The 57,671-nt window shown below is 70.3% G+C and carries 43 protein-coding genes and 2 pseudogenes (1 of these 45 cut by a window edge); 21 read left to right on the plus strand and 24 right to left on the minus strand.

The features are described from left to right. Window positions 1-1,949, minus strand: the start of a protein-coding gene (locus OV427_RS04275; protein WP_267854829.1) for an ATP-binding protein. The gene continues 4,108 nt to the left of window position 1, outside the view; the window shows 1,949 of its 6,057 coding nt (coding positions 1-1,949); it begins with the start codon at window positions 1,947-1,949; its stop codon lies off the left edge, out of view. 233 nt (window positions 1,950-2,182) lie between these two features. Between OV427_RS04275 and OV427_RS04280 the strand changes: the two genes are divergently transcribed. Beyond that, window positions 2,183-3,625, plus strand: coding sequence for an amidase (locus OV427_RS04280; protein ID WP_267854830.1), 1,443 nt, complete (start codon window positions 2,183-2,185; stop codon window positions 3,623-3,625). A gap of 55 nt (window positions 3,626-3,680) precedes the next feature. Here OV427_RS04280 and OV427_RS04285 read toward each other — a convergent pair whose 3' ends face one another. Next, window positions 3,681-4,628: a serine hydrolase gene (locus OV427_RS04285; protein ID WP_267854831.1), complete on the minus strand. Its 948-nt coding sequence runs from the start codon at window positions 4,626-4,628 to the stop codon at window positions 3,681-3,683. 86 nt (window positions 4,629-4,714) lie between these two features. Between OV427_RS04285 and OV427_RS04290 the strand changes: the two genes are divergently transcribed. Continuing rightward, window positions 4,715-5,221 (plus strand): hypothetical protein, encoded by a 507-nt coding sequence (locus OV427_RS04290; RefSeq protein WP_267854832.1) that lies wholly within the window; start codon window positions 4,715-4,717, stop codon window positions 5,219-5,221. Next, on the plus strand, window positions 5,218-5,589 hold the full coding sequence (locus tag OV427_RS04295; RefSeq protein ID WP_267854833.1) for a DUSAM domain-containing protein: 372 nt from the start codon (window positions 5,218-5,220) through the stop codon (window positions 5,587-5,589). Before OV427_RS04290 ends, OV427_RS04295 begins: the two co-directional genes overlap by 4 nt. 43 nt (window positions 5,590-5,632) lie before the next feature. On the opposite strand, the gene OV427_RS04300 is transcribed toward OV427_RS04295, so the two are convergent. The 5 genes from OV427_RS04300 to OV427_RS04320 form a co-directional block, all read right to left on the minus strand. After that, on the minus strand, window positions 5,633-6,064 hold the full coding sequence (locus OV427_RS04300; RefSeq protein WP_267854834.1) for an acyl-CoA thioesterase: 432 nt from the start codon (window positions 6,062-6,064) through the stop codon (window positions 5,633-5,635). A gap of 23 nt (window positions 6,065-6,087) precedes the next feature. Then, window positions 6,088-7,395 carry a hydroxyacid-oxoacid transhydrogenase gene (locus OV427_RS04305; protein WP_267854835.1) on the minus strand — a complete coding sequence of 436 codons (1,308 nt, stop codon included), beginning with the start codon at window positions 7,393-7,395 and terminating at the stop codon, window positions 6,088-6,090. Between the two features lie 274 nt (window positions 7,396-7,669). After that, window positions 7,670-8,890: a proprotein convertase P-domain-containing protein gene (locus OV427_RS04310; RefSeq protein ID WP_267854836.1), complete on the minus strand. Its 1,221-nt coding sequence runs from the start codon at window positions 8,888-8,890 to the stop codon at window positions 7,670-7,672. Between the two features lie 49 nt (window positions 8,891-8,939). Continuing rightward, window positions 8,940-9,410: an SRPBCC family protein gene (locus OV427_RS04315; protein ID WP_267854837.1), complete on the minus strand. Its 471-nt coding sequence runs from the start codon at window positions 9,408-9,410 to the stop codon at window positions 8,940-8,942. After that, window positions 9,403-9,732: an ArsR/SmtB family transcription factor gene (locus OV427_RS04320; RefSeq protein WP_267854838.1), complete on the minus strand. Its 330-nt coding sequence runs from the start codon at window positions 9,730-9,732 to the stop codon at window positions 9,403-9,405. The genes OV427_RS04315 and OV427_RS04320 overlap by 8 nt, the downstream gene beginning before the upstream one ends. A gap of 155 nt (window positions 9,733-9,887) precedes the next feature. Here OV427_RS04320 and OV427_RS04325 point away from each other — a divergent pair, with 155 nt between their 5' ends. The 5 genes from OV427_RS04325 to OV427_RS04345 all read left to right on the plus strand — a co-directional run bounded on the left by OV427_RS04325 (window position 9,888) and on the right by OV427_RS04345 (window position 21,220). Next, window positions 9,888-12,320, plus strand: a complete 2,433-nt coding sequence (locus OV427_RS04325) for a PAS domain S-box protein (protein ID WP_267854839.1) — start codon at window positions 9,888-9,890, stop codon at window positions 12,318-12,320. 41 nt (window positions 12,321-12,361) lie between these two features. After that, window positions 12,362-13,186, plus strand: coding sequence for a ceramidase (locus tag OV427_RS04330; protein WP_267854840.1), 825 nt, complete (start codon window positions 12,362-12,364; stop codon window positions 13,184-13,186). 71 nt (window positions 13,187-13,257) lie between these two features. After that, window positions 13,258-16,314: a WD40/YVTN/BNR-like repeat-containing protein gene (locus OV427_RS04335; protein ID WP_267854841.1), complete on the plus strand. Its 3,057-nt coding sequence runs from the start codon at window positions 13,258-13,260 to the stop codon at window positions 16,312-16,314. Between the two features lie 38 nt (window positions 16,315-16,352). Next, window positions 16,353-20,096, plus strand: coding sequence for a beta strand repeat-containing protein (locus tag OV427_RS04340; RefSeq protein WP_267854842.1), 3,744 nt, complete (start codon window positions 16,353-16,355; stop codon window positions 20,094-20,096). Window positions 20,097-20,332: 236 nt separating this feature from the next. Further along, complete coding sequence (locus OV427_RS04345) at window positions 20,333-21,220, plus strand: ATP-grasp domain-containing protein (RefSeq protein WP_267854843.1); 888 nt, start codon at window positions 20,333-20,335, stop codon at window positions 21,218-21,220. 72 nt (window positions 21,221-21,292) lie between these two features. Here OV427_RS04345 and OV427_RS04350 read toward each other — a convergent pair whose 3' ends face one another. Continuing rightward, entirely contained in the window at window positions 21,293-22,060 is a 768-nt protein-coding gene (locus OV427_RS04350; protein WP_267854844.1) for a hypothetical protein, read from the minus strand. Between the two features lie 217 nt (window positions 22,061-22,277). On the opposite strand from OV427_RS04350, the gene OV427_RS04355 reads away from it, so the two are divergent. After that, complete coding sequence (locus tag OV427_RS04355) at window positions 22,278-22,568, plus strand: hypothetical protein (protein WP_267854845.1); 291 nt, start codon at window positions 22,278-22,280, stop codon at window positions 22,566-22,568. A gap of 76 nt (window positions 22,569-22,644) precedes the next feature. On the opposite strand, the gene OV427_RS04360 is transcribed toward OV427_RS04355, so the two are convergent. Next, on the minus strand, window positions 22,645-23,181 hold the full coding sequence (locus OV427_RS04360; protein ID WP_267854846.1) for a carboxymuconolactone decarboxylase family protein: 537 nt from the start codon (window positions 23,179-23,181) through the stop codon (window positions 22,645-22,647). 115 nt (window positions 23,182-23,296) lie between these two features. On the opposite strand from OV427_RS04360, the gene OV427_RS04365 reads away from it, so the two are divergent. Further along, entirely contained in the window at window positions 23,297-23,869 is a 573-nt protein-coding gene (locus OV427_RS04365) for a MarR family winged helix-turn-helix transcriptional regulator (protein WP_267854847.1), read from the plus strand. Between the two features lie 29 nt (window positions 23,870-23,898). Here OV427_RS04365 and OV427_RS04370 read toward each other — a convergent pair whose 3' ends face one another. The 5 genes from OV427_RS04370 to OV427_RS04390 all read right to left on the minus strand — a co-directional run bounded on the left by OV427_RS04370 (window position 23,899) and on the right by OV427_RS04390 (window position 35,472). Beyond that, window positions 23,899-26,502 carry a DEAD/DEAH box helicase gene (locus OV427_RS04370; RefSeq protein WP_267854848.1) on the minus strand — a complete coding sequence of 868 codons (2,604 nt, stop codon included), beginning with the start codon at window positions 26,500-26,502 and terminating at the stop codon, window positions 23,899-23,901. 25 nt (window positions 26,503-26,527) lie between these two features. Next, entirely contained in the window at window positions 26,528-27,382 is an 855-nt protein-coding gene (locus OV427_RS04375; RefSeq protein ID WP_267854849.1) for a spermidine synthase, read from the minus strand. A gap of 147 nt (window positions 27,383-27,529) precedes the next feature. Beyond that, window positions 27,530-32,269, minus strand: coding sequence for a HEAT repeat domain-containing protein (locus OV427_RS04380; RefSeq protein ID WP_267854850.1), 4,740 nt, complete (start codon window positions 32,267-32,269; stop codon window positions 27,530-27,532). A gap of 105 nt (window positions 32,270-32,374) precedes the next feature. Next, complete coding sequence (locus OV427_RS04385) at window positions 32,375-33,808, minus strand: aldehyde dehydrogenase family protein (RefSeq protein ID WP_267854851.1); 1,434 nt, start codon at window positions 33,806-33,808, stop codon at window positions 32,375-32,377. Window positions 33,809-33,834: 26 nt separating this feature from the next. After that, entirely contained in the window at window positions 33,835-35,472 is a 1,638-nt protein-coding gene (locus OV427_RS04390; RefSeq protein ID WP_267854852.1) for an acetolactate synthase large subunit, read from the minus strand. A gap of 101 nt (window positions 35,473-35,573) precedes the next feature. Here OV427_RS04390 and OV427_RS04395 point away from each other — a divergent pair, with 101 nt between their 5' ends. The 3 genes and pseudogenes from OV427_RS04395 to OV427_RS04400 all read left to right on the plus strand — a co-directional run. Continuing rightward, window positions 35,574-36,458, plus strand: coding sequence for a LysR substrate-binding domain-containing protein (locus OV427_RS04395; RefSeq protein WP_267854853.1), 885 nt, complete (start codon window positions 35,574-35,576; stop codon window positions 36,456-36,458). Window positions 36,459-36,616: 158 nt separating this feature from the next. Then, window positions 36,617-36,757 (plus strand): annotated as a pseudogene (locus tag OV427_RS50705) (hypothetical protein); the annotation flags it as partial. A gap of 126 nt (window positions 36,758-36,883) precedes the next feature. Next, window positions 36,884-37,135, plus strand: a pseudogene (locus tag OV427_RS04400) (TIGR04013 family B12-binding domain/radical SAM domain-containing protein); the annotation flags it as partial. Between the two features lie 142 nt (window positions 37,136-37,277). Here OV427_RS04400 and OV427_RS04405 read toward each other — a convergent pair. After that, window positions 37,278-38,333 (minus strand): hypothetical protein, encoded by a 1,056-nt coding sequence (locus OV427_RS04405; RefSeq protein ID WP_267854854.1) that lies wholly within the window; start codon window positions 38,331-38,333, stop codon window positions 37,278-37,280. A gap of 700 nt (window positions 38,334-39,033) precedes the next feature. Beyond that, window positions 39,034-39,786: a ZIP family metal transporter gene (locus OV427_RS04410; RefSeq protein WP_267854855.1), complete on the minus strand. Its 753-nt coding sequence runs from the start codon at window positions 39,784-39,786 to the stop codon at window positions 39,034-39,036. A gap of 240 nt (window positions 39,787-40,026) precedes the next feature. Here OV427_RS04410 and OV427_RS04415 point away from each other — a divergent pair, with 240 nt between their 5' ends. Beyond that, a complete protein-coding gene (locus OV427_RS04415) occupies window positions 40,027-41,457 on the plus strand; it encodes a serine/threonine-protein kinase (RefSeq protein ID WP_324289927.1) in 1,431 nt (476 codons plus the stop codon). Between the two features lie 376 nt (window positions 41,458-41,833). On the opposite strand, the gene OV427_RS04420 is transcribed toward OV427_RS04415, so the two are convergent. The 3 genes from OV427_RS04420 to OV427_RS04430 form a co-directional block, all read right to left on the minus strand. Then, window positions 41,834-42,925 carry a peptidylprolyl isomerase gene (locus OV427_RS04420; protein WP_267854856.1) on the minus strand — a complete coding sequence of 364 codons (1,092 nt, stop codon included), beginning with the start codon at window positions 42,923-42,925 and terminating at the stop codon, window positions 41,834-41,836. 6 nt (window positions 42,926-42,931) lie between these two features. Continuing rightward, a complete protein-coding gene (locus OV427_RS04425) occupies window positions 42,932-43,999 on the minus strand; it encodes a hypothetical protein (RefSeq protein WP_267854857.1) in 1,068 nt (355 codons plus the stop codon). Between the two features lie 283 nt (window positions 44,000-44,282). Then, window positions 44,283-44,984 carry a sigma-70 family RNA polymerase sigma factor gene (locus OV427_RS04430; protein WP_267854858.1) on the minus strand — a complete coding sequence of 234 codons (702 nt, stop codon included), beginning with the start codon at window positions 44,982-44,984 and terminating at the stop codon, window positions 44,283-44,285. Between OV427_RS04430 and OV427_RS04435 the strand changes: the two genes are divergently transcribed. After that, on the plus strand, window positions 44,968-47,901 hold the full coding sequence (locus OV427_RS04435) for a serine/threonine-protein kinase (protein ID WP_267854859.1): 2,934 nt from the start codon (window positions 44,968-44,970) through the stop codon (window positions 47,899-47,901). The genes OV427_RS04430 and OV427_RS04435 overlap by 17 nt on opposite strands. A gap of 13 nt (window positions 47,902-47,914) precedes the next feature. Here the strand turns inward: OV427_RS04435 and OV427_RS04440 are convergent, their stop codons facing one another. Then, the gene (locus OV427_RS04440; protein WP_267854860.1) at window positions 47,915-48,553 is read right to left on the minus strand and encodes a glutathione binding-like protein; all 639 of its coding nucleotides are present in this window, start codon (window positions 48,551-48,553) and stop codon (window positions 47,915-47,917) included. 106 nt (window positions 48,554-48,659) lie between these two features. On the opposite strand from OV427_RS04440, the gene OV427_RS04445 reads away from it, so the two are divergent. The 6 genes from OV427_RS04445 to OV427_RS04470 all read left to right on the plus strand — a co-directional run bounded on the left by OV427_RS04445 (window position 48,660) and on the right by OV427_RS04470 (window position 52,720). Further along, on the plus strand, window positions 48,660-49,589 hold the full coding sequence (locus OV427_RS04445) for a LysR family transcriptional regulator (RefSeq protein WP_267854861.1): 930 nt from the start codon (window positions 48,660-48,662) through the stop codon (window positions 49,587-49,589). Between the two features lie 56 nt (window positions 49,590-49,645). Beyond that, on the plus strand, window positions 49,646-49,972 hold the full coding sequence (locus tag OV427_RS04450) for a metalloregulator ArsR/SmtB family transcription factor (RefSeq protein ID WP_267854862.1): 327 nt from the start codon (window positions 49,646-49,648) through the stop codon (window positions 49,970-49,972). Continuing rightward, entirely contained in the window at window positions 49,969-50,508 is a 540-nt protein-coding gene (locus OV427_RS04455; RefSeq protein ID WP_267854863.1) for an SRPBCC domain-containing protein, read from the plus strand. Before OV427_RS04450 ends, OV427_RS04455 begins: the two co-directional genes overlap by 4 nt. Further along, window positions 50,505-51,110, plus strand: coding sequence for an ATP-dependent Clp endopeptidase proteolytic subunit ClpP (gene clpP, locus OV427_RS04460; protein WP_267854864.1), 606 nt, complete (start codon window positions 50,505-50,507; stop codon window positions 51,108-51,110). The genes OV427_RS04455 and clpP overlap by 4 nt, the downstream gene beginning before the upstream one ends. A 276-nt stretch (window positions 51,111-51,386) precedes the next feature. After that, the gene (locus OV427_RS04465) at window positions 51,387-52,367 is read left to right on the plus strand and encodes a M4 family metallopeptidase (RefSeq protein WP_267854865.1); all 981 of its coding nucleotides are present in this window, start codon (window positions 51,387-51,389) and stop codon (window positions 52,365-52,367) included. A 17-nt stretch (window positions 52,368-52,384) separates the two neighbouring features. After that, complete coding sequence (locus OV427_RS04470) at window positions 52,385-52,720, plus strand: protealysin inhibitor emfourin (protein WP_267854866.1); 336 nt, start codon at window positions 52,385-52,387, stop codon at window positions 52,718-52,720. A gap of 13 nt (window positions 52,721-52,733) precedes the next feature. On the opposite strand, the gene OV427_RS04475 is transcribed toward OV427_RS04470, so the two are convergent. The 4 genes from OV427_RS04475 to OV427_RS04490 form a co-directional block, all read right to left on the minus strand. Beyond that, a complete protein-coding gene (locus tag OV427_RS04475; RefSeq protein WP_267854867.1) occupies window positions 52,734-53,342 on the minus strand; it encodes an outer membrane beta-barrel protein in 609 nt (202 codons plus the stop codon). 1,347 nt (window positions 53,343-54,689) lie between these two features. Continuing rightward, window positions 54,690-54,983, minus strand: coding sequence for a hypothetical protein (locus OV427_RS04480; RefSeq protein WP_267854868.1), 294 nt, complete (start codon window positions 54,981-54,983; stop codon window positions 54,690-54,692). Window positions 54,984-55,472: 489 nt separating this feature from the next. Next, window positions 55,473-57,170, minus strand: coding sequence for a hypothetical protein (locus OV427_RS04485; protein ID WP_267854869.1), 1,698 nt, complete (start codon window positions 57,168-57,170; stop codon window positions 55,473-55,475). Window positions 57,171-57,458: 288 nt separating this feature from the next. Next, entirely contained in the window at window positions 57,459-57,623 is a 165-nt protein-coding gene (locus OV427_RS04490; protein WP_267854870.1) for a hypothetical protein, read from the minus strand. Window positions 57,624-57,671: the final 48 nt, after the last annotated feature.

Here is a 57,671-nt window from a genome sequence, read left to right on the forward strand (position 1 = left end):
CAGTGCGCGGAGAGCAGCCGCACGAGGTAGCCGCGCATGTCCGCGTTGTCATCCGCCACCAGGATGCGCGCGCCCGCCTGGAGCGCGGACGGCACCCCGTCCCCGGGAGCACCGTCCAGCGCGGCGGCGGGCGCGGGGATGCTGCTCCACTGGGTGGCCTCCACGAGGAAGGCCGCTGCGCCGGTGGAGACGAAGGGGCGGGCCCCTTCCGCCTGCTCTCCCGTGGGCAGGTGCGCGGTGCCCGCGGGCAGCGTCACCGTGAAGGTGGTGCCCTGACCCAGGGTGCTGCGCACGCCCACGGCGCCGCCATGCAGCTTCACCAACTCCTGCACCAGCGCCAGGCCAATGCCGGAGCCCTCGTGGCTGCGCCCCAGCGCGCCCTGCACGCGATGGAAGCGCTCGAAGACGCGCGGCAGCTCGTCGGAGGGGATGCCCGTGCCGGTGTCCTGCACGGCCAGCTCCACCCGGTCGCCCAGCCACCGCAGGCACACGCGAACCATGCCCTCGAAGGTGTGCTTGAAGGCGTTGGAGAGGAGGTTGAGGACCACCTTCTCCCATGCGGACGGGTCGACGTGGACGGGCTCCGGCAGCGGCGGGCAGTCCACGACGAACTCCAGCCCGGCCACCTCCATGGCCGAGCGGAACGAGCTGGCCAGGTCCGCGGTGAGCACGGAGAGGTCCGTCGGGACGAAGGTGGCCTGGGCCCGTCCCGCCTCGATTCGCGCGAAGTCGAGCAGGCTGTTGACCAGCTTCTGCAGGCGCAGGCCGTTGCGGCGGACCAACTCCATGCGCTCGCGCTGCGGCGCGGGCAGCGGGTTGCGCGTGTCCGCCAGGCTGTCGTCCAGCGGCCCCAGCATCAGCGTCAGCGGTGTGCGGAACTCGTGGGAGACGTTGCTGAAGAAGAGCGTCTTCGCGCGGTCCGCCTCGGCGAGGGCCTCGGCGCGCTGGCGCTCCTCCTGCCACGCACGCGCGTTGGCAATGGCCGTCACCACCTGGTCCGCCGCGAGCCGGAAGAAGCCCAGGTAGCGCTCGTCGAGCCCACGCCTCGGGTTGGCGCCACACACGAGGAAGCCGTCCACGTGGGGCTGCCCCGGACGCGACAGCGGGAGACACACGGCCGAGTGCGGGGCGGCGCCACCTTCCAGCTCCGGAGGCGGCGCGAGCCCCCGGACGACGAGGGGCTGCCCGGTGCGAGCCACCTCGGCGAGCGGCCAGGGCCCGTTGCCCGGCCCGTCTTCCACCAGGGAGACACGCTCGGGCGCGCCCGGGTCGTCACTCCCGGAGACGCCCGAGGCGGCCACCTGCCGGGCCTCCGTGCCGCCCTGCTCCGCGAGCAGCAGCCGGCAGAAGGGCACGTCCGCGGCGTTGCCAGCCAGGATGCGCGCGGCCACCGCGCAGGCCTCCTCCGCGGACCGCGTCTCCGCGAGCGCGGTCCCCAGGTCCCGCAGGACGCGCAGCTGACGCTCGTCCTGGACCTGGGCCGTCGTCTCCTGGCACGTCACGAGGACGCCGCCCACCTGGCCGGTCTCGTCCGGCACGGGGCTGTAGGAGAAGGTGAAGTACGTCTCCTCCAGGTAGCCCTTGCGCTGCATGGGCAGCAGCAGGTGCTCGTTCCAGGTGGCCGGGCCCCCCGCGCGGATGTCCTCCGCCTGGGGCCCGATGATGTGCCAGATCTCCGCCCACACCCGCGCGCCCGGCGCCCCCAGCGAGTGCGGGTGTTTGTCCCCCAGGATGGGACGATAGGCGTCGTTGTAGAGCTGGATGAGCTCGTCGCCCCACCAGAGGAGCATGGGGAAGCGACCGCCGAGCACCAGTCCCAGCGCGGTGCGCAGACTGGAGGGCCACGTCTCCACGGCGCCCAGCGCGGTGCGGGACCAGTCGACGGAGCGCATCAGCGCCCCCATCTCGCCACCCACCGCGAAGATGTCCTGGACCGGGTCGTTCTTCATGGGCCCCGACGTGCTCCTGGTAGGCGCTGGGATGAGGGCGGGGAATCTCGTGTAACAACGCCGGGGGAGCGGCTGGTCGGCATTCGCCATGCCCGGCGCGAATCGGTGCACTGGCTGACGGCTCGGTCCCCGGGAGGCCAGCCGGAGGCCCTGACGCACGCCCGGTGAAACCGGGGGTATCCTCGCGTTCGCGCCCCGGAACGCCTCCTTTCCCGGCGCGCCCGCGAGGACGCATGCACCTGGACGACTACAGCCGCTTTGACGCAGTGGGCCTGTCGGAGCTGGTTCGCCGCAAGGAAGTGACTCCCGAAGAATTGTTGCAGGCAGCGCTGGCGGCCATCGCGCGGGTCAACCCGCGCCTCAACGCCGTCATCGACGTGCGCGAGGCCGAGGCACGAAACCTCCTGAAGCAGGGCCTGCCCGAGGGGCCCTTTCGCGGGGTGCCCTTCCTCATCAAGGACCTGGTCCTCCATGCCGCGGGCGTGCCCACGGACCTGGGCAGCCGGCTGGGCAAGGGCGTGGTCTTCCCCCACGACAGCGCGCTGGCGGCGCGCATCCAGCGTGCGGGACTGGTGACGGTGGGCCGCACCAACACGCCGGAGTTCGGCAACAACGCCACCACCGAGCCCGTGCTCCACGGGCCCACGCGCAACCCGTGGAACCTGGAGCGCAGCCCGGGGGGCTCCAGCGGCGGCTCCGCGGCGGCGGTGGCGGCGGGCATCGTCCCGGTGGCGCACGGCAACGACGGCGGCGGCTCGCTGCGCATCCCCGCGTCCCTGTGCGGCCTCTTCGGCCTGAAGCCCACACGTGGCCGCATCTCCATCGGCCCGGACGTGGCCGAGGCGCTCAACGGAATGGGCGTGGAGCACGTGGTGTCGCGCACCGTGCGCGACAGCGCGGCGATGATGGACGCCACCTGCGCGCCGGAGCCAGGCGACCCCTACTACGCGCCCCCGCCGGAGCGGCCGTTCCTGGACGAGGTGAAGCACAAGCCGCGCCGGCTGCGCATCGCACTGTCCCGGACGGCCGTCTCGGGCGTGCCGGTGAGTCCGGACTGCGTCGCCGCCGTCGAGGACGCGGCGCGGCTGTGCATGGACCTGGGACACGAAGTCGTGGAGGCAGGCCCCACGTATGACGCGCGGCTGCTGAACTCCGCGATGACGACGGTGTGGGCGGCGGCGCTGGCCAACTGGGTGTATGGGCTCGGGGCGATGATGGGGCGCACGCCGGGGCCGGAGAACCTGGAGACCACCACGTGGGAGGTGGCACGATACGGCGCGGCCCTCAAGGTAGCGGACCTCCAGATGGCGCTCGCCACGTTCAATGCGGTGTCCCGCTCGGTGGGCGCGTTCTTCGTGGAGCACGACCTGCTGCTGACGCCCACGGTGGCGGTGCCGCCGTTCAAGCTCGGAGTGATGAACGCGATGGAGCCGCGGGCGCCCGAGGACTGGTACGCGCACGTCTTCAGCCTGTGTCCCTTCTCGGCGCTGTTCAACGTCACCGGCCAGCCGGCCATGTCGGTGCCGCTGTATTGGAACGCGGAGGGACTGCCCATCGGCGTGCAGTTCGCCGGCCGCTTCGCGGACGAGGCCACGCTGTTCCGCCTCGCCGGCCAACTGGAGGAGGCCCGCCCGTGGGCGGCCCGCCGTCCTCCAGTGCACGTCACGGCGGCCTGAGCTCCGGGGCCCGTGGGTGCTCTCGTCTTCGGAGAGCACCTGCGCGCCGGGCCACTCAGTCGCAGTCGTAGTTGGGAGGCGTGCCCCCATCCGGCACGGGGACGGGCGCCGGCCCGCCCTGCTTCGCGAGCGCCTCGCCGCAGTCCAGTGACGCCTCTCCGGAGAGGGCGCGGTAGAGGACGCACGAGGCGCGCTCGATGAAGAACGCCTGCTTCGGCCAGTCCGGGCCGTGCGCCGCGAGCAGGGCCACGGCGTAGCGGCCCCCGTCCGGCAGCCGCACGATGCCGACCTCGTTGAGGACGTTGTAGCGCGCGTCGTCCGAGCAGCACCCCGGAGGCAGCCAGCCCGCCTTGTGCCGCAGCGTCGCCTTCACCGGGGCCGGCAGCCGTGTGCCGAGCCACCCGCCGCAGCCTTCGCGCCGGGGCAATTCCATCCACCCGAGGAGGCGCGAGGTGGGGCCCGGCTTCAGCAATTCGCCACCGTCGAGGCGCTGGAGGAAGGACACGGCGTCGGCCGCGCAGAAGTAGTTGTCATTGTCGAGCGCCCGGGGCGAGTTGGTGGCGCGGCGGGGGCGTCCGTAGTTCCACTTCGTGAGCGCGGAGTTCAGCAGGCCCAGCGAGCGCAGGTAGTCATTGACGGCGTCCGGCCCGCCCACCGCGTCGATGACGAGCCCCGTGGCCTCGTTGTCGGAGGTGCGGAAGACCTTCTCCGCCAGCGGGGCGACCTTCGCCGTGTCCACCTTCTTCAGCGCGGCGGCCACCCAGAACACCTTGGCCGAGCTGGCGGAGACGTGCGGCACCGTGTCGTGAGCACCCGCGTACTCCCCGGTGCGCAGGTCCTTCACGGCGATGGCCACATCGGTGCCGGGGGACAGGCGCGCGGCCTCCTGGACCAGCGAGTCCACCACGGACTGGAGCGGCACACGCGTGCCCGCATCGGGAGCGCCTTGCGCGGCGGCGGTTGCGGCGATGAGCCACGAGACACACAGGACGGTTCGCATCATCCACCGGGTTGTAGTGCGGGACGCGCAGGACGTCGATTGCCTGAGATGCCGAACAGACGGGATGTGCCCCTGGCCGCAAAAGTCCGATGCTCGTCGGCGTGGCGATGCAATATCTCCAGTACGTGGAGCGCGAAGGCGAAAGAGGCGGAAGCGAGGGCTCGCACCATCTTGCAGCTCGGTTTTCCATGATCATTTACGCCAAGCACATTCTGACCAGACTCGACTTCTGTGCCTGCGTCACGATGCTTATCGGACTCACCTCGGGCTGCAGCGCTGGCCGGCCCAGCCTGGTGGCGAACTGCGGCCCCACCGACAACACTGTGAGCTGCTGCGTGAAGAAGCACGTCGGCAACCCTCAGGCATGCGGGCTCAATTCAACAGACGCAACTCTGATTCTTGGCATGCTCAAGGCCACGGAAGCTGCCGAGGAGAAAGAAGAGGATGACCCGAATGAAGGATGGCGGGACCAATGCATCAACCTCTACGTCGCGTGCAAGCAACGTGCATGGGTGGGCAACTGCCATGACTGCCTGCGCTGGTGCCAGGGGCAGAAGCAGTGGCCCTTCCACCTTTGCAGAGGTGAGGAACGATGACTGAACAGCCCCACGATTGGGACCGGGTGCTCGAATTGTACGCGCAACTCAAGCGCGGGGAGCCCCTGTCCATGAGCAGCGACCTGGGTGACCTGCTGCGACGAGTCGCTCCCACGCTGGCGTTCAGTAGCGAAGATGCAGAGGCGGCGATGCTGTCACTCGCTGGGACAACCGACCTGGTCCGAGAGATGCGGCGCCGCATCTTCGTAGGCTCGCGACGACTGGGCGATGCGCTCCTTGCAGCGTATGAGCATGAGGCGAAGGGGGATTTGGCAAGTGCCCGCAGGGCGCTCGAGGAGGTGCTCGCCGTGGAAGTGGTTCCCCTCTACCGGCGCACCGCGCAGAGCGAACTGGCCAGACTTCCGTGACATGAAGCAGGCCGGTGCGCGGGGAAGTCACAACGTGCAATCTCTAGCAGATGGTGATGCGTGCGAGCGCTTCGCGCAAACGCTCCGGCATGGCCACCGCCTTGCGCGTCTGGCGGTCCACGAAGACGTGCACGAAGTACCCGTGGGCCGCAGCCTGCGCCTCGCCCTCCTTGAAGATGCCGATGCCATAGGTGACGGAGCGATTGCCGAGCTTGTCCACGCGAAGCCCCGCGCGGAGCCGGTCCGGGTACGCGAGTGGCGCGCGGTACGAGCACTTCGACTCCACCACCAGGCCGATGATGGACGCGGTGTGGATGTCCAGGCCGCCCTCGTGGATGAGGTAGTGGTTCGCGACCGTGTCGAAGTAGCTGTAGTAGGTGACGTTGTTGATGTGGCCGTAGACGTCGTTGTCCATCCACCGCGTGGTGATGGGCAGGAAGTAACGGTAGCGCTCGTCGGACTCGACCTCGGACACGGTGGTGGCCTCCTCCCGGTGGGTTACCAGTAGCGCAGCGCCTGTCGGAACAGGTCCGTGAGCACCGGCCGGCTCATCTCGCGAGGCGCGTTCTGCAACAGGCGCTGCTGGGGGAAGGCGCCCTCCGTGAGGGCCGCGACGTCCGCCTCGGTGTAGCCGACCCCGCCCAGCCCGTTCGGCATGCCCACCGCGCGCATGATGCGGATGACTTCCCGGGCGAGCACCTCGCCCGCGTCCTCCGGCCGGGCACCCCGCGTGTCCGCGCCCAGGCCCTGCGCGGCCTCCAGGTGTCGCTCGGGGCTGACCTCCGCCGTGAAGCGGAACACGGAGGGCGCATTCACGATGACGGCCATGCCATGCGGAACCAGGGGCTCCTCCTCGGGATAACCCGAGGGCCGGAAGTCGCGCACCAGCCCGGCCACCGCGTACGCCATGCCATGCGGCGCATGGACGCCCGCATTGCCGAAGGCGATACCCGCGAGCGTGGCGGCCCACATCGTCTGCTCGCGGGCCTCGGTGTCCGTGGCGTCCTTCACCGCGCGCTCCAGGTACAGCCCCATCAGGCGCAGGGCTTCGCGGCAGCCCAGGTCGCTCCATGGGTTGGCACCCTGGCTCATGGGCCGGAGGCTCGGCCGCGCGGGGGCGGGCCGGCGCACATAGGGCCTCGCGGTATAGGACTCCAGCGCGTGGGAGAGCACGTCCAGCCCGCTGGCGGCCACGACTTCACCGGGCAGGCTCGCGGTGCAGTCCGGGTCGATGAGCGCCTCCGTGGGCCGCAGCGCGGGCGACGCGATGCCCGTCTTCGCGGACAGGGAGAGCAGGTCGAAGATGGTGATGCCCGTCACTTCGCTGCCCGTGCCCGACGTGGTGGGGCACGCGATGTGCGGCTTGAGCGGACCGGGCACCGGCTTGCCCGCACCCACGGGCGCGTTGACGTACGTGAGGAGGTCCGCGGGGTGCGTGGCATAGAGGTTGGCGGCCTTGCACGTGTCGATGACCGAGCCGCCTCCCAGCGACACGTAGCCGTCCGGCTTCACCTCCGCCGCGAAGCGCGCCGCGTCCAGGAAGGACTTGTCCGTGGGCTCGACGTGCACGTCGGTGAAGACGACCACGTCCAGCCCGGCGCTGAGCAGCGACTGGCGGGCCTTCTCGAAGAAGGGCAGCCGCGCCACGCGCGCGTCGGAGAACAGCGCCACGCGCTTCATCCCCAGCGCCCGGGCCCGGTCCCCCAACTCCGCGAGACAGCCGCGCCCGAAGGTGACCCGGGACGTGTCCACGGTGAAGGCGCCGTCGCAGCCCTCGCCAACGGGGTGGTAGTGGCAGCAGCCCATCACGTCCTCCTGAACCGGTTGCGAGCGCAATCTACAGCGCGCCACCCGGCCAGGGCTGTCCAGATGCGGGGAACGACACCCGGTCGACCCGCTCGTTCCGCCTGGCGGAATGACGGTGGGTTTCCGGCCACGACGCTCGCCGTGGACTGCATCCCGGCTCACGTCCTGCTCGTCGGAATTCCCCTCCTCTTCTGGCTCGGCCGCCGACTGTTCGCGGAGCGAGCACGCGCCGAGCGGTCCGGCCCATGTGCCTGGGCCGGACCGAGACGTCACATCAGTCCCAGCGGCTGTTGAGCTTCAGCTTCCACGAGCGCAGCGTGCCGCTGCCGACGCCCGAGGGGTTGGTGACGCGCAGCAGCCAGCGCCCGTTGATGGAGGCGTCGCGAGAGATTCCCCGCGTCACGGAGATGAGCGACGGAGGCGTGCCCTCGTTCGGCCCGTCCCACAGCAGCGCGGAGTCACCGCCCGGATCCACCAGCGTCAGCACCAGCCGGTGGGGCGCGGTGTGCACCAGGTCCAGCTCCACGAGGATGTCCTCGGGCACCGTGGCCAGTCCCACCACGGCGACGGTGGACTCCACCGGCGCGGTGGTGGACGGCAGCGACACGTCCGCGTAGCGGGTGAACTCCCCCGTCATCCACGCGGGCCGGCACCAGCCCTCGGGATAGCCGGACGGGACGGCATGGCAGGCGAGCTTTGCCTGGCACGGCACGAAGACGGAGCAGGTGTCACCGTCCCCGGGGATGGGGGCGGTGTTGATGCAGCGGCCGAAGTTGCTGGAGCCATCATTCGGCCGGCCCTCGCAGACGAGCCCTGCCTGGCAGGTGCCCGCGCCGGTGCACGGGTCGCCCTCGGGGGCCAGCGCCGTCATCGCCTTGAGGCCCTGGAGCGCGGTGAAGTCCACGTGGGTCAGCCGGGACAGCTTCACCAGGTTGAAGAGCGGGCGCGCGGCCAGGATGTCCTGCACCGCGAGCGCCGGAATGCCGGAGGCGGTCAGCGTGGGGCCGCTCTCGGTGTTGGCGGCCTTCAGCGCGCGGCGGGCCTCGGCCACGGTGAAGTCGAGCCCGTCGAAGTTGCCCACCAGCGCATCCAGCGGCAGTCCCGTCACGCGGCCGGTGCCCTTGGCGTACCACTCCAGGTCCGCGAGCGCGGCCGGGCCCACGTACGGCACCGCGTCCACCTGGGCGATGGAGACGAAGCGGCGGTCATCCGCGGTGTGCTCGATGCCGTCGGGGCCCTTTCGCCAGGCAATCAGATTCTGCGCGGCGAGCGCGTTCAGCGGCACGTCGTTGTCCAGCACGCTGAGCGTGGTGGAATTGTCATTGAGGAACGCCAGCACGCCCGTCGCGGCGGGCGTGCTGTCGGCGAGCGCCTGCGCCTGGGACGACACCAGGGCGGAGGCGGTGGGCTCGCCACCGGAAGGAGGGGCCCCACAGCTGAGCAGGGCGGGAAGCCCCACGGACACGGCGAAGAAGCGGGAGAGTCTGGAGGTCATGGCCTCCGTGTACATCATGAGTCCGACGGACCCAATCATGGCCTTCGCGTCAGTGCCCTTCCGCCGCGAAGCGCTTGGAGATGTCGAGCGCCTCGCCCGTCTCCAGGTACGTCTTGAGACTTGAGAGGATGGCGGACCACCCCTGGCGCGCGTCCTCCCCGACGACGCTCCCCGGCTCGTACTCGTCGTGGATGACGGTGAGCTTCACGTTCTTCGGCCCCGCGGGCTGGATGCTGAAGGTGACACGGGTGGCTGGCGGCACGGGCGCGCCCGCCTCCGGCTGCGTCGTCCAGTCCAGCACCAACGTCTGGGGCGGCGTGGCCTCCACCACCCGGGCCCGCCCCACGTCGTGCTGGCCATTCAGCTTGCGCCAGAGCACCGGAGAGCCTGGCTTCCAGTCGGACTCCACCTGACGGCCCCCCCAGTACTCGCGGGTGAGCGTTCCGTCGGTGAGGGCGCTCCAGAGCTTCTCCGGCGTCGTGGCGATGTACAGCACATAGACAAAGCTGGGCCTACGCATCGTTGTCCTCCTCCAGAGCCTTCTTGAGGTCACCGAGCGCGGTGAGACGCTGGCGCTCGAACTTGCCAATCCACCGCTCGGCGATGGCGTGGATGGGCACCGGATTCAGGTAGTGCAGCTTCTCGCGCCCCCGCCACACGACTGCGACGAGCTGCGCCTCTTCCAGCACCACGAGGTGCTTGGTCACCGCCTGCCGCGTCATGTCCAACTGCCCGCACAACTCCCCCAGCGTCTGCCCGTTGCGCTCGAACAGCGCATCCAGCAACAGCCGCCGGCTCGGGTCCGCGAGCGCCTTGAACACCCCGTCCAGGTCATTGCTCATCCACACCCCTTCAATACGCAACCCGTAGGTTGCATGTCAAGCCACCCGCGCACCAGCCAGTCGAGCCCCGCGCGGCGCGCACGTCCCGGGTTGGCGGAGGGCCCGGCCGTCCGCACCGTAGACGCTGGGAGGCGACCTCCCTGTCCAACCGCTCCATGGCCCGCCTGCGTGACAGTCCCGAGGATCCGGCCTGCATCGACGCAGACTTCCGGAAGCAGTCCCGGGTCCTCGAGTCCGTCTTCGCCAGCATCAGCGAAGGGGTGGTGGTGGCGGACGAGCACGGCTACTTCCAGCTCTTCAATCCGATGGCGGAGAGCATCCTCGGTACCGGGATGACGGACGCCCCCCTTCCCCAGTGGCCGGACATCTACGGCTTCTACCTGCCCGACACGCAGACGCCCTACCCCGCCGAGCAACTGCCCATGGCCCGCGCCATCCGGGGTGAGGACGTCAACCAGGCGGAAATCTACATGCGCAGCCCGGCCAGGCCCGCGGGAGCCTGGCTGCTCGTCAGCGCCCGGCCCGTCCGGGACGGGGCCGGCATGCTCCGGGGCGGCGTCTCCGTCTTCAACGACGTCACCCGCTTCAAGCGGGCCCTGGACCGGCTGCGAAAGGGCGAGGAGCAATACCGCTCTCTCTACAGCAGCACGCCGGTGATGATGCACTCCATCGACCGCGAGGGCCGGCTCATCAGCGTGAGCGACTACTGGCTGTCCACGATGGGCTACAAGCGGGAGGAGGTCATCGGCCGCTCCTCGGTGGAGTTCATGACGCCCGAGTCCCGCCGGTACGCGCGTGACGTCGTCCTGCCCGAGTACTTCAGGACGGGCGCGTGCAAGGACGTCCCGTACCGGATGGTGAAGAAGGGCGGTGAGCTCATCGACGTCCTCCTGTCCGCCATCGCGGAGCGCGACACCGGGGGGAATGTCACCCGCTCCCTCGCCGTGCTCATCGACGTGACGGAGCGGAAGCGGGTGGAGGAGGCCCTGCTGGAAAGCGAGAAGCGGCTGCGGGCCATCCTCGACAACGCGCCCACCGTCTTCTTCCTCCTCGACCCCCGCGAGCGCTACATCTTCGTGAACCGCCAGTGGGAGCGCCTCTTCCACCGCACGCGGCAGGAGGTCGCCGGGAAGAGCGCGTACGACGTCTTCGGGAAGGCGCTCGCCGAACCGCTGCACCAGACGAACCAGGAAGTCATCCAGACCGGCGAGTCGCTGGTCCGCGAGGAGCGCATCCCCCAGGACGATGGGCTCCACACCTTCCTCACGCAGAAGTTCCCCCTCATCGACTCCTCGGGCCACCTGTACGCGCTGTGCGGCATCTCCACCGACATCACCGAGCGCAAGCAGGCGGAGGTGGCGCAGCGCTTCCTCGCCGAGGCCAGCCGCGAGCTGGTGACGTCGCTCGACGTGGCCGCCACGCTCCAGCGCGTCACCGAACTGGCGGTGCCCACGCTCGCGGACCTCTGTGTCGTCTTCATGCCGGGCGAGGACGCGTCGCTGCGGCCCGTGGCCATCGCCGACAGCTCGCCCGAGCTGGCCCTCCAGGTGCGTGAGTTCCTCCAACTCCACCCTCCGGCCCCGGACGCCGCCCGGGGCCCCTCGTGGGTGATGTCCACCGGCCGCTCGGAGGCGTCGCGCGAGTCGCGGGGCATGCTGTCGCCGGAGGCGCTGGAGGCGCCCCGCTGGCTGGCGCTGCGTCCGCTCCAGGACCGGCCGTCCCTCAGCGTGCCGCTCCGGGCGCGAGGCCGCATCCTGGGCGTGCTGTCGCTGGTCTCCGCGCAGTCGGACCTCGCGGATGCGCTGCCGGAGCTGTCGCTGGTGGAGGAGCTGGGACGCCGGGCGGCCTTCGCCATCGACAATGCCCAGCTCTACACCAAGGCCCAGGAGTCCATCCGCACGCGTGACGAGTTCCTCTCCATCGCCTCGCACGAGCTGAAGACGCCGCTGACCTCCATGAAGCTGCGCGCCCAGCAGATGGAGCGGACGCTCTCGCGCCCCCATGACGGCCCCCAGCTCGCGCTCAAGGTCTCCGGCATGCTGGAGGTCTTCGACGAGCAACTGAAGCGGCTGACGCACCTGGTGGAGCACCTGCTCGACGTGTCCCGCATCGACGACAGCCGGATTGCCCTGCGTCTGGAGGAGCTGGACTTGTCCGAGCTGGCACGCGGCGTGGTGGCGCACGTGCGCGAGCAATTGAAGCGGACGGACTGCGCGCTCACGCTGGTGGCCGGCGAGCCGGTGGTGGGGTGGTGGGACCGGCTCCGGCTGGAGCAGGTGCTGCTGAACCTCCTGACGAACGCGATGAGGTACGGCGCGGGCCGGCCCATCCGAGTGGAGGTGACGCGCGACGCGGAGCGGGCACGGCTGCTCGTCGCGGACCAGGGCGTGGGAATCCCCCGCGAGTCCCAGGCGCGCATCTTCGAGCGCTTCGAGCGCGCCGCCTCCCGCAACTTCGGCGGGCTCGGGCTGGGGCTCTTCATCACCCGGCAGCTCGTGGAGGCCCACGGCGGGACGATTCGCGTGGAGAGCGAGCCGGACGCGGGCGCGACGTTCATCGTCGAGCTGCCCCGGCGGCAGCCCGAGTAGCCTGGACGCCCCACCCGCCCCCAGGTACCGTCCCGCGCCCTATGTCGTCATCCACGGTGGGCTTCTGGGGCCCGAGCACCTCGACGGTGGACTGGTGCGAGACGAACTACCAGCACCTCTTCCACGTCGGTGAGCTGTTCAACTCCGCCTCCAGCCTGGTGCTGGTGCTCGTGGGCCTGCTCGGCATCGTCCTCCACCGCCACGTGCTGGAGCGCCGCTTCCTCCTCGCCTTCGGGCTGCTCTCCGTCGTCGGCGTGGGCAGCACCGCCTTCCACGCGACGCTGCTGCGCGAGTTCCAGATGCTCGACGAATTGCCGATGCTCTACCTGGCCATCGTCATCGTCTACATCCTGCTGGAGGACCGGCCCCAGCGGCGCTTCGGGAACTGGCTCCCGCTGCTGCTCGTGGGACATGCCGTGCTGGTGACGTACCTGACGGCCTTCACGCGCGGCACGGCGCAGTTCTTCCTCTTCCAGGTGAGCTTCGCGTCGCTCGAGTTCTACGCGCTCGGCCGCACGTACTTCCTCCAGCGCCGCAGCCCGGACGCGAAGGTGAAGCGACTGTTCCGGCTCGGCATCGCCGCCTATGCGCTCGCGATTGTCCTCTGGCTGAGCGACATCCAGTTCTGCCCCACCCTCAACGGGACGCTCCCCGCCCACGGCTTCCCCAACCCGCAGTTCCACGCGTGGTGGCACGTGCTCGTCTCGTGCGGCTTCTACGCGCTGCTGCTCGTCATCGCCCATGACCGGCTGGCGACGCTCGGCCGGCAGCCGCGACTGGCCTCCGCCGCCGGGGGGATTCCCCGCGTCCAGGGCCTGTCCCACATACCTGGAGTCAAGGAAACCCGTACAGCCACGGCACACTAATGCCGCCCAGTTGACGCTTCGGCCGCCCAGGCCGGAGAGTACGGCTTCGTTCTCCCTACACGAGGCCTTCATTGCTCAAGCGTTATCGGTGGCTCATCGCGACCTCCACGGTCGCGGTGGTCGCGGTCGTGGCCGTGCCCTCCGGCGCCAGCGCGTACAAGCGCTGGAAGAATCGGAACGCGCGCACGACGTTCGCCCACTTCCTCCATGACCCGAGCGCGGGCGAGGCCACCCCGGAAGTGCTGCGCGAGCTGGCGGCCTCGCGCGGCGAGACGGAGACCGAGGAGCACGAGGCCGACGGCGACGACCCGATGCGCCGCCAGATTGCAGCGCGGATGATGTGGGGCGTACCCACCGCGGAGGTGATGGAGCACCGCGCGCGCGTGGCCCATGCGGAGGCGAAGCGCTGGGACGCGCTGCTGCCCCGCCCGCCCGCGCCGTGGGACTGGTTCTCGGCGCCGTCCGGTGCAAACAAGGCCGTGGTGTCCGGCCAGTCGTGGGTGAACCTGGGGCCCACCAACGCCAACTTCGAATACAACGGCACCAACTACAACGAGGTGGACTCGGGCCGCATCTCCGGCATCGCCGTCCACCCGGTGGACCCGCAGGTGGTGTACCTGGCCACGAGCGGCGGCGGCCTGTGGAAGACGTTCAACTTCGGCGCGGCCACCCCGTCCTGGTACCCAGTGAGCGAGACGCTGGGCAACCTGGCCATCGGCGCCATGGACCTGGACCCGACGAACCCCGAGACGCTCTACGTGGGCGCGGGTGACTTCGTGGACACGCCGGGCGGCCACGTGGTGAAGACGCAGGACGGCGGCGCCACCTGGGGCGCGCCGGCGCGCCTGTCCGGCCAGTACCCCGCGGGCTCCGGCGGCATGTCCGTCAAGGCGCTGCGCATCCGCGCGCTGAAGGTGGACCCCGCCAACCCCAACGTCGTGCTGGTGGGCACCGAGGTGGGCCTGTTCCGCTCCACCGACGCTGGCGCGAGCTTCAGCCTGGTGGACCTGCCCAACTCGGGCACCGTCCAGCGAGCGGAGAGCGTGTGGACCATCGTCTACACGGGCGCCGTCAACGGCGTGAGCCGCTGGGCCCTGAGCGGCACGTACGCGTGCAGCGCCGCCTCGCTGCCGCCGGAGGCGGGCTACGGCCAGCTGACGAACACGGACTGCGCCGCGGGCAACCCGGGCGACATCTGGACGAGCACCAACGCGGGCGCGACGTGGACCTCACGCAAGGGTGCGGGCACCATGCCCACCACCGCCGTGGGCCGCATCACCCTGGCCGCGGGCACGCCGTCCAGCGCCGTGCCTCCAGTGACGGTGGTGTACGCGCAGCTCGGCAACCAGGACGAGTACAACGCCCCGACGGGCGTGGGGTACTGGCGCTCCATCAACTCGGGTGACAACTGGACGGCCGCCACCGGCACGATTTCCAACCGCACCAACGCCGTGGGCGGCTCCCGGGACTGCGGCACCGTCAACGTGAACGACCAGCAGTCCTGGTACAACGCCGCGCTGGCGGTGGACCCGGGGAACGACAACAACGTCCTCGTGGGCGGCATGCTCTGCGGCCTGCGCACCACCAACGGCCTGGCGGCCTCGCCCACCTGGGAGAACGTCTCCCACTGGCTGCCCAGCAGCGGCTACGGCAACGTGACGGGCGGCGCGCTGGACTACGTGCACGCGGACTGGCACCGGGCGCTCATCGTCCGCACCGCCACCGGGTACGTGGCCATGGCCGGCACGGACGGTGGCCTCTTCGTCTCGCGCAACCTCTTCAACGCCACGCCGCCGCAGGTGGTGTGGGACGGGCAGAATCGCGGCATCGTCACGCACCTGAGCTACTCGGTGGCCTCGGGTGACCCGGCCACGGGCAACCCGTACGTGGCCTACACGGGCCTGCAGGACAACGGCACGCGCTTCCGAGACCCGGCCGCGGGCGCCTCCTCCACCACCTTCAACCAGGTCATCGGCGGTGACGGCTTCGGCGCGGCGGCCTCGAAGGACGCGGCGACGGGCGCCACCATCTACTGGGCGAGCGTCAACGGCGAGCGCGAGTACTGCATCCCCACCGCCGCCAACAGCAACTGCAACTCCGGCTCGGCGTGGCTCACGAAGGACGCCACACCCCGCTCCGGTTGTGCCCTCACCGATGGCCAGCCGTTCATCATGCGCTACGCGCTCGCGCCGGCCAGCCCCAACGCCAACACGGTGCTCACCGCCACCGACACCGCCGTCCACCGGGTGAGTGGCACCGGCGCGTGGCAGGCCATCAGCCCCTGCCTCAGCGGCTACACCCGCCTGCTCTCCGCGTCCGCCAACCAGGACGGCCTGTACGGCGTGTCCGTGAGCGGCGGCCGCTTCTACGTCACCAGCAACTGCCAGGGCACCACCACCAGCTGCACCTGGACGCAGAGCAGCGTGCTGGGCTTCGACGTCAACGGCAACGGCACCATCGCTCCCAACGAGCAGGTCATCTACACGACGCAGGTGGCCTTCCCGCCCACCACGCCGGCGGGAAGGAGTCCTGGCGACGTGTATGTGGCGGCGAGCGCGGCGCCCATCACCAACGACAACCTCTCCGTGGTGCCGGACGCCCTGGGCCACCTCTTCATCACCCAGGACCGCGGCGCGACGTGGGCGCCGCTGCACGGCAACGGCACCGGCCTTGATTTGCCCAACGTGGGCATCGACGTGGTGCGGTACGACCCGTCGGACCTGACCAACAACACGCTCTACGTGGGCACCGAGCTGGGCGTGTACCGCTCCACCGACGCCGGCCAGACGTGGGAGCGCTTCGGCAAGGGCTTCCCACTCGCGAAGGTGACGGACATGTTCATCAGCCGCACCGGCTCGATGATGCGCGTGTCCACCTTCGGGCGCGGCCTGTGGGAAATCTACCCGTCCGCCACCGCCGAGAAGGGCGTCAACGGCAACGGTGACTGGAATCGGGACCAGCAGCTGGACTTCGTGGACCTCGCGGCCGCCGCCAGCCGCCTGGGCACGGACCCGTCCACCACGGCCCAGCCCTACTACGACTGGAACACCGACCTGACCGGCACGGTGAACGGCACCGACTCCGCGGACCTCACCGAGCTGCTCAACCGCATCGGAGGCCGCCCGTGAGCCGCGCCTCCCACTCCCCCTTCCTGGAGATGTCTCCCTTGAGCCTGAAGAACCTGGCGCTCGTGCTGTTCACCGGCGCCCTCATCCTGACGGGCTGCGGCGAATCCAAGCCTCCCGAGCAGCCGGTGGCGAAGCGGCTGGCCTTCACGGTGCAGCCCTCGCCAGCCGTCGCGGGCGCCGCCATCGCCCCCGCGGTGAAGGTGTCCGTCGTCACCGCGGAAGGGGCTGTCGTCCCCGGCACGCAGGTGACGGTGTCGCTGTCGTTGGAGGCCAACCCCTCGGGCGCCACCCTCACCGGCGCCACGCCGGCAGCGACGGCCCAGGGCGTGGCCACCTTCTCCACGCTCGCGCTGGACAAGGCGGGCGAGGGCTACACGCTCGTCGCGCGAGCCCAGGGCCTGGAGTCCGCGACGAGCCAGCCCTTCACCATCACCGCCGCCCCCGTGGTGGCGCATGACCTGGCCTTCACGCAGGAGCCCGGCGAGCTGGAGGCCGGAGGCACCTTCTCCCCGAGCGTGCGCGTGACGGTGCGCGACGCAGCCGGCAACCCGGTGCCCATGAGCATGCCCGTCACGCTGGCGCTGGGCGCCAACCCCGAGGGCGGCACCCTCTCCGGCACGCTCACCGCCAACACCACGGACGGCGTGGCGGTCTTCCCCGAGCTGTCTCTCGACAAGGCCGGTGAGGGCTACACCCTCGTCGCCAGCGCACCGGGCGTGGAGCCCGTCACCAGCGCCGCGTTCCGCGTGAAGCCGGGCAAGGCGAAGTCGCTGGCCTTCGTCGCGCAGCCCGCCTCGGCGGCCGTGGACGCGACGCTCGCCCCGGCGGTACAGGTGCGGCTGGTGGACGCGCACGGCAACACCGCCACCGGCGCCACCGACAGCATCACCGTCGCGCTCGGCACCAACGGCTCCGGCGCCACGCTGTCCGGCACCGCCACCGTGGCGGCCGTGGCGGGTGTGGCCACGTTCGCGAACCTCACCGTGGACAAGGTGGGCACGTACACACTCACCGCGTCTGGCACCTCGCTGGAAGGCGCCACCTCCAGCACCTTCGACATCGTCGGCGGTCCGGCCACGCAGCTCGCCGTCCGCGTGCAGCCCTCGAGCACGGCGGCGGGTGTCAGCATCGCTCCGGCGGTGGAGGTGACAGCGCTCGACGCGAAGGGCAACCTCGCCACCGGCTTCACGGGCTCCGTGGTGGTGGCGCTCGCCGCCAACCCCACCAGTGACACGCTCCAGGGCACCCTCACAGTTGATGCTGTGGCCGGCGTTGCCCGCTTCAGCGCGCTGTCCCTGCGGAAGGTGGGCACGGGCTACACGCTGACGGCCACGTCCGCGGGGCTGGCCTCCATCACCACGCAGCCCTTCGACGTGACGCCGGGCGAGGCCCGGGTGCTCACCTTCACCACGCAGCCCTCGCTGTCGGTGGTGGGCGCCGCCATCAACCCGCCGGTGGCCGTCACGCTGCGCGACGCCTTCGGCAACACGGCGACGTCCAGCACGGCGACGCTCCAACTCTCGCTGGCCAACAACCCCACGGGGGCCTCGCTCACCGGCACGGTGTCGGTGAGCGCCACCAACGGCGTGGCCACCTTCACGGGCGTCGGAGTGGACCGGGCAGGCAACGGCTACACCCTCTCCGTCTCCGCGCCGGGCATCACCGCCACCTCCATCGCGTTCAACGTCGTGCCGGGCACGCCCACGCGGCTCGCCTTCGGCGTGCAGCCCTCGGACGTGGCGGCCGGCAGCGCCATCACCCCGGCGGTGACGGTGCGGGTGGTGGACGCGGCGGGCAACACCGTGACGACGGCGACGAACAGCATCACCGTGGCCATCGGCACCAACCCGGGCGTAGGCATCCTCAACGGGACGAAGACGGTGAGCGCGGTGAATGGCGTGGCCACCTTCTCCGGGCTGTCCATTACCAAGACGGGCGCCGGCTACACCCTCACGGCGGCCGCCACGGGCCTCACCACCGGCACCAGCGCGGCCTTCAACGTGACGTCGGGTCCGGCCGCGTCGCTGGCCTTCGACACGAATCCGCCCAACGTGGTGACTGCGGGCGTGGCCATCACCCCGTCGGTGAAGGTGAGCGTGCGCGACTCCTTCAACAACACCGTGACGGCCTCCACCGCGAGCATCACCCTGTCGCTGTCCGCCAACCCGGGCGGCTCCACTCTCGGCGGCACCCTCACCGTCAATGCGGTGGATGGCGTAGCCACCTTCCCCGGCCTCACGCTGGACAAGGTCGCCAACAACTACCGCTTCGCAGCGGCCTCGCCGGGCCTCACCGGCAACACGTCCGCCCTCTTCAACGTGGCGGCGGGTGCGGCCAGCAAGCTCGCCTTCACCACCCAGCCGACGAACGTCGTGGCGGGCACCCCCTTCGCCACCTCGGTGAGGGTGACGGTGCAGGACGACTTCGGCAACACGGTGACGACACCGGCCGTCTCGGTGGGCATCGCCCTGGGCAACAACCCCACCGGCGCGACGCTGGGTGGCACCACTCCCGTGACGACGGTCAGCGGCGTGGCCACCTTCGCCAACATCACCGTGGACAAGTTGGGCACCGGCTACACGCTGGTGGCCTCGGGGCCGTCCCTGACGGGCGCGACGTCCACCGCGTTCAACGTGACGGCGGGTGCGGCCAGCAGGCTCGCCTTCATCGTCCAGCCAGGCAACACCTCCGCGGGCGCGGCCTTCAACCCGGACGTGCAGGTGGCGGTGCAGGACGCCGGTGGCAACACCGTGACGGGCTCCACCGCGAGCATCACCCTGCTCCTGGGCAACAACCCGTCCGGGGCCACCCTGTCGGGCACCACCGTCGTCAGCGCCGTCAACGGAGTGGCCACCTTCCCGGGCGTGTCGCTGGCCCGCGCGGGTACGGGCTACACGCTCACCGCGAGCGCCACGGGGTTGACGGCCGGCACCAGCGCCGCCTTCAACGTCACGGCGGGCGCGGCGAACCGGCTGGTCTTCACCGTCCAGCCCTCCCGTTCCTCCGTTGCCGTGCCCATCAGCCCGGCGGTGCAGGTGGCGGTGCAGGACGGCTTCGGCAACACCGTCACGAGCGCCTCGGACAGCATCACCGTGGCCCTGGGCAACAACCCGTCCGGCGCCACGCTGGCGGGCACGCTCACCGTGGCCGCCTCCGGTGGCGTCGCCTCCTTCGCCGACCTCACCGTCAGCGCGGGCGGCAACGGCTACACCCTCACCGTGAGCGCACCGGGCCTGCTGGGGGCCACCAGCGCGGCCTTCGACGCGGTGGTGGCGGGCACGCGGCTCGTCTACGTGGACCCCGTGTCCGCGGGACGGATTGCCCTGGTGCGCAACCCGGCCTCCACGAACACCACCGTGGTGCTGGACCTGGTGGCGCGGGAGGACCTCACGGGCTACTCGGTGGGCATGAACCTGCCGCTGGACACGGGCCTCGTGCAGGCCGGTGGCTCGCTGATGATTCCGGGCGCGGCGCTGCCCGCGGGACAGAACCCCACGGCCGCCTACGGCAAGCTGCCGGCGACCGGCCCGCTGGCGGGGCTGCTCACCACCGGTCAGAGCCAGAAGGCCGCGGGTGAGGGCGCGGTGACGACCGACTCGGCCATTCCGACGGGCTCGGTCCTCTACACCGTGCAACTGGCCATCCGGCCCGGTGCCAACTCGGGCGTGGTGTTCGACGGCGCGGCGCTCGGGCCGAAGTTCCGCGCGCTGCTGCGTGACAGGCTCGGCACCGACATCGTGGATGGCAGCGGGTTCGCCATCGGCCGACTCGAGGTCCAGTAGCGCTCCATCCCCGTCCCGGAAGCCGCCCCACGGCGCCTTCCGGGACGCGGGCACTGGCCCGGAAGGGCCGCTTCGTCAGCTTCCACCGTTCGCCCCCGTCTGTTCCGGAAGAGGACGCGAAATCACGAGAGACCGCCCGCTGGCGCACACCGTGTGCCTGGGAAGGTCGCGTCAGGACCCGCACGCGGCACCGTCGGATGAGCCCGCTGCCGCCACCCCTGACGAAAGGCTCGTGGATGTCCTCCTCCCGAAACCCGCGTCGCGCCCATGCCATCCTCTTCGGGCGCAATCCCCACCAGCACGACACGTTCGACGTGGAGGCGGAGGCCGCCGAGGCGCTCGGCATCGACACGTACCAGGTCGACCTCTGGACCCTGCTGTCCGGCAATGCCTCCCGCGCGCTGGCCGCCGTGCCGGAGCGGGGCGAGCTCCAATTGCTCTACCGGGGGTGGATGCTCACCGAGGAAGAGTACGCCGCGCTCGACGAAGCCGTCTCGGACATGGGCCACCAGTTGATGACGACGCCGGAGCAGTACGCCGCGGCGCACTACCTGCCGAACTGGTACCCGCGCCTCGCGCCCTACACCGCGCGCTCCGTGTGGATTGAGGGGACGAACGCGACGGAGGCGTGGCATGCGGCGCAGGCGCTCGGACCGGCGCCGTGGATTGTGAAGGACCACGTGAAGTCGGCGAAGGAGCGCTGGGCGGAGGCCTGCTTCGTCCCGGCCGGCGCCACGCGCGAGGACTTCGAGCGCACCTGCGCCAACCTGCTCGAGGAGCGCGGGGACCGCTTCGAGCGCGGCTTCGTGGTGCGCCGCTACCTTCCGCTGAAGACCTTCGGCCGGACGCCCGCCGGTCCCGCGCACCTGGAGTTCCGGCTGTTCTTCGGGCGGGGCCGCCTGCTCGCCGCCGAGCCGTACCATGACTTCGACGTGGAGGTGCCCGACTTCACCGCCTTCGAGCCGCTCGGCCGGCGAATCGACGCGCGCTTCTTCACCCTGGACGTCGCCATGCTGGAGGACGGCGGTTGGGCCGTCGTCGAGGTGAATGACGGCGGCGTCTCCGGCCTGCCTCCCAGCCTGGACCCGCGAGAGCTCTTCGCGGCGCTCCTCCGGGCCGGGTAGCCGGGCGCACGGCGATTTCCGGGCGGCTGACAAACCGCCCCCATGAGCTGTCCCCAACATCATGAAGCACGGTCACTCGTCTTCGACCGTGCCGTAGCCACCCGGGGCGAGGATGGTGCTGCACGGCGACGCGTTGTCGACGAAATCGACCACCTTGACCGAGTAGCTGCTCGACGGAGTGCCCGACAGATCAATCGGCATGTAGCAGTAGGACTGCGAGGTGACGATCGACTCCGCCACCGGCATGCCCTCGCAGCTCTCGCCGCTGTAGACGTAGACGAGGTCGTTCATCTCTGAGGTGACCTCCAGGACCATGTTCCCCGTGGAGTACTCGCTGGACACCCACTTCAGTACCGGCCGGGGCGGCGCATGGAAGTCCACGTGGAATGAGCCCACCCCCACGCGAGCGTTGTTGCCCTCCCGGCCCTCGCTGACCCGCAGGTCCACATCCGCGAGCGCGACCAGGTGATAGCTCCCATCCGGGACATCCGGCCTCGCCACCAACGTGCTCACGTCCTGGCAGGCCCCCGCACGCACGAAGATCGGCTCGGTCGTGGCCACCCATTTGTCGAACGGCTCGAAGGTGTTGCTGTAGGAGAAGTAGAAGGAGACCTCGGTGCTGCCATCGGTGTCGCCCCGATTGCAGAGCAACGCCCGCAGCGGCCCCCTCGCTCTCGGTGACAGCTCGGAGGGGCCCGTCACGGTGGAGAACTCGAAGTCCGGCCGGCCCGGGATGAGCTCCTCCGCTTCCGGAGCGCCAGGCTCTTCCGGAGAGGGAGCTTCAGAACAACCCACGAGGGTTCCGATGAGAGCACCCAGCAACGACCAATACAGCTTCATGGGAGAGGCCTGCCTTCTGAGGTGAAGAACTCTCGATCGCGCCCCGCGCCCTTCGCCCCTCTCGCCCCGCGGACCCGACAGAGGTCTGGACGCGGAACCGGCGAATGAATTCAGACCGTCTCACTCCGTGCTGGTCGTCGTAATGCATCATTCCCCGACTCGTCGGCTCCATCCTTTTCGAGGGAATCCTCCCTCTGGGATGAAGCCGGGAGCGCAAATGCAAATCAGCACAGGGGTGAGCGGATTGCTGTTGGCCGTGGGGCTGCTGGTGGGGGGCTGCGGGGTCGATGACGCCACGGGTGCGCAGTCCAACCTCGAGACCCGGAAGGACGAGCTGCCGTCCTGCTACGGTCAGTCCTTCACGCGCCAATTCTACAGCGACCCCGGGTTCACCACGATGACCGGGCGGTGGGAGTGCTACTGCGGAGAGGGTAGCGCCTTCGTCTACGGGAACTGGCAGGCGGCGCCCTTCTACCAGGACTTCAACGTCCAGGACTGCCCCTGGTAGGCTAGGGGCACGGGCTTCAAGGCACGTACCGGAGCGCCACGTGTCGACGCGGCGCTTCGGGTCCGGCCTTCGCGGCTCAGGCGACGCGAGGGAAGTCCACCTCGGTGCCGGCCACGACGTTGAGGTAGTTGGTGAGCACGTTCTGGGCGACGGCGGCCACCACATCCACCAGCTCCGCGTCACTCAGCCCCGCCTTGCGCGCCTGGGCAAGCTGCGGGCCCACGTCCGCGGCCCGCGTGCGGGCGATGGCGACGGCCAGGTCAAGGATGGCCTGCTCGCGCGGGTCCGTCGAGCGACCGGTGCGGAAGCCACTCAGCTCATCCGCCTTCACTCCATGCCCCTTCGCCAGCGCCGTGTGCGCGGAGAGGCAGTAGGTGCAGTGGTTCAGCTCCGCCACCGCGATGGCGATGGCCTCCTGCGTGCGCGGCGACAGCTTCGCGCCCCCCATGGCGTTGAAGTAGCCCGCCACCGCCTCCAGCGCCGCCGGAGAGTGCGCGAAGGTGGAGAACATCTTCGGGACGGTGCCGAACTTCGCCCTCACGGCGGCGAGCGTGGGCTCGGACGCCGCGGGCGTGTTGGCGGCGGTGACAGGGGAGATGGTGGGCGTGGTCATGGCGTGGCTCCGGGGACAGCGGGTGGTGCGGCAGGTCAAATTGGTATCGACTCGATACTAAATGCGTCGGACCTCCTGGCTTGTCAAGTCGGTATCGTCCCGATACCTTCTCTTCATGGCTGTCGACCGCCTCTACGCGCTGCTCGAGCGCCTCGGGAACCTGCTGCGTACGGAGGAGCGGGCAGCGGGGCTGCGCCATGGGCTGCAGCCGGTGCACCTCCAGGCGCTGCGCTACCTGCAGTCGTGCAACCGCTACAGCAACACGCCCGCGGCTCTGACGGAGTACCTGGGGCTCACCAAGGGCACGGTGTCCCAGACGCTCCTGCTGCTGGAGGAGAAGGGGCTGTTGCGGAAGGAGGCGGACACGGAGGACCGCCGCGTCGTCCACCTGCACCTGACGGACGCCGGGCGCACGGTGCTGAAGGAGGCCATTCCCCCGGCGCTCTTCAAACAGGCGCTCGCGGGACTGCCGGGCGGGGGCGAGGCGCTCGAAGAGGCTCTCACCGGGCTGCTGCGCGGCGTGCAGGCGGCGAATGCCCAGCGGAGCTTCGGGGCGTGCTCCACCTGCAAGCACTTCCGGCGGGAGGGCCCGGGGCGCTTCCGCTGCGGGATGACCCAGGAGCCGCTCTCGCGCGAGGACAGCGTGCTGATGTGCCGGGAGCACGAGGCCGTTCCCCCGGGCCACTGAAGCGCGCGCTCAGCGAGGAGGCCCCTGCGTCATCGCCGCCCGTGTCGTCGTGGCGCACGCCCCGCCGTGCGCCCGTGGCCACCCTCGCCCGCCTGTTCCAGCTCGTCGGACGTCCAGGGCAGGTCGAGCTGGTCCTGCAGGTCATACAGGGTGTCGCCGTGAACGAAGCCGCGGCGGCCACGGCGCACCCGGAAGCGCACCGGCCTGTCGAACGGCGGGAGCTCCTCCTCCACCAGGGTCCGCGCCAGCTTCTCCGGCAGGTCCAGCCAGACCACGCCGTGGGGCATCCCCTCCTCGTCCAACTCCACGTCGTAGACGAGCGGCACCGCCTGCTCCCGCACGAAGGCTCCAGCAGGTAGAGCCATGAACCGCGCACGCACGTCGGGTGCCACGAGCGACTCCACGTCGAGCGCCAACGGGCGCGCGAGGAAGTCCTTCATCGAGTCCACACCGTCGAGCAGTGCCTCGTAACGCGCAGTCAGCTCCGGGACTTCGAGCCCGGGCGTCTGCCCTCCCGAGCGGCGCCACACCTCGCGCACCTCTTCGACGCGCGGCAGGTTGCGCTGCGCCTCTGGGTGGTGCGCCTCGCCCTTCGCCAGGGCCTCCGCGAGCGCATGCCGGGCCTGTCCGGCCAGCTCCGGCCCCCACGCGTCCAGCACCTCGACCTCGCGGTCCAGCTCGAAGCCGGAGTGCTCCAGACTCCGCTCCAGCACGAGCGAGTCGCGCCTCGCGTCGTAGGCAACCACTGGCTCACCGCGCCACGCGTACCGGCGCAGCAGGTCGAGCGGGACCTGCGTCCCCTCGATGGAAGCCTGGGTGGTGCCGGAGCGGTCGGCGAAGTAGCGGATGGAGCCGGCCACCGCGCCAAAGCTCCCGCACACACTCGTCTTCGAGATGCGCACGGGCTCGCCCTCCGCCGTCAGCTCGTCGATGACGACGTCGAACGGCATGAAGCACGCGAGCAGGCCGGTGAAGCGCAGGAGGACATCCTTCTCGGCCTGCGGCATCCGCGAGGGCAGGTCCACGCCCACGCTCCGGTAGACACTGGCCATGGCGAGCGCCGCATCCTCAATGGCCTTGACCAGCACACCGCGCCGCTCGGCCCACCGCGCCAGCGCCCCCGCGTCGAACACGTGGCGCGGCAGCCCGTACACCTCACCGACGGAGCCCGCCTCCCGGTACGCCTCGGCATACAGGTTGTACACAGTGAGGTGGTCGCTCCCGGGGACGAGCACTCCGTCCAGGTCGCGCTCCCCTTGCGTCATCCGGTGCAGGGACTCGATGGCGCTGCACACCGCGAGGACGGGCAGCAGCGCGTCCTCCGCGTTGACGATGAGCTCCGCCCAGGCCCGCTCCACCGGGAGCGCCTCCACGGCCCGCCCGTACGCGGTGAGCCGCCCCTGCGCATCGACGATGTTGCGCGCCTGCAACCGCTGGAGTGCCTCCGCATAGGCGTCGCGGTCCAGCGGCACGGGAAGGTCCAGCGCATCCGCGCGGATGCCCAGCGCGGCGGCGGTGAGCGCGACGCGCTCCGAGTCTCCGGCGAGCTGGAACTCGGGCGTCGTGGGACGGAGCGCGAAGAAGTCGATGTCGCGGTCGCTCAGGATGAAGACGCGCCCTCCCTCCACGCGGCCGTGGACGCGCCCGGCCATCTGGAGGAGCTCGTTGTTCCCCAGGTAGACGCGCGTGAGCACGTTGCGCCCCTGCGCGACGACGTTGGCGAAGCGCGTGTCGTCGATGACGACGGTGTCGAGCCCCGGCACGTTGAGCGCGCTCTGCCCCGCAGCCGTCATGGCGAGCAGGTACGGCCGGGGCGCCGTCCCCTCCAGGAAGGGCCGGATGACACCGATGGGCTGCCCGCCGTGGTAGTACGCCGCGTGGATGCGCGGCCAGCGCGTGCGGACCTGCGCGGCCACCTGCTCCACGGCCGCGCGCGTGGGGAGGAAGACGCCCACGCCGCGCCGTCCCGCCTCCACCTCCCGGAAGAAGGCCGCGTCCAGGAACCCCAGCAGCTCCCTGCGCTCCACCTGGACACGGGCCGCCTTCGCCGCGTCATAGGCGGAGACCTCGATGGCCTCGGCGCTGTCCAGGTAGTGCACGTAGAAGGCGGGGTCCACCGTGGCCGACAGCCAGATGAAGCGGCAGCCCACGTGCTTGCCCAACGCGAGGCACAGCTCCAGCTCCGCCGACGTCTGGTGGATTTCGTCGATGACGAGCATGTCCTGCGACTGGATGTCGCCGTGCTGGAACCAGCGCCGGGCGATGCCCGTCGTCACGATGACCACGTTCCAGCCCGGCGTCTCGGGCGTCGCCTCGCGCTCGCGGTTCACCACCCCGACCTTCAGCGGCGTCCGGCCCCCGTCACCGACGACTTCCTCCGCGATGGGACGGATGGCGAGCGTCTTCCCGGTGCCTGTGCCGGCGACGATGCCAAAGCCCTTCCCGGCTCGCGCCAGCTCGCGCACGTGCGCGCCGTGGTGCCGTTCCAGCCACGTCTCCAGCCGCAACCCCAGGGCCAGCTCGATGGCTTCACAGGCGGCCCGCGTGGGAGCGATGACAATCACCCGCCCCCGTCGCGGTGCCGCCGCGGCCTGGGACTCCGGCGGGAGGAAGTGGTCGGTGGGAGTCCTCACGGTGGACAATCACGCACGGCGCCCCTCAGGGCGCAACCGGACTCGGAGGATCTTCAAGGATGGCCTGTTCACTCCCAGCAGCCCCGGGAGCCTCGTCGAGCCAGTGCGCCACCCTCGCGCGAAGGCTGAAGGGAATGCCCCGCGAGCGCGTCAACCGCTCCGCGCGGGCCTTCACCATGCCGCGCGCGAGCTTCTCCGGGTGGGCCAGCGCCACGAGGATGCAGTTGGCCGTCTCCTCCACGTCGAAGGCATGGAGCTGCGCGAAGCTCGCGTGCCAGGTGCGGACCATGGCGTGGAAGAACGGATTCGGTGTGCGGACGACATTGCTCACCACCGCACCTCCCGGGGCCAGCCGTGCCCGCGTCGCCAGGAGGAACTGCCGCGTCGCCAGGGGCCCGGGGATGCCGCGCGGGCCGTACGCGTCGAGGATGATGACGTCGTACAACGGGCCGGGCGTCTCGATGAAGCGCCGCCCGTCGGCCACGTGTGACTGGAGCGCTGAGTCCTCACGGAAGCCGAAGTAGCGCCGCGCCACGTCCAGCATCCCCGCGTCACTCTCCACCGCGTCGATGTGGGCCTTGGGCAACACGGCGCGAAGGAACATGGGAATCGCGCCACCGCCCACGCCTACGACCAGGATGCGTCGCGGCGCCTCCACGAAGGCCAGCCCCGCGACCACCGCCTGCGTGTAGGGCAGCTCCAGGCGCAGCGGGAAGCCCTGCCCCACCACGCTCTGATACGGGCCGTCCCACTCGAACTGGAGGTAGCGCCGACCTGCTCCGTCCTGGGTCACGATGACCCGGCTCTCCGGTGGCCTGCCCACGTGCAGCACCGTGCGCGGCCAGGCAAGCGCGCGGGCCTGACGGGACAGGAGCCGCACGCGCCGTCGGACACCGCCGCGCGGAGCAGCGCCTCGCCGTTCCATGCGTCGTCGACACAACCAGATTCTTGCCACCCACCCCATGCGCACATCTTCCTCGAACCCACGAAGTCGACACCAACTCCAGGCCCTCGAACCGGGGCTCCGTCACGCGGTGCCGGCCCCGCGAAGGCGAGGCTCCGAGGCCTGCTCCAGGCTCGCGATGACCTCGGCAAGTGCCGCGCGGCGATCCGGTCGGGCATGGGCCAGCTCGCCCCGGAGGATGGGCAGTGCGGCGTCTCCCATGACGAGCAGTCCCTCCAGCGCCGCACGTGCGACGGGATTGCGGCGGTCGTGCAGCAGCGCCGCCACCTCCGCCACCGCGGGACGGTGCCCTCCGAAGGCGAGTGTCCGGATGGCCCGGACGACATGACCTGCTTCCGAATCGTTCAGCAGCTCGCGGGTCAGCTCCAGGTACTGCTCCCGGGGCACCAGCTCCCGCAACAGCCGGTGCGCGCGCAGGCGCACCGAGGACTTCCGGTGGGAGAGCAGCCGGGCCAACCGCTCGACCACGTGAGGCTCCCTTCGGCGCGCCATCCACTCCAGCGCCCTCGGGTCCGGCTCCGGGACTTCCCAGGCGAGCGTCTCCAGCCTCCGCTCCACGTCGCGCAGCAGCTCGGGAGTGAGGTTCCTGTCCAGTGACGGGTCATCCAGGAGGATGGGCGCCAGGGCGGTGACGACGTCCGCCCGCAGCGCCGGGGTGTCGACCAGCGAGAGCAGCGCGATGCGCACCTCCGGGCCCTGTCGCTCGAGCCCCTGCAACAGCGCCGCCAGCGCCACTGCATCCTCCTTCCGGTTCGCGAGGTCGACGAGCCACCCACCCATGCGGAAGGCCTCGTCGCGACGCCCCCACGAGGCGAGCCCTCCGAGCACTCGCAGCGCCGCCTCGCGATGGTCCTCGTCCTCGTGGACGATGCGGAAGAGCGCATCCTCCAGCTTGCGACCTTCGATGGCATGGGCGGAGGCTCCTCGCTGGAGCAGCTCCAGGAAGTGCGTGCGCTCCAGCCCTCGCGCCTGGGTGAACAGCGCCAGCAACTCGGGGCTCCACACCACGTTGCCGGAGAGGACCTCGAGCACCGCGGTGTGGCCTTCGCGAAGCCTCGGGAGGATGAAGGGCAGCACCCGGGTGGCCGGGAGCGAACGGAGCGTGTCCGCCGCCATCGTCCCCGAGCGCCCACGGCCCAGCCGCCATACGTCGAGCAGGAGCGTGACGTACGCCGGCAGCAGGCGCGCCGTCGGCCTGAGCCCCTCCAGCAGTTCCACCAGCGACTCCAGCCAGACCTCTCCCTCCATCCCCTCCTCCACGGAGCCGAGCAGCGCACGGAGGGCCTCCAGGTCCCCACGGTCGAGCGCCCCTGGGGGTACCCACCGGAGCGGTCGCTCCTCGCCGAGGTCTTCGAGCAGCGACTGGAGCCGGGGCAGGCCACGAATCCGCCAGAGCTGTCGCGCGGCCTGCCGGCGGACCTCCACGTGGGCATGGGACAGCAGGTCGACGAGCAGCGCCTCGTCCTCATCCGACGCGGGAGTCCCCAGCGCGGAGAGCGCGGCGAGGGCGAGCCCCTGCTCAGGGTGTCGTGCGAGTCGCCGCAGCACCACACGGGCCGCCTCCGTTCCCACGTCCCCCATCCACCGCACGAGCGGCCCCACCTTCGCGGGCGGTGTCGCCTCGGCGGCGCGAGCGAGCTCCGCGAGCAACGCATCCTCCGGAACGTGCGTCCCCCACTCCTTCCGGACGGTCTCCAACAGGTCCGGATGCGGCCCCCGCGCCACGGCTTCCAGCACCTGGAGCGGAGGCACCCACCGGAGCACATACGGCACGAAGAACCGCCGCACCGAGGGCGAGCGGGCCTGGACGAGCGCCTCCATCAGTCGCTGGCCGGACAGCTCCCCCGCGAGGACGAGCCGCTCGGCGCCCCACAGCGCCACACGCTCGTCGGGCAACGCAGACGCAATCCGTGCCTCCTCCAGGGACAGCACGGCCCCGAGCCGCTGCATGACGGCGAGGGCTTCATGAGGCTGGATGGATTCATCCGCCCATGCACGCCGGACGTCCGAGAGTGCGCCAATCCGCTCGGCCCCGGACAGCCGCCCGGCGAGCGCCGTCAACAGGGAGAGCGCCAGTCGACGGGGGGAAGACTTCGGCCCCTTCAGCAAGGCACGAATCACGTCCAGGTGTCGCTTCAGGACGGCCGCCCGCGCGTCGGTGAGGCCCGTCGTTGCCGCCGCCGAGAGCAGCTTCGTGAAGTCCTCTTCCGCTGCTTCGAGTGTGGCCGCATCACCGGACGACAACACATCATCCATCCACGCCAGGTCCGCATCCAACCGTCGCTCACGAAGCAGCCGGGCCTGCTCGGGGTCATCGGACGTGTCGGGAAGCCACTGCGACAACCCATGGCGGCGCAGCAACACCGCCAGCTCTTCGAGCGCTTCCGGCGACAGCTCGAGGACGCCACCCTGGACCGCGTCGAGCAGCACCTTCGCGGAGCCCGCCCCGCGCCGCAGGAGCGCCACCAGGGTGCGGGGTGACAGGACACCGGAGAGGGCCTCGCACAACAGTCCCTGCTCGCGAGGCGAGGCGGCGGCCTGGAGCGCCTCGAGCACCGTGGGCACGTAGCCACGACCGCAGGCGGCACGAAGCGCGCGGACCAGGGACTCACGCAGACCGGGGTTGTCGTGGCGCCGCAGCCAGCCCAGCATCACTCCGATGGGCGCCGGCCAGCCAGGGCCCACCGTCGCGAGCGCCTCGGCGGCGGTCTTCTTGATGTTCATGTTGGGGTGGTCGAGCCCCGCCGCGAGCAGCGGCACCGCCCAGTCCACCTTGAACACCCCGAGGCCGCTGAGCGCCTGACGCAGGCGATAGATGTCCTCGGAGCGTGCGAAGGGAACCAGCCACGCCACGGCCCGTGAGTCCCCGGAGCAGGCAAGGCACTCCAGCGCGAGCTTCTGGACGTGCACGCTCCCATGGCGGAGGTACCGCCGCAGCCGCGGCGCAAGCGTCGGATGCTTCCGGCCGACGAGCTGTCCCAACACCCGCTCGATTTGTGCATCACCCAGGTCCCGCTGCTGGAGCTGGTCGAGCAGACACTCCGCGAGGACGAGCGCGCCCGCCTCGTCCTCCGATGCACGGGTGAGCAGCCCGCGCGGGCGTACGCGACCACTCGCATGGAGCCCACGACCCACGTCGGAGATGGCCTGATGCGCCACGGCCCGGACAGCTTCATCCGCGTCGAGCAACAGCTCACCGAGTGGCACGAGTGCGCGCCGCCGGGCCTCACGGCCGAGCTGTCCGATGGCCTGGCGCCGCAACGGGTGCTGCGTCTGGCGGGCAATGCGGGAGACCTCGGCGAAGGCCGCGTCGGAGTAGACGGGCTGGAGGCTCGCGAGCACCTCCCGGCTCGGCTCGCCTTCGACGGGCCAGGGAATGGTGGCCGGAGGCGCGTCCTCGAGCGCCGCCACCACGTCGAGGGCCTCGGCACGCCACGCGGCGACGGACAGTTCTGGATGGGAGCGGAGGAACTCGACGGTGCGCTCACCGCCCACGTGACGGAGCGCCTCCAGGCAGGCCCACGGCTCGGCATCGAAGGCCCCGAGAATGGGCTCTTCGCTGGCCTCGTAGCCCTGGTGTCCGAGCGCCTCGATGACCTCGGGCCAGAGCGGACGCGCCTCGGGCCGGACGAGCAGCACCCGGAGCAGGTTCAGCGCCTCGTTGCCATCCAGCTCCCGCAGGAGCGCGAGGTGCCGGGGAAAGGCCGCGTCCGTGGAGGGCAGCGTCCACAGCGGTTCGATGTACTCGCGCTGCCGGAGGCTCAGCACCTCCGCGATGACGCCGGGCGCAGTGGCCGGGCTGGCGAGGAACAGCTCACGCACCAGCGGCACGTCTTCCGGCTCGCACCGTACGCCTCGCCGGTAGAGCGTCTGGAGCAACCCCGCGCAAGTGGGGCCGAAGCACAATGGGTCCTGCCGTGAGACGAGGAGCGCGAGTCGCAGCTCCTCATGGCGTGCGAAGGGAGCCAGCAGCGCCATGGCCTCGCGCCGCACGGAGCGCCACTGGCGCTCGTCCTCCAGCACGAGCCTCAGCGCGGAGGAGGCTCCCTGGTGAGCCAGGGCACGAAGGGCGGCGATGGCGAGCCGCTCCGAGCGCCCGAGCAGCGACTGGAGCGGATGGATGGAGGGAGCAAGGTCGGGCCTCGCCGCCCAGGGTTCCGCGAGCAACCCGGCGGCCTGGAGCGCCACGCGCTCGTCGGTGGCATCGAGGGCACACACCACCACCGTCAGCGCGTGAGTCAGCGTCACGAGCCCCAGGCCGAGCGCCTCGCCCAGGTGACGGAGGCCCGTGAGCTGCACCTCCGGGTCCGGGTGAGCACACAGCGCATCGACCAGCGCCTCCGCATCGGGCGCATCGGAGAGCGTGAGCCGCTGGACCGCACGGAGGAGCCGCTCCCCACCCGGATGCGTGGCCAGCCTCGCGGGCTCGCGAAGCACCTCCGTGACGAGCCACGCCACCTCGGCCTCGATGGGCCTTGTACCCTCCGCCAGCGATGCCAGCCGTGCCAGGGAAACACCGGGGGGAAGCAGGCGCGCCAGCTCCGCGAGGAGCACCTGCGACTCGGGCGCACACGCCCCCAGTGTCGTGGGAAGCGCCTCCACCAGGAGTGACGGGGTGTCGCCTCCTTCCAGCCGCTCCAGGCGCTGCTTCAGGTGCAGCAGCGCGGCGTGGACCTCCTCGGGGTCCTTCGCTTCCAGCAGGGCGCGCAGCTCCGTGGGGGCCAGACGCTCGGTGCGCAGACGCTGCTCCAGCAGCGCACGGCTCCGACGCGGGGTGAGCTCGACGGGCTGTGAGTGAGGCATGGGACCCTTATAGGCGGGCCGGAGGGAGCCCGGCAGGTCCCGAGGGGACGGAACACGCGCCACGGCCTGACTCCCTCCTCCGCCGGCATGAGAGCCCGAGTCGACTCAGCCCTGACGGAGCACGAGCAGCCGCAACTCCGTCATGTCCTCCATGGCGTACTTCACGCCCTCGCGCCCCAGCCCGGAGCCCTTCACGCCGCCGTAGGGCATGGTGTCGACGCGGAAGCTCGGCACATCCCCGACGACGACGCCGCCCACCTCCAGCTCGTCCCAGGCCCGCATCGCCCGCGAGAGGTCCTTCGTGAAGATGCCCGCCTGCAGGCCGTAGCGGCCGTCATTCACGAGGCGGAGCGCCTCCTCGAAGTCGCTGAACGGCTGGAGCAGCACGACGGGTCCGAAGGCCTCCTCCGCGCACAGCGGCTCGTCCACGGGCACCCCCTCCAGCACGGTGGCCTCGAGCAGCGCGCCGCGCCGCCCGCCTCCGGCCAGCACCGTGGCGCCCCGCTTCACGGCCTGCTGAATCCAGCCTTCCAGCCGCCGCGCGGCGGGCTCGTCAATCATCGGCCCGAGCGTGGTGGCCTCGTCCCGGGGGTTGCCCGCGCGAAGTGCCCTGGCCCGCGTGACGAGCCGCTCACGCAAGGCGCCGTACAACTCCTCGTGCACGAGCACGCGCTGCACGGAGATGCAGCTCTGGCCCGCCTGGAAGAAGGCGCCATGCGCGATGCGGTCCGCGACGAAGTCCAGTTGCTCGCCCTGGTCGCGGTCCACCACGCAGGCCGCGTTGCCGCCCAGCTCGAGCACCACCTTCTTGCGGCCGGCGCGGGCCTTCAAGTCCCAGCCCACCTTCTCCGAGCCGGTGAACGAGAGCAGCTTCAGCCGGTCGTCCTCGATGAACGGGCCCACGTCCTCCAGGCGCGTCGGGAGCACCGAGAAGGCACCCTCGGGCAGGCCCGTCTCGGCGAGCACCTCCGCCATCAGCAGCGCGCTCACGGGCGTGCGGTCCGACGGCTTGAGCACGAACGGGCAGCCCGCGGCGATGGCGGGCGCCACCTTGTGCGCCACCAGGTTGAGCGGGAAGTTGAACGGGGTGATGAAGGAGACAGGCCCCACGGGCACCCGCTGTGTGAAGCCCCGGTAGCCCGCCGTGCGCTTCGACACCTCCAGGTTCAGGACGTCGCCCCCGCCGCGCACGGCCTCCTCCGCCGCCGCCTTGAAGGTCTCGATGAGGCGCGTCACCTCCCCCCGCGCGTCGCGCAGCGGCTTGCCGGCCTCGATGCAGAGCGCGAGGGCGAACTCCTCGAAGCGCTCCTGGAAGCGACGCACGCAGTGCTCCAGCACCTCCTGCCGTGCGTACGGGGCCAGCTTCCGCATGGGCCCCGCGGCGCGCACGGCGGCGGCGATGGCCTCCTCCACTGCGGCCGCGTCGGCCACGGCCACGCGCGTGACGACTTCGCCCGAGTATTTGTCGATGACGGGCAGCTCTGCATTGGGCTGCCGGGGCCGGTTGGCCAGGTAGTACGGGTAGCGTTCAGCCAGCATGGTGTTCCCCACTTTCTCTCTCGTGCTCACGGCACCACCGCGCTCTCGACACCGGCACCGAGCGCCCGTGCATTGTCCGAGTAGTCGATGGGCAGGTCGATGACATGCACGCCGCCCGACTCCAGGCAGCGGGCGAGCGTGGCGCCGAACTCGGTGGCGCTCCCCGGGCGGTGCCCGCGCGCGCCGTACGCCTCCGCGTAGCGGACGAAGTCCGGGTTGCCCAGCGTCATGCCGAAGTCGGGCAGGCCCATCTCCCCCTGCTTCCAGCGAATCATCCCGTAGCCGTCGTCGCGCACCACCACCACCGTCAGGTCGAGCTTCAGCCGCACCGCGGTCTCCAGTTCCTGCGAGTTCATCATGAACCCGCCGTCGCCGCAGACCGCGAGCACCTTGCGGCGCGGGTGGACGAGCTTCGCGGCAATCGCGGACGGCAGGCCCGCGCCCATCGTCGCGAGCGCGTTGTCCAGCAGCAGCGTGTTGGGCCGGCGGCTGCGGTAGTAGCGGGCGAACCAGAGCTTGTACATGCCGTTGTCCAGGCACACGACGCCATCATCCGGCATGGCGCGCCGCACCTCCGCGACGAGCCGCGCGGGGTAGATGGGGAAGCGGTCATCGGCGGCGCCGCTCAGGAGCTGCGCGTCGAGCCCGGCACGGGCGCGCTCGAAGGGCGTGAAGTCCCAGTGCGAGCGCGGGCCGACGCCCTCCGCGATGCGCCACACCGCGTTGGCGATGTCCCCCGTCACCTGCACCTGTGGGAAGTACACGGGGTCGACCTCGGCGGAGGAGAAGTTGAGGTGCACCACCGTGCGGCGGCCGTCGCGCATGACGAACGGGGGCTTCTCGATGACGTCGTGGCCCACGTTGACGATGCAGTCCGAGGCCTCGATGGCGCGGTGGACGAAGTCGCCGTCGGACAGCGCGGCGGTGCCCATCCACAGCGGGTGCGTTTCATCCACCACGCCCTTGCCCATCTGCGTGCTGAAGAAGGGCATGCCCACGCGGTCCACGAAGACGCGAAGCATCTCCGAGGTGAGCTTGCGGTTGGCCCCCGCGCCAATCATGAGCAGCGGGCGGCGGGCCGAGGCGATGGCCTCCACCGCCTGGGCGATGGAAGCCTCGTCGGCCACGGGCCTGCGGCTCACGCCGGGCGACAGGGGTGCGGCGTCGGTGGACTCGCGAGCCACGTCCTCGGGCAGCTCCAGGTGCGTGGCACCGGGGCGCTCCTCCTCCGCGCGGCGGAAGGCCTCGCGCACGGCCGAGGGGACATGCTCCGCCGAGACGAGCGTGCGGGTGGACTTGGTGAGGGGCCGCATCATCCCGACGACGTCGACAATCTGGAAGTGGCCCTGCTTGCTGACCTTGATGGGCTTCTGGCCGGTGAGCATCACCATGGGCATGGCGCCGAGCTGGGCGTACGCCGCGGCCGTGACGAGGTTGGTGGCGCCCGGGCCCAGCGTCGCGAGGCACACGCCCGCCCGGCCGGTGAGCCGGCCTTGCGTGGCGGCCATGAACCCGGCCGCCTGCTCATGCCGCGTGACGATGAGACGCATGCCGGCGGCGCGCATGGACTCGAGCAGGTCCAGGTTCTCCTCGCCGGGAAGCCCGTAGATGCTGCGCACGCCCTCGGCTTCGAGCGCTTTGACGAACAGGTCTGATGCCTTCATCGGGTGCCTCTCCTTCGTGACGAGGAAGATGTACCCGTGAGGCTCGATTCGTACATTCGTTTGTTATCATCGACCCGATAGATGGCATCTATGATGGAGGCATGGAGCTCCGACACCTCCGGTACTTCTCCGCTGTCGCGGACACGCTGCACTTCGGGCGCGCCGCGCGGCGGGTGCACGTCTCGCAGCCCACGCTGTCGCAGCAGATCCGCCAGTTGGAGGAGGAGCTCGGCACGCCGCTCTTCGAGAGGGCACGCGCCGGGGTGCGGCTGACACAGGCGGGGGAGTTGTTCCGCACGTATGCGTCCCGCGCGCTGGAGGATGTGAATGCGGGCCTGTCCGCGGTGGGGGCGCTGCGGGGGCTCACCACGGGGGCGCTGCGAGTCGGCTACCCGCCGAGCATGCGCGGCCTCGTGGTGCCGGCGCTGGCGGCGGTGCTTCGCAGACACCCGGGGCTGGCGCTGAGCGCGGAGGAGGCGGTGGTGCGGCGGCTGGAGCGGCGGCTCGCGGACGGCAAGCTGGACGTGGGGCTGGGCTATGCGCCCGCGCGGCTGTCCGACCTGGATGCGGAGCCCGTCTTCGACAGCCGGCTCGCACTGGTGGTCGCACGGGGACATGCGCTGGCGGGCGCGGAGTCCGTGGGGGTGAAGCTGCTCGTGGAGGAGCCGTTCGCCTTGTTGTCACGCGGGCTGCGGGTGCGCTCCCGGGTGGACGCATGGTTCGCGGCGATGCGGTTCGCGCCCCGGGTGGCGCTCGAATCGAACGCGGTGGCCACGGTGCTCGCCATCGTCCGCGCGGGGCTGGCCGTCACGGTGCTTCCCGAGCCGCGGCTCGCGGACGCCGAGCGCCTGGTGGTGAAGCGGCTGTCTCCGGCGCCACGCTCCGAGCTCGCTGCACTCCTCTGGCGCAAGGGCGCGCCTCGGACGCCCGCGGCGGAGCTGTTCGCGGCGGAGGTGCGTGCGCGGGCGAAGGAGGACGCGGGGTGACGCGGGAGCCCGGTGTCAACGTCCGGGATTGCTGAGCCCTCAGGCGCGACCGAGCGTCGGACCGCAGCAGGTGTTCGCCGGGACCACCTACCCGCCCGCTGGAGCGATGTGGCTGTGCCCTGCAACTCGTCATCGTCGCCGCCAGTCGGAGACGAGCCATGCCGAAGGAGAACACCACGCTCGTCAACGGGCTGAGCCCGGTGACGAAGGAGAGCGGCGGGACGGTGGCGGGGTTTCCGGACGTGTGCAAGGCGCCAGGGCCAGGTGGGCCGGTGCCGGTGCCATTCCCCAACATCGCCAGGAGCAGGACCTGGCGGGAGGCTCCAGGTCCGTCACCATTTGAGGTGCGTCTGTCGCACTCTCCACGTCGTCGCTTGCGCGCTCCACCGGGAACGAGGCCGGCACGGCAGGAGGCGGAGTCGCCTCGGGAAACGGTGGCCCTCATGGAGCAGCTCGCCGCGCTGGGCGCTCGCGTGCACGGGCACACCTTCATGCCGCTGCCGGGCACGCCGTTCCGGGACGCTCCCGCAGGACGCGTCGACGGAGAGACACAGCGCAAGCTGGACCGGCTGGCCTCGCAGGGGCGCCTCTACGGCCACTGGACGCAGCAGGCCGCCCTCGCGGAGGGCATCGTCTCGCGCCGCAAGCCTCGCGCCACCCGGGCTCACACACCGTGACAGCACTTCTCCGAGCCACCGTCGCCCGGGGCGTTTGGCCGGACGCTTCGCCGCGATGCGCAACTTCTGCAACTGTGCTTTCCGCGACGTGCCCTCGCTGAGGCCGCGTCAGAGAGCATGGCCCGCAGAAACGCCTGCCGACTCAGGGGGTCGGGGGGATGGCCGTGTAGTATTTGCCGTCGGGCCGGAACAGCCGGTACTGCGTCGTCGCGTTGAAGTTGCCGTCGCGCTGCGTCGCTGCGCGCGGCGTCAGCATCAGGTTCGGGACCTGCGTGTCGAGGTACAACGTGAACGACACGCGGTACTCGGACTTCTCGAGCGCGACCTTCTCGCGGCGCAGAAACTGGTCGTACGCGCCAGCGTTGGCGCCGCTCTTCACCTTGCTCCAGATTTCGCGCTCGCTCTTGGTCGGTGTCAGCTTCAGCATGTCTCCAACGAGCGTGTACGTGCCACGCTCGCGGATGATTGACGTGTCGGGGTCGTGATCGACGTTGTGACGTCGCATGAACGTGTAGTTCCCCTGGCCGTCGAACGTGTACTCACGGCGGTCGTTGAGCCAGGCCGCAAACTGGCTGGGGCCCATCGCGCCGCCGGTGCTGAAGCCCCACGCGCCCGTGAGCTCCGCTGTGGATGCCGGGGCGCTTCTCGTAGCCGGCGCTGGTGTCGTGGGCGCAGGCGTGGCGGCCGGGGCCTGCGCCGCAGGCGCGGCGAACTTCAGCGATGCGAGCAGTTTGTCGACGTCCCTCTCGAAGATTGTGCCGATTGTGGTCGCGATGACGACGACGTAGCTCGCGTCGCGCGTCGCGGTGAGGATTGTGGTCGTGGCGGCGCGACCCTCGTACGTGTACTTCGTCGTGCCGCTCACGAGCTGCCAGTCTCCGCGGCTCGCAGCGGGCGCCATCGTCGGCGCCGGTGCGTCGCTCAGCACCGCCTTGATGAAGTGGCTCCACGCCTTGTCGAAGTTGGCGCGAGCGTCGCCGACGGCCGGGATGCTGCGCACGATGGTGACGGACGCGGCAGCGCCTGCCTTGTTGTTCGTGACCACGTACTCGACCGATGAGCCCTCGCGCTCGACGCGCTTCCAGCCGGAAGGCGGCGTGAAGGTCGTCACGTCGAGAGTCTCCACGTTGGGGCCCGTTGCCACACCGTGCACGAGTCCGAGCGCGACGACGATGCTGATGACAACTTGATTGAACATGACACCTCCTCAAGCACCACCGCGAGTCTCACGAAGATAGGCGAGGTCTGCGAGAGCAACCCCTACTATTCCTACGCATAGGGCGAATAGAAGGCCTGTAACGCTTCGCCGTGCCCCGTCGCGGGCAAGGACTGACCCGGCCGGGGGGCCGCGGGCGGACGTCAGTCCTGGCTCTCGATTACCTCGCGTGCCAACTGGGCGTCCCAATCCATCGCGGCAACCACTCCGAGGGCCATGCCTTCGAGCTCAGCCTCGCGTACCCGGACGCGGTGAAGGCGAAGCTCGACGACCTCGCTCGAGTGGGAGGAGGACGGAAGCCGCTATTCCAGGATGGAGCCGGTGGTGGAGGAACGGCCCATCCAACTGCGCCTTGCTTCTCCCGTGCCGACGAACCCACTGATCCGTGGACAGAGCGCGATCAGTGCTGGACGTCAGCGAGAGAGGGCGAGTTATCGGCATCCGGCACCTGGTGCTCGACATGGAGAAGATTGGAGAGGTGCCACCGGAGGACCGTCTCGTCTTCCGCCTGGCGGAGTCAGTCTCCGTGCACCTCTTCCATGAATCCGTCGTCAGTGCCGTGCTCGCCCTTCAACCCGAAGGCCTCCGCTTCACTCCCGCCAACGACTGGAGCGACTCTGCAGGATTCAAAGAAGTGCACTCCCGGCCGCCCCCGTGACGCGTGAGGTGAAGGACCCCGGCCTCAACGTCCGAGCTTGCTGAGCACGAACGCGGCGAGGAAGCCGAGGACCGTGATGAGTCCCGTCAGGTTGTGGGTGCCCTCGGTGGCTTCGGGAATCATCGTGTCCGCCAGCATCGCGAGGATGGCGCCGGCGGCGACGGCCGTGGTCCCCGCCACGACGGCTGGCGAGAGGTCTCGGAAGACGACATAGCCGACGAGGGACGCGAGCCCGGAGATGAGCGCGATGCTGCTCCATACTCCGAAGATGTACCCCTTCGATCGCCCTGCCCGCTTCATTCCCGCAGCGGAGGACAACCCCTCGGGCACATTGGAGAGGAAGACGGCTGCGACAGCCACCGTGCTCACCGCGCCACCCGCGATGAGGCTGACGCCGATGACGATGGACTCGGGGATGCCATCCAGGAGCGCGCCCACGGCAATGGCCGTTCCACTCCCTTCCGAGTCGGACTCGGAGGGCTGCTGTCCGGAGCGCTTGCGGTGTCTGGCCCCGCGGTTCGCGAGCGCGAGATTGGCCAGACTGTAGACCCCGGCGCCGGAGATGAAGCCCAGGGCCGTGGGGACGAAGCCTCCCTGGTGGAAGGCCTCATCCATCAAGTCGAAGGAGAGCGCGGAGATGAGCACGCCCGCGCCGAAGGCCATGATTCCAGCGATGAGGCGCACCGGAAGCCGGAAGGCATAGCCCACGCCCGCGCCCATCAGCAGCGCGCTCCCCGCGAGCAGTCCCCAGAGTCCTGCTTGAAGCCACAACGGCATCCCCGCACCTCCCGCGCCCGCGCAAGGGCACGTGAAACTCCGCACCGTAGCGGCCCCGGACTCCCGGTCGAGGACGTGAATCCTCCCGGGCCAGGCGAGTTGACGGCTGCTGGACGAAGCAGGTGGAACGTCGGCCATTGCAGCTCCCACGTCCACCTGGGAGATTGCTCATAAAACCCCCTACTCCGCGAGTAGTCTCCCGGGTGAGTGGAGGGAACGCACCTCCTCGCGAGGACAGTCATGGAGATGGGCAACCTGAATCCGGCGTACCTGCCCCCTGGGACGGAGGTCGGACCGTGGCGAGTGTTGGAACTGCGAGGCCGCGGCACCTACGGCACCGTCTACCGCGCCGAGAGCGTGGACGTGGCGGAGGACGTCGTCGCCCTCAAGCTGGCCCTGTACCCCTCGGATGCACGGTTTGCTCGCGAGGTGGAGCTTCTCTCCCGCATCCGCCATCCGGCCGTGCCCGCGCTCAGGGGCCATGGGCAGTGGCAGAACCCTGAGGGCCCGCCCTACCCCTGGCTCGCGATGGAGTTCGTGGAGGGCATGCAGCTCTATGAGTGGGCGCGGAAGCAGCGACCTACCTCCCGTCAGGTGCTCCAGCTTCTGGCTCAACTCGCGCGAGCGCTGGAGACCACTCATGCAGTGGGCGGAATCCACAGGGACGTGAAGGGCAGCAACGTGTTGGTGCGGCACTCGGATGGGCAGGCGTTCCTGACGGACTTCGGCTCCGGGCACCACGTGGGGGCCGCGACGCTGACGTCTCAGCCGTTCCCTCCAGGGACGCCGGCCTATCGCGCGCCGGAGGCGTGGAGCTTTGTGCTCCGCAGCGACAAGAAGATCTGGACAACACCCTATGCACCCTCCGCCACGGATGATGTCTTCGCGCTGGGAGTCACCGCCTACCGGCTGGTTGCCCAGAAGTATCCACCGTTGATGCCCCCGGAGCACAAGGCAACGGGGCGCTGGCGCCAGGAGGACAGCGGTGACCGGTCTCCAAGGGCGAGCAACAACCGTTGCACTCTGGCGTTGGCCGACCTCATTGCCCGGATGCTCGCTCTGCGTCCTGATGCGCGAGGTAGCGCGCGCGAGCTGGCCCAAGCGCTGGAGAAGGCCGCCCGGACAGTGGGGGCTGATGCGGATGTGCCGCTCTTCACCGGAGACGAGCCTCGGCCGTCTGATACCTGGCCCCCCCGTCACCCGGAGCCCCGTCCATCTCGAAGGAGACGCTGGCCCTGGCTCGCGGTGGCGAGTCTGGGTGGGCCGATGGCCCTGGGAGCTGGATGGATGCTGCGAATGCATCCTGAGGAGGAGCCCGTGACGGCGGAGGCTCCGATGAGCGTGGATGAGAGGGATGGTGGCACTGTGGCCGTGGGGGACTCGGTGCTGACAGCGCCCGTGTCCTCCACTCAGGCTCCATCCACATGGTCGCCCATCGCCCTGGATATGCCTTCCAGGCCCTTTCCAGGGCAAAGCCGACCAGATGCCACTGGTCGCTGCCCCGGCAGTTGGCAGGTTCCCATCAATGGTGGCTGCTGGGCCAGGCTGGCTGCGGACCCCAAGGAGTGCGACAAGGATAGCTATGTGTACAAGGGAATCTGTTATCTGCCCGTGTTCCCCCCCTCTCGCCCCGCTACCTCAAACCCGGCGGAGCAGCATGAAACCCGATAGCAGACGCCGCGACCCACTCGGGGCGCGGGCCCGGTCCTGTGTGTCGAGTCTCGTGGTTGCAACGCTGCTCCACTGGAACGAGGGGCTGGAGCCCCCGACCCAGGTCCCGTCCGCGTGGTCGACCATCGCAGTGGACCTTCCACCGAGGCCTCTTCCAGGACAGATACGCCCGGATGCCACGGGGCGATGTCCCCGCAGGTCTTACGTTCCCATCAATGGCGGATGCTGGAAGAAGCTGGTGGCGGATTTGAAGGACTGCGACGAAGTGGAGTACGTGTACAAGGGCACGTGTTACACGCCGGCATTCGCACCCGCCCGCCTGCCCGCCTCAAGTCGCGCGTCTGCCCCTGAAATTCCGTAGCCGTGCAGTGTCAGGTCACTCGAAAGTGAGCTCCACCTTCGACAGCACGTGGTCCAGCGCGGCGGCATGCATGACGAGGTTCTCGAACCGCTGAAGCACGGCCGGACTGGAGTCGAACAGCTTCGCCAGCTCGTCGGAGTGAGCTCCCGCGCTTGCGGTGACGGCATCGTGGAGCGCCTTCGCGTCCGCATACGCCGGCCGCACCCCATCGCGCGCGGCAATGGCCTGAAGCGCCAGCGCCGCCTTCAGTCGCCACTCGGCGTCGAGTCGCGTGGCGGCATCGGTCCTCCATCCCTCCCACGCCTCTGCCAGCTCGTCAGAGTTGAAGTCCTTCTCGACGAGCACGGGGCACTCCACCACGGCCCACCGGTGTCGAATCTCCTCATCGATGAGGCCCTGAGGCACAACCACATCCGTCCGCTCCACCAGCGCATCGAGCACCCGCTCCTGGAGCTCCCGCCGCGCCGCCACCTCGCGCTCCTCCACCAGTTCCTCAGCGAGGTTCCGCAGGACGTCATCGAGCGTGTCGCCCGAATCCAACAGCCGTGGGAGCTCCTCGGGCCCGGCCTCCAACGGCGTCACCTCGCGCGCGGCGCGGATGTCGACGATGAACCGCGCGGTGGCCCCACCCAGTGAGGCGACCGCATAGGTCTCCGGAAGCACCAGCTCCACCCCGAGGGAGAGTCCCACCACGGCCCCGACCATCGCCTCGAAGAAGCCGGGAAGCAGCGGCTCGGGCGTCACGTCGGCCCACCAGTCCGTGCGGACCGAGAACGGAATGAGCCTGCCATTGGCATAGCCCACGACATCCAGCAGCACCTCGTCTCCCGCCGCGACCTCCTCCCCGGGCGCGCGCTCCCGGCGTGGCGCCCGCTCGCGGCACAGCGCATCGAAGCGCTCCAGGATGTCCTCCTCCGTGACGGGCACCCGCGCGGGCACCGCCACCGAGAGCCCCTCCAATGAGGGGGCCCGAACGGAAGGGAGCCGGACCGCGCTGGCGCCATCCAGCGCCAGCGCGCCCGCAGAGCGCTTCAACAACATCAGCCCCTGGAGCTCTCCCAGGGACGACTCCGCTCCACCCTCAGGGGAGCCAGGCTGCATCGACATGGGACCTCACCAGAACTTGAGCTTGCCGAGCGCCTTCTTCGCGCCGTCCTTCACCGCGTGGCCAATCTTCTCCGGACCGACGGCACCCACGATGCTCGACACGGTGGAGACGGCTCCGCCCACCTGCGAGACGATGGGGATGTTCGTCGCCGCCAGCGCCGAGCCGGCCGCGGTGATGCCCGCGGTGACCTTCTTGCCCACCGACGCCTTCGGGTCTCGCAGCGTCGAGTAGAACGCCGCGCCGTCCGCCGCCGCGATGGCGACGTTGAGCCCGGGGACGAAGCGGCCGCCAGCCTTGCCCGCGACCTTCGCGGCCTTCAGCCCCTGAGATGCCATCGCCTTGGACGCGCCGCTGGCGACGGCCTTCTTCATCCGCGTGTCGGCGACGTGCTTCAGGTCCCGCACCGACACGTCACCGCCCGCCCGCAGGTACTTCTGGGCCATCTGCTTCGCGGTGGAGCCCGCCTTCCGCTGGATGTCGTGGCGGTAGTGCGCCGCGGTGTCCGGGTTCGGGTGCAGCCGTCCCGGCCGGGCCGCCTGCCCGTCGATGGCGTCGCGGAAGCCCTTCGTCACGGCCTTCACGTTCTTCCGGGCGTCGCGCAGCTCCGCGAAGCCCTTCGCGGTGTTGAGGCCCACGGACGCGAAGCTGGCCGTCGACCCCAGCGCCTTCTCCGCACGCTCGCGGTTCCAGCCCTGCCGGAAGCCCGCGCGGAGGTCGCTGACCATCGACGCTCCGGCGAACGGGAGCTGCGCGACGCCGAGCGCACCACCCAAGCCCGAGGCCGTCCGCGTGAAGGGGCTGTTGCGCGCGGTGACGGTGCGGTGCGCGTTCTTCGAGATGTCCCAGGGGCCGAACTGGAGCTTCTCGGTCCGCACGTCGCGGCCGCCCTTCGCGATCATCCCGAGGTCGGCCACGCTCTTCACGCCGTTTGCGCGCAGGCCGTTGCCGTCGTTCTTCTCCGCCACTCGGTCGATGACGTCCTTCTTCGGCTCCTTCTTCTTCGGCTCGGCCTTGTGCGGCTTCGGCTCGGGCTTCTTGATGGGAATCCTGGGGGCGTCTCCAATGGGTCGCATGGGCGGGGGCTCCGGGGGGAGTGTTCGATGTGTATTGTCGACAGGCGGGATTTCGAGTTGCGCAATGACTCTCAATCACCGACACATTTCACAGACACATCAAAAGCAAAGACAATACAATTCCATCCACTCACACCGTGGACTGGAAGGAACGAGAAAAGGGCTGCCTCGTTTCCAGGACACGCACGCACGCCAGGTGGCGCACGAGAATCGGCGGACGCGCGCGCCCACCACACAAACCCTTGATATCCGTGCACTTTCCGCCGCTCCGGGCGCCGTGCCTCTACAGAGGCGTCGGGTCGCGCATGGCGGTGCGGATGCTCAGGTCGAGCTGGCTCTGGAGCTCCCGCAGCAAACTGCCGAGCGCGGGCGTGTCCACGCCGATGCGGGCCGCAAGCCGCACGCGGACCTCGTTGCGCAACCACTCACGCGACTGCGCGAGCCAGCGCTTCACGGTGGAGCGGTCGACGCGGTAGGCGCGGGCAATCTGCGCCGTCCCCAGGCCCTCCACCAGGTGCAGCCGCAGCAGCGTCCTGTCCCGAGGCGGCAGCGCCTTCAGCGCCTCCTGGAACACCTCGGTGAAGTCCTTCCGGTAGCGGTCCTTGATGTAGCGCCGGTCGGCATCGTCGGTGGGCGCGGCGACCTCTTCCAATTGGGAGTCGTCCAGGCCGACCGCCCCCTTCCGCTCACGCAACATGTTCAGCGCGGTGCGCAGGGCCGCCACGCGAAGCCACGCCAGCAGCGTGCCCTGCCCGGCGTAGTCCAGAATCCGGGGCGGCCGCGCTCCCTCGGGAACGAAGAGCTTCACCCGCAGGAACTGAAGGGCCTCGTCCGCGGTGGTGACGTCCAGGCCCCTCAGCAGCAGGGACTTCTTGAGCGGAGAAATGAAGCGTGACTCGAACGCGGCAAGCGCCGCCGCGTCGCCCCGAGCACACGCCCGGGCGAGGGCCAGGTCTTCCTGAGGGTCCGTGTCGTTCATCGTCATGACCACCCGCGTCGGCTATCGTTCCCTCGTCATGGACTGCCTCGACACCCGACAACTCTTCGCCTTCGCACGGGGCGAGCTGGGCGCCGGAGAGGCCGTGACAGTGGAGCAGCATCTGGATTCCTGCGCCGTCTGTCGAGCGCTCCTCGCCGAAGCCGCGCGGGCCCAGGACGACGAGGACCCGCGGAGTTCCAGCACCGAGGAGGCCGAAGGCCCTACACCGCCCATGCGCCCATGGCTCCAGCGGGGGGCCCTGCTGGGGCGCTACGTGGTGCTCGAGCGGCTTGGCGCGGGAGGGATGGGCGTCGTCCACGCGGCGTATGACCCCGAGTTGGATCGCCGGGTCGCGCTGAAGCTGATTCGCATCGATGCGATTCGCCCCGCCCGGCAGGAAGAGGCCCAGGCGCGGTTGCTGCGGGAGGCGCAGGCCACCGCGCGCGTCGTCCACCCCAACGTGATTACGATTCACGACGTGGGCCGCTTCGGGGAGCACGTGTTCCTCGCCATGGAGCTCGTGGACGGCACCACGCTTCGCGAGCACATGCGCCGTCAGGAGAGCCCCCGGGACTGGCGCGCGCTGCTGGAGCTGTTCCTCCAGGCGGGGCGGGGACTGGCCGCGGCGCACGCGCAGGGGCTCGTCCACCGGGACTTCAAGCCCGACAACGTCCTCGTGGGCCGGGACGGACGCGTCCGCATCACCGACTTCGGCCTCGCGCGCATCGTCCAGGGACTCGAGGACGCCCAGGAGCCCACGCCCGAGCCCCGCGCAGGCGGTCTTCGGGCTGAGTCCCTCACACGCTCGGACCTGGTGCTGGGCACGCCGGCCTATATGGCGCCCGAGCAGACTCGCGGGGCGACACCCGATGCCCGCAGCGACCAGTACAGCTACTGCGTCGCGCTGCATGAAGCGCTGTATGGCCGGCGCCCGTCCCCTGCCGATGCCGCGAGCGGAGTGCGCCCCACGCGTGAAGCGGGTGTGCCGGCCTGGGTGCACAGGGCGCTCCTCCAGGGACTTTTGACGTCGCCGGAGCAGCGCCACGCCTCCATGGACGCGCTGCTCCGGCAGTTGGGCCGCGCGCCGGGCGCGACGTGGCGCAGGGCGGGAGTGGCCGCGGCCACGGGGCTGGTCCTCGTCGCCGGGGGCGCGGCGCTGAATCGGTCCACGTCGGGGGACCCATGCGAAGGCAGTGCGCAGGCGCTCGCCGGTGTGTGGGATGCGCCCCGGAAGAGCGCCGTGCGGACCGTCTTCGCGGCGAGCCCCCTTCCCTTCGCACCGAGCGCCTGGCGCGAGGTGGAGCGCACGCTGGATGGCTACTCGCGCGACTGGGTGGCCGCGAGCCACGAGGCCTGCGTCGCCACGCGGGTGACGGGACTCCAGCCGGAGCGGCTGCTGGACAGGCGCGTCATCTGCCTGGACCAGCGCCTCAAGGACTTGTCGGCCGTCGTGGACACGCTGGCGGGCGCGGATGCCCAGGTCATCCAGAACGCGGCGCGCGCGGCGCATGGCCTGGAGAGCCTGGCCCCGTGCGCGGACCTCGCGACGCTCGCCTCGCCGGAGCCGCCGCCCCTGGATGAACCGACGCGGCGCCGGATGGAGGGCATCCGCACCGGGCGCGCGGCGGTGCGGGCGAAGCTCAACGCCGGGCAGGTGATGCCCGCGCTGGAGCTCGCGAGCACGGTGGCCAGGGAGGCCCATGAGGTGGGCCATGGCCCGCTGGAGGCCGAGGTCCTCGACCTCCTCGCGGAGGCGCAGGGCCAGGCGCGGCAGTACCGCGATGCCATCCGGACATTGCACCGGGCCATCCAGGCCGCGGAGTCCAGCCGGCATGACCGGCAGGCGGCGGAGTCCTGGGCCGCGCTGGTGCGGCTGCTCAGCTTCGTGGGCGCGGAACTGGACCCGGACGAGGAGACGGCGCGCCACGCGACCGCGGCGCTGAAGCGGTTGGGCGGAGACGCGCGCATCGAGGCCATGCTCTCGCGCAACCTCGTCAGCCTCCACCGCGCCCGGGGCCGGCTGGCCGAGGCCCTGGAGGAGAGCCACCGCGCGCTCGCGATGGCGAGGAAGACCTTCACGGCGGAGGAGCCGGAGCTCGCCACGGCGCTGCTCGGCGTGGGCCAGACGCTCGGGCTGCTCGGACGCCACGAGGAGGGCCTGCCCTTCCTGCTGGAGGCGGAGTCCATCTACGCGAGGACCTATGGCCCGGAGCACCCCAACCTGGCCGTCGTCCTCGACTCCATCGCCGTGCACCAGGTGCAGGCGGGAGACCCGGCTGGCGCGCTGGAGCACGGGAAGCGTGCCCTGGCCATCTTCCAGCGCGTGCTCGGCGAAGAGCACCTGACGACGGCGAGCACCTTTCACAATCTGGGCGGCTTCCTGCTCGAGCTGGGCCGCGCGGAGGATTCACTCCAGTCCTTCGAGCGCGCGGCCCGCATCCGGGAGAAGCAGCTGGGCCCGAAGGACACGAAGGTCGCCTCGTCCCTCTCCGGCATGGGACGCGCGCTCGCGAAGCTGGGGCGCTACCCTCAGGCGGCGGAGCACCACGAGCGTGCCCGGGCCATCCGCGAGCAGGCGCTGGGGCCCGGGAGCGTCCAGGTGGCCATCGACCTGCTGGGGCTGGGCATCGACTTCGTGGGAATGGGCGCGCCGCGAAGGGCCCGCGTGCCCCTGGAGCGCGCGGTGGCCATCTTCGAGCGGGAGCCGCGGGAGACGGCGGGAGCCAACCTCGCGGATGCCCGCTTCGCGCTCGCCCGGGCGCTCGCGAGCGAGCCGCGAGAGCTGGAGCGGGCGCTACCGCTCGCGGGCGCCGCCGCGGACTACTACCGGAGCCTCCCGCGAGAGCGGGGGCACCCTCCGGAGCTCGACGCCATCGAGCGGTGGCTGGAGGCCCGGGGCTCGCCTCCCTCCGCCGCCCGGTGAGCGGCCCCCACGCTCACGCGCTGGCCTTGTGCCGCTTCAATTCCTCCGCGTAGAGCTTCGCCTCTTCCGCGAAGGCCTTCGCGATGCTCGGCCGCTCACGCAAGCGCGAGAAGTAGGCGTTGATGGCGGGGTACTGCTTCAGGTCGATGGGTGTCACCTGGCACCAGTTCAGCACCGCGAACAGGTACGCGTCGGCGACGCTGAAGCCGTCTAGGAGGAACTCGCGCCCCGTCAGGTGCGCCTCCAGGTAGGCGAGGCGCGAGGCCCCCTTCTCCAGCGCGTAGGCCTTCGCCGCGTCGGGGGCCTTCTTGTCGAGAAGCGGCGCGAAGAGGGCCTTGTGCAGCTCGGTCCCGATGAAGCACAGCCACTGCTGCAGCCGCGTGCGGCCCTTGCTGTCCTTCGGGGCGAGGTTCGCCCGGGGAAGGACTTCGGCCACGTGCTGCAGGATGGCGGCGTTCTCCGTGAGGATGTCGCCATCATCGGTTCGAAGCGTCGGGACGAGGCCGAGCGGGTGCACTTCGCGGAAGTCCCCTCCCTCGGACGTGCGCTTCGTCTTCGGGTCGACCTCGATGTACGCCGCCTCCGCGCCGGCGTCGTAGAAGGAGATGCGGGTCGCCAGCGAGCAGGACAGGGGTGAGAAGTAGAGCTGCATGGGAGTGACTCCGAGGTATTGGGTCTCGTTCCCCACGTGGGAACGGACGCAACAGTGCGCACTTCGAGCCGATGCATCCAACGCATAGTTGGCATAGGCTCGATGCATGGATGACATCGGCCCTCCCCCGAACCCCCGCCTGGACATCCGAGACCTGCGCGTCGTGCTCGCCCTGGCGTCCGCCGGCACCACCGCGCAGGCGGCCACCGTGCTGCACCTCACGCAGCCCGCGGTGAGCCGCGCGCTCCTGTCAGCGGAGGACAAGCTGGGGGCGCGCCTCTTCGACCGCACGCCTCGCGGGCTCGTGCTCACCACGGCGGGAGAGCAGCTCGTCGCTGGCGCGAAGCGCCTGCTCGTCGAATGGGGGGACCTGGAGCACCGCGTGCGCACGCCGGTGGCCCCGCCCGTCCGACTCCGCCTCGTCTGCGAGTGCTACACCGCCTACCACTGGCTGCCTTCCGCGCTCGTGAAGCTGCGCCAGAGCCTGCCAGGGCTCCAGCTCGCCCTGGCGGTGGAGCACACGCAGTCCCCCGTCTCCGCGCTCGTGGCGGGAGACATCGACGTCGCCCTCATCACCTCCGCCACCGTGCCCCGCACCGGGCTCGAGGTGCGGCAGGTCTTCTCGGACGAGGTCATCTTCGTCATGTCGGCGTCGCACCCGCTGGCGTCGCGCAAGGCGCTCACGCGGGACGACCTCCGCGAGAGCACCCTGCTGACGGGACAGACGCCCCCCGCGGAGGTGCACTGGTTCATGACCCGCGCGTTCGGCCGCGAGCGGCCGAGACTCCGCTTCGAGCGGCTGCCGCTCACGGAGGCCATCCTCGACGTGGCCCGCGCGGGCATGGGCGTCGCCGTGCTCTCCGAGTGGATTGCCGGCCCCCACCTCGGCAAGGGAGACCTGGTCGCGAAGCGGCTCACGTCCGGTCCGCTGCGCAGGCCCTGGCGCATCGCCTGGCGGCCCGAGGTCGGCGACGCCGCGCTCCGCCTCGCGGCCGCCCTCGAACCCACCGTCCCTCGCGCACTCGCGGTGGGCTGAGCCCCGGCGCCACATTTAAGATTGCGCTTAATTAGCTCCGGACTTAAATACGGGGCGTGGACGCCTTCATTGCCCTCTCCGACCCCACGCGTCGGCGCATCGTGGAATTGCTCGCCGGCGGCGAGCGCTCGGCCGGGGAGCTGGGGGCGAGCTTCGACATCAGCGCCCCCGCCATCTCCCAGCACCTGAAGGTGCTGAAGGAGGCGCGCCTGGTCCAGGTCCGCGCCGAGGCCCAGCGCCGCATCTACGCGCTGGACGCCGCGGGCCTCGACGCGCTCGAGGGCTGGGTCGACCGCATCCGAGGCTTCTGGAACGAGCGGCTCGACGTGCTCGAGCAGCGACTGGCAGCGCACCCCGAAACGAAGAAACGGAGACGCCCTTGAACCCCTCCGCCCCGCCGCCCGAGGAGCGCCGCACACGTCTCGAGCGACTGCTCCCGGGCTCACTGGAGCTCGTCTGGCGCTACCTGACCGAGCCGGAGTTGCTGGCCGAGTGGCTCGCCGTCTCCCGAATCGAGCTGCGAGAGGGAGGCCGCGTCGAGCTCCAGCCGCTCCGCACGGAAGGCGCGGAGCAGCGCCCCACGGAGCGCACCGTGCAGGGCGTGGTGACACGGTGCGAGCCACCGCGCGTGCTGGCCTTCACGTGGAGCGATGTGGGGACACCCCACTCGGAGGTCACCTTCGAGCTGACGCCGCAGGGCGAGAAGGTCCGGCTCGTCCTCACGCACTGGCGCGCCCCGGTGTGCGCCGTGGCCACCGGCTCTGGCGGCCCGGTGCTCGACTCGCTCGCCTCGCGCCTCGGTGGGGAGGGGTTGCCCCGGCGTGCACGCACGCGGGTGGGTGCCCGCCCGCTCTTCAGGAGACCTTCACTCCGGGCCGTGCGCCGGGTGCATGCGACGTACACGGAGGCCGTGCGATGAACATTCCCTACGTCGTCGAGCAGACGCACCGCGGAGAGCGGACGTACGACCTGTACAGCCGGCTGCTCAAGGACCGCATCATCATGCTGGGCACGGAGGTGAACGACGATGTGGCCAACATCATCGTCGCCCAGTTGCTCTTCCTGGAGAGCGAGGACCCGGAGAAGCCCATCAGCCTCTACATCAACTCGCCGGGAGGCAGCGTCACCGCGGGGCTCGCCATCTACGACACCATGCAGTACGTGCGCGCTCCGGTGTCCACCATCTGCGTGGGGCAGGCCGCCAGCTTCGGCGCGATGCTCCTGCTGGCGGGAGCCAAGGGCCGCCGCTACGCCCTGCCGAATGCGCGCATCATGATGCACCAGCCCCACGGAGGGGCGAAGGGCCAGGCCACGGACCTCGAAATCCAGGTGCGGGAGATGCTGCGCCTCAAGCAGCGCCTCAACGAAATCACCCAGAAGCACACCGGCCACGCCCTCGAGCGCATCGAGAAGGACACCGACCGCGACTACTACATGAGCGCCGAGGAGGCCCGTCAGTACGGCATCATCGACGAGGTCGTGGTCCGCCCGCTGTCGTCCAGGGAGCCCGAGGCCCGCTAGTCAGCGTCTCGGGGAGCAGCGGAGCAGGCGCGGCCCCCAGGCCCCGTCACAACGGCCGCCATCCCCCTCCTCCTTCTGTGAACACTCCAGAAGGAGCGCCCTGAGATGTGCCACAGCCCCGGACACCGACATTCCCTTCACTGCATCCTCCCCCCCTACCTCGCCCGTCAGATTGCCCAGAACGGCTCGCCCCAGCAGCGAGCGTCCGCCCTGCGGACGATCGCCGTCGACACCACGTTCCGCGCCATGCGGGTGGCACGGAGCGGCGTGCCACAAATGCAGAGACGCATTCCCGGACCGATGGTCGTCGAGAGCCAGAAGCAGCGGACCATCTATGACGTGAAGAACTCGCAGGCCCTGCCGGGGACGGTGGTGCGCACCGAGGGCCAGGGCGACACCGGAGACCCGGCGGTCGACGAAGCCTATGTGGGCCTGGGCGCGACGTATGACCTCTACGGGGAAGTCTTCGGCCGCAACTCCATCGACGGCAACGGGATGCAGCTCCTCGCCCACGTCCACTACAGCGAGAACTACGACAACGCCTTCTGGGATGGCGAGCGCATGGTGTTTGGCGATGGAGATGGAGACCTCTTCAACCGCTTCACCATCGCAGTGGACGTCATCGGCCACGAGCTGGCGCACGGAGTCACCGAGCACGAAGGCCCGCTCACCTACTTCCTCCAGGCGGGCGCGCTCAACGAGTCGCTCTCCGATGTGTTCGGCTCGCTGGTGAAGCAGCGCCTGCTGAACCAGACGGCGGAGCAGGCCGACTGGCTCATCGGCGCGGGGCTCTTCACGGACAACGTCGAGGGCGTGGCCCTGCGCTCCATGAAGGACCCGGGCACGGCGTACGACGACGACGTGCTGGGCAAGGACCCGCAGCCGGGCCACATGCGGGACTTCGTGAGCACGTGGGAGGACAACGGGGGCGTGCACATCAACTCCGGCATCCCCAACCGGGCCTTCTGCATCGCGGCCACCCAGCTGGGAGGCTACTCGTGGGAGCGGGCCGGCCACATCTGGTACGAGGCGCTGAGAGACCCGCGGCTCCGGTCCAACTCGTCCTTCCTCTCCTTCGCGCGGCTCACGGTGATGGCGGCCGGCCGGCTCTACGGCACCGGGCAGGACGAGGAGAAGGCGATTCGCGACGCCTGGAGCCAGGTGGGCATCCGCGTCTCGCGCGAGCGGGCGGGCGAACCCGTCTGGGGCCCCGGAGTGCAGCTCCCGAAGCAGCCGCAGCAGCCCCCCGCGCACTGACGCGTTCGGAGCGAGCGATGCGAATCGAGCTCAAGCGGGAGGGAGGCCTCGCCTTCTTCCCGGGCCTCGCCAGGCCGAAGTCACTGGAGACGGGAGCGCTTCCCCCGGAGACGGCGGAGGCCATCCAGCGCGGCGTGCGCGACGCGCGCTTCTTCGAGCAGCCCGCCACCGTGGGCACGGCCACGCGGGGGGCCGCGGACCAGACGCGCTACACCGTCACCATCGAGGACGAGGGGCGGCGGCACACGGTGCAGCTCCTCGAGCCCGTGGAGGAGCCGCACCTGCGCGCCCTGCTGGAGCTGCTCAAGAAGGCGGAGAAGGAGCACCGGGCCTCGGCGCACGCGCATCCGTAGCCCGGTCGCTGACTCAGTAGACGCCGCCGAACTGCAACATGCCCTGATAGCGCCCGTCGAGCACGTCCTCGTCGGTGATGGGGGCGAAGTCCTGGCTGAAGAGGGCGTTGTAGGTGCCCCGGACCTCGGCGGTGAGGCCCGGGGTGAGCCGGTAGCGCAGGCCCGCTCCGACGGGGACGTAGCCACCCGTGTCATCGAAGTATCGGAAGGACACACCACTGCGGACGGAGTAGCGCTCCACGCCAATGCCGCCCAGCACGTAGGGCTGGAGCCGCGAGTTGGAGGTGAGGCCCACGGAGAGCGCCGCCTGGGCACCGTTGCGCACGATGTCCGGGCCGCCGACGCCGTCGCCCGACGTGTCGATGTCATTGACGCCACCGCTGTAGCCCACCTCGAAGCCGAGGATGTTCGAGGTGCGGTAGCCGATGATGGCGTCGTAGGAGAGGCCCGGATTGAGGTTGGCGGCGAGTTCGCCGGTGTAGCCCTCCGCGCCGAGCCCCAGCAGGAAATAGGGGCCCTGCCATTCCACGTACGGCTTGCTCGACACGGAGCCCTCCTGGGCGAGCGCGCTCCCTCCCACGAGCAACGCGAAGCACAGCCCCAACCGGATGCCTGCCCTCATGTCTGTCCTCCTCCACGGAAACCTGCCCGTGAAGGTGGGACTGTCGCGAAGAAGAAGACAACGGACCGCGGTGCCGCCAGGCGGGCACAGCAAGCCCTTGCACCCCCACGCATTCCACGACCAGGGCAGACCCCATGCACCTTGGAGGGACGCCCAGACTCCGAGGAAGGCTCACTGCATCCGATGAGCCGGGTGCATTCGACGCGGAATGCTGGCCGCGTGCGCAGCGTGTCCGACGTCCGCGTCCGCCCAAGCCAACTGCATTCAATCGTTCGTTTCGAACTCAATTCCTTGCCGCACAAACCTGCCCCGTGGTGATTCCAATGACACGCATGGCCATTTCCGCTCAAGACCTTTGTCCTGGAAGACCACTGCAATAGACGCCGGGCGGTCCTTTCCGACTCACCTTTCATGGTTACCTGTCGGGCACGCATCACGGAGACCCGAGCTGGAATGCCTGGGATGGGGGATTTCGGATTGGCGAGTGTCTTTGCTATGAAGGCGCCCCCTCCCCGCCAAAGGCCAAGTCCCCGTGCACCAGCCGAGCCGTTCGGGCCTCAGCCCCGCGCTGCTGTCGCTCCTGTTCTGTGCCGTCTTCCTCGCACGCTGCGCCTGCACGGACGTCACGCCTCCGGCGCCGCCTCCCGCTTCGGGTTGCGGTGCGAGTTGCCCCCAGGGCCAGACGTGCGTGGCCGACCAGTGCGTGCTGGAAACGTGCGCCGGGCAGGTGTGCAGCACTGATGAGGTGTGCCAGGAGGGCCGCTGTCTGTCGCGCGAATGCGTGGGCGTGCAGTGCCCCAGCGCCCAGGTATGCGTGGACGGCAATTGCTACCTCAAGGCCTGCGGCGGCACCGCCTGCGGTGTCAACGAGGCCTGCGTCGACGGACGCTGCCAGGACACTCGCTGCGTGGGCGTGGCCTGCCCCACCGGCCAGGACTGCGCCAACGGCACCTGCTACCCCCGCGCCTGCGGCACCGTGGCTTGCGACTCTGGCGAGGTGTGCGTGGGCAATGCCTGCGCCGAGCGCCGCTGCGTGGGCGTCGCCTGCCCCACTGGCGAGTTCTGCAGCCACGGCTCCTGCAGCAGGTGCCCTCCTGGCTTCTACTCCGAGGGGGACCGGTGCCTGCCCGAGGTGACCACCGGTGGCGACTGCACCAACGGCCGCCAGTGCGCCTCCAGCCAGTGCACCGACGGGGTGTGCTGCAACGTCGCCTGTAACTCTCCCTGCGAAACGTGCGGCGAGGACGGCGAGTGTCGTCCCTTGGCGGCGGGCCAGGGGGATGAGGCTTGCGGTACCTACGCCTGTGGCCCTTCGGGCGGATGCGAGACGGCGTGCACCTCGGATGCTCAGTGCCAGCAGGACGCAAGCTGCGTGGAGGGTGAGTGTCGCGCCGCCCGTGCCGATGCCGCCACCTGCACCTCGGGCGTGGAATGCCAGAGCGGCTTCTGCGTAGACGGCGTCTGCTGCGGCTCGGCCTGCGCGGGCGGCTGCGACAGCTGCAACCAGCCGGGGAAGCTGGGCGTGTGCTCACCCCTGCCTTCCGGGACGGTGGGAATCCCCTCCTGCGCCCCCTTCGTCTGTGACGGAGTGAGTGGCGCCTGCCCCCAGGCCTGCGCGGCCCAGGCAAGCTGCGCTTCCACTCACTACTGCGAGGAAGGCCTCTGCCTCGAGCGAAAGGACGCGGGCGGCGCCTGCACCCGCGCAGAGGAATGCGCCAGCAGCCACTGCGTGGACGGGGTGTGCTGCGACGCGGCCTGCGATGGCGCATGCGACGCCTGCAACCTCGACGGCCGCGTGGGCCAATGCACTCCGCTTGTCGCTGGCAGCGCCGGTGCTCCCACCTGCTCGCCCTACCTGTGTAATGGCACCTCGGCCTCCTGCCCGGGCGGCTGCACCGCCGACACCCAGTGCGTCGAGGGCAGCTACTGCAATGCCGGAAGATGTGAGGGCACCGAGACCAACGGCGAGGCCTGCGGCGCGGGCAACGAGTGCGCGAGTGGTCATTGTGCGGACGGAGTGTGCTGCGACGCGGCCTGCGCAGGCGCCTGTGACGCCTGCAACCTGCCCGGCAGCGTGGGCACCTGCACCCCGCGCCCGGCCGGCAACGCCGGCACGCCCTCCTGCGCCCCCTACCTGTGCAACGGCGCCTCGGCCTCGTGCTCCACCACCTGCGGCTCCGACGCTGAGTGCACCGCCGGCAACTTCTGCAACGCAGGCTCCTGCGCTCCGGCAAAACAGAATGGCGCCACCTGCTCAGCCGCCAACGAATGCGGCAGCGGCAACTGCGTGGACGGCGTGTGCTGCAACACCAGCTGCAACGGCGGCGCCTGCGACGCCTGCAACCTGCCCGGCAGTGAGGGCACCTGCAGCCTCGCCCCTTCCACCACCCAGTGCCGCGCCTCGGCCGGCGTGTGCGACCCGGTGGAGTTCTGCAGCGGCTCGTCCGCCATCTGCCCCGCCGACACCCTCGCCTCCTCCGCCACCGTCTGCCGCACGGCGACAGATGCCTGCGACACGGCTGAAACGTGCACCGGGGCGAGCGCCCTCTGTCCCGCCGACGCCGTCGCGACGACCGCAACGGTGTGCCGTGGTGCCGCGGGCATCTGCGACGTGGCCGAGACCTGCGACGGCACCAGCAAGGCCTGTCCCAACGACACCATCGCCACGGCTGGCACCATCTGCCGGGGCGCCACTGACACCTGCGACGCCACGGAGACCTGCAACGGCGCGAGCAAGACGTGTCCCAACGATGCGGTGGTGACGGCTGGTACCGTCTGCCGCACCGCCTCGGGTATCTGTGACGTGGCCGAGAGCTGCAATGGCAGCAGCAAGGCGTGCCCCAATGACGCACTGGTGGGTGCCGGCACCGTGTGCCGAGGCTCGTCAGGCGCCTGTGACGTGGCGGAGACCTGCACGGGCGCGAGCGCGGCATGTCCTGGCGACTCGCTGCTGAGCGTCGGCACCGTCTGTCGCGCCGCCACCGACACCTGCGATGTAGCCGAGGCCTGTACGGGCTCGAGTGCGGCCTGCCCTACGGACGGCGTGGTGACTGCCGGAACGGTGTGCCGGGGGGCCTCGGACACTTGCGATGTGGCCGAGTCCTGCAACGGCTCCGCCAAGGCGTGTCCAGTGGATGGCGTCGTCACCGCCGGGACGGTGTGTCGCGGCTCGGCGGGCGCCTGCGACCCGGCCGAGTCCTGCAACGGTTCGGCGAAGAGCTGTCCCGCTGACGCGCTGACCAGCGCCGGCACGATGTGCCGCGCCTCCTCGGGCGCCTGTGACCTGGTGGAGACTTGCACTGGGTTCAACGTCGCGTGTCCAGGCGATTCGAAGGTTGCCGCAGGCACCCTGTGCCGAGGCGCGGCGGGCGCTTGCGACGTGGCCGAGTCCTGCAACGGCTCCAGCGATGCGTGCCCCGGCGATTCGAAGGTTGCCGCGGGCACAACGTGCCGCGGCTCGGCGGGCCTGTGTGACGTCGCCGAATCCTGCAACGGCTCCAGCGATGCGTGCCCCGGCGATTCGAAGGTTGCCGCAGGCACAACGTGCCGCGGCTCGGCGGGCCTGTGTGACGTCGCCGAATCCTGCAACGGCTCCAGCGATGCGTGCCCCGGCGATTCGAAGGTTGCCGCAGGCACAACGTGCCGCGGCTCGGCGGGCCTGTGTGACGTCGCCGAGTCCTGCAACGGCTCCAGCGATGCGTGCCCCGGCGATGCGAAGGTTGCCGCGGGCACGACGTGCCGCGGCTCGGCGGGCTCGTGTGACGTCGCCGAGTCCTGCAACGGCTCCAGCGATGCATGCCCCGGCGATTCGAAGGTTGCCGCGGGCACGGAGTGCCGCGCCTCAGCGGGAAGCTGCGACCCGGCCGAGGCCTGTGATGGCTCCGGCGTCGCGTGCCCCGCCAACGTCTACACCAGCGCGGGGACCGTCTGCCGCGCCGCGAGTGGGGTGTGCGACGCGACAGAGACTTGCACCGGCTCAGGGCCTTCGTGCCCGGGCGATGCTTCCGCGCCCAATGGGATGGTGTGTGCCGCCCCGAACCAGGGAGGCTGGAGCGCCTGCGCAGGCTACAGCGACACCTGCGACGAGACCGGCACTCAGTCGCGCGTGGTGACGGCCTACGCCTGCACCAGCGGGACCTGCGGTAGTGCTACCTCCAGCGAGACCCAGGCCTGCAGCCGGAGCACCACGGGGGTGGCCTGCGGCACCACCACGTACGGACCGTGGAGCACCTGCAACGCAATCAACCCTTGCGCAATGGGGTCCGAAAGCCGCACCGTCACCAGCTACTCCTGCGCTTCCGGAGGCTGCCAGGCGAGCACGTCCGTCGA

The organism is Pyxidicoccus sp. MSG2, from assembly GCF_026626705.1.
GTDB lineage: Bacteria > Myxococcota > Myxococcia > Myxococcales > Myxococcaceae > Myxococcus.

What these genes read in the sequence shown, in the direction of transcription:
- OV427_RS04445 (WP_267854861.1), top strand. Translation starts at nt 48,660, where the DNA reads ATGGATGACATCGGCCCTCCCCCGAACCCCCGCCTGGACATCCGAGAC.
- OV427_RS04410 (WP_267854855.1), bottom strand. Translation starts at nt 39,786, where the DNA reads ATGCCGTTGTGGCTTCAAGCAGGACTCTGGGGACTGCTCGCGGGGAGC.
- clpP (WP_267854864.1), top strand. Translation starts at nt 50,505, where the DNA reads ATGAACATTCCCTACGTCGTCGAGCAGACGCACCGCGGAGAGCGGACG.
- OV427_RS04405 (WP_267854854.1), bottom strand. Translation starts at nt 38,333, where the DNA reads ATGTTCAATCAAGTTGTCATCAGCATCGTCGTCGCGCTCGGACTCGTG.
- OV427_RS04345 (WP_267854843.1), top strand. Translation starts at nt 20,333, where the DNA reads ATGTCCTCCTCCCGAAACCCGCGTCGCGCCCATGCCATCCTCTTCGGG.
- OV427_RS04320 (WP_267854838.1), bottom strand. Translation starts at nt 9,732, where the DNA reads ATGAGCAATGACCTGGACGGGGTGTTCAAGGCGCTCGCGGACCCGAGC.
- OV427_RS04290 (WP_267854832.1), top strand. Translation starts at nt 4,715, where the DNA reads ATGCTCGTCGGCGTGGCGATGCAATATCTCCAGTACGTGGAGCGCGAA.
- OV427_RS04440 (WP_267854860.1), bottom strand. Translation starts at nt 48,553, where the DNA reads ATGCAGCTCTACTTCTCACCCCTGTCCTGCTCGCTGGCGACCCGCATC.
- OV427_RS04385 (WP_267854851.1), bottom strand. Translation starts at nt 33,808, where the DNA reads ATGCTGGCTGAACGCTACCCGTACTACCTGGCCAACCGGCCCCGGCAG.
- OV427_RS04465 (WP_267854865.1), top strand. Translation starts at nt 51,387, where the DNA reads ATGCAGAGACGCATTCCCGGACCGATGGTCGTCGAGAGCCAGAAGCAG.
- OV427_RS04280 (WP_267854830.1), top strand. Translation starts at nt 2,183, where the DNA reads ATGCACCTGGACGACTACAGCCGCTTTGACGCAGTGGGCCTGTCGGAG.
- OV427_RS04425 (WP_267854857.1), bottom strand. Translation starts at nt 43,999, where the DNA reads ATGCGACCCATTGGAGACGCCCCCAGGATTCCCATCAAGAAGCCCGAG.
- OV427_RS04470 (WP_267854866.1), top strand. Translation starts at nt 52,385, where the DNA reads ATGCGAATCGAGCTCAAGCGGGAGGGAGGCCTCGCCTTCTTCCCGGGC.
- OV427_RS04330 (WP_267854840.1), top strand. Translation starts at nt 12,362, where the DNA reads ATGTCGTCATCCACGGTGGGCTTCTGGGGCCCGAGCACCTCGACGGTG.
- OV427_RS04350 (WP_267854844.1), bottom strand. Translation starts at nt 22,060, where the DNA reads ATGAAGCTGTATTGGTCGTTGCTGGGTGCTCTCATCGGAACCCTCGTG.
- OV427_RS04415 (WP_324289927.1), top strand. Translation starts at nt 40,027, where the DNA reads ATGGAGATGGGCAACCTGAATCCGGCGTACCTGCCCCCTGGGACGGAG.
- OV427_RS04305 (WP_267854835.1), bottom strand. Translation starts at nt 7,395, where the DNA reads ATGGGCTGCTGCCACTACCACCCCGTTGGCGAGGGCTGCGACGGCGCC.
- OV427_RS04420 (WP_267854856.1), bottom strand. Translation starts at nt 42,925, where the DNA reads ATGTCGATGCAGCCTGGCTCCCCTGAGGGTGGAGCGGAGTCGTCCCTG.
- OV427_RS04475 (WP_267854867.1), bottom strand. Translation starts at nt 53,342, where the DNA reads ATGAGGGCAGGCATCCGGTTGGGGCTGTGCTTCGCGTTGCTCGTGGGA.
- OV427_RS04325 (WP_267854839.1), top strand. Translation starts at nt 9,888, where the DNA reads ATGGCCCGCCTGCGTGACAGTCCCGAGGATCCGGCCTGCATCGACGCA.
- OV427_RS04395 (WP_267854853.1), top strand. Translation starts at nt 35,574, where the DNA reads ATGGAGCTCCGACACCTCCGGTACTTCTCCGCTGTCGCGGACACGCTG.
- OV427_RS04295 (WP_267854833.1), top strand. Translation starts at nt 5,218, where the DNA reads ATGACTGAACAGCCCCACGATTGGGACCGGGTGCTCGAATTGTACGCG.
- OV427_RS04365 (WP_267854847.1), top strand. Translation starts at nt 23,297, where the DNA reads ATGGCTGTCGACCGCCTCTACGCGCTGCTCGAGCGCCTCGGGAACCTG.
- OV427_RS04315 (WP_267854837.1), bottom strand. Translation starts at nt 9,410, where the DNA reads ATGCGTAGGCCCAGCTTTGTCTATGTGCTGTACATCGCCACGACGCCG.
- OV427_RS04355 (WP_267854845.1), top strand. Translation starts at nt 22,278, where the DNA reads ATGCAAATCAGCACAGGGGTGAGCGGATTGCTGTTGGCCGTGGGGCTG.
- OV427_RS04310 (WP_267854836.1), bottom strand. Translation starts at nt 8,890, where the DNA reads ATGACCTCCAGACTCTCCCGCTTCTTCGCCGTGTCCGTGGGGCTTCCC.
- OV427_RS04430 (WP_267854858.1), bottom strand. Translation starts at nt 44,984, where the DNA reads ATGACGATGAACGACACGGACCCTCAGGAAGACCTGGCCCTCGCCCGG.
- OV427_RS04390 (WP_267854852.1), bottom strand. Translation starts at nt 35,472, where the DNA reads ATGAAGGCATCAGACCTGTTCGTCAAAGCGCTCGAAGCCGAGGGCGTG.
- OV427_RS04360 (WP_267854846.1), bottom strand. Translation starts at nt 23,181, where the DNA reads ATGACCACGCCCACCATCTCCCCTGTCACCGCCGCCAACACGCCCGCG.
- OV427_RS04380 (WP_267854850.1), bottom strand. Translation starts at nt 32,269, where the DNA reads ATGCCTCACTCACAGCCCGTCGAGCTCACCCCGCGTCGGAGCCGTGCG.
- OV427_RS04285 (WP_267854831.1), bottom strand. Translation starts at nt 4,628, where the DNA reads ATGATGCGAACCGTCCTGTGTGTCTCGTGGCTCATCGCCGCAACCGCC.